Here is a 56,732-nt window from a genome sequence, read left to right as displayed (position 1 = left end):
TGCCAGCGGCAACGGCGCACCAGAGCGACACCGGCGAGTGTCAACCCGCCGATCGGTTCGATGACGAGCGGGCCGACTTGATCATCGCGTCGAGGGGGACGCCGACGTAGACTGGCACTCGCTACAGTCGAGTGCCAGAGTGTTCCTCTGGTGGCCGTGACGCTGCGGGCTGACCTGCGACAGGAGGTGGCAAGGATGGGTCTGGACGACCGGAAGCTCGCCGTGCTCCGGGCGATCGTCGAGGACTACGTCGCCACCCAGGAGCCGGTCGGCAGCAAGTCGCTGGTCGAGCGGCACCAACTTGGTGTCTCGCCGGCCACCGTCCGGAACGACATGGCCGTGCTGGAGGAAGAGGGCTACATCCGTCAGCCGCACACCAGCGCGGGGCGGGTGCCCACCGACCGTGGCTACCGACTCTTCGTGGATCGGTTGAGCCGGGTCAAGCCGCTCAGCCCGGCCGAGCGCCGAGCGATCGAGCGTTTCCTGGCCGGCGCCGTCGATCTCGACGATGTGGTGCACCGCACGGTGCGGCTGCTGGCACAGCTGACCCGGCAGGTCGCCGTCGTGCAGTACCCGAGCCTGGCCCGGTCCCGGGTGCGTCACCTGGAACTGGTGCCGATCTCCACCACCCGGCTGATGCTGGTGATGATCGCCGACACCGGTCGGGTCGAGCAACGGCTGGTCGAGCTGCCCGCACCGGTCCTCGCCGACGACGTACTGGACCTGCGCCGGCTGGTCAACGAGAAGCTCGTAGGTGTCCGCCTGTCGGAGACCCCGCCGCTGGTGCAGGCCCTCATCGACGACTCCGTGCCGCACCTGCGCCCGGCGATGACCACCCTGTCCACGGTGCTGTTGGAGACGCTCGTCGAACGGCACGAGGAGCGGCTCGCCCTGGCCGGCACCGCCAACCTCGCCCGGGGCGGTCTGCTCGACTTCCAGGGCTCGTTGCGTCCGATCCTCGAAGCTCTTGAGGAGGAGGTCGTGCTGCTCAAGCTCATCGGCGAGGTGGAACCGAGCACCCTGCGGGTGCGCATCGGCGACGAGAACGAGATCGACAACCTACGGGCGGCCTCCGTGGTCAGCACCGGGTACGGCCCGGGCGCGACCATCGTCGGGGGGATGGGCGTGCTGGGACCGACCCGGATGGACTACCCCGGAACCATCGCCACGGTGAGGGCCGTGGCACGCTACGTGGGCGAGCTGCTGGCCCAGAACTGACAAGTCAGGGCCGACGGCAGGCTGCCGCCGCCGAACGGCGTAACTCGAGACGAACACGAGGACACGGAACGCAGTGGCCAGGGACTACTACGGCATTCTCGGCGTGAGCAAGGGTGCCTCCGATGACGAGATCAAGCGCGCCTACCGCAAGCTGGCGCGCCAATTCCATCCGGACGTGAATCCGGATCCGGAGGCACAGGAGAAGTTCAAGGACATCAACGCCGCGTACGAGGTCCTCTCGGACGATCGGAAACGGCAGATCGTCGACCTGGGCGGTGACCCGCTGGCACCCGGTGGAGGCGGGCCCGGCGGTCCGGGTGGCCCCGGCGGGGCCGGCCCCTTCGTCGGCTTCCAGGACATCATGGACGCGTTCTTCGGGGGCGCCACGGGCGCCGGGCGGGGCCCGCGTCCGCGTACCCGCCCCGGCGCCGACGCGATCCTGCGACTGGAGCTGGACCTCCAGGAGACCGCCTTCGGCGTCGAGGCGCCGATCACCGTCGACACCGCCGTACTCTGCACCACCTGCTCCGGTGCCGGCACCGCCGCCGGCACCCACCTGGCCACCTGCGAGGCGTGCGGTGGCCGGGGCGAGGTGCAGTCGGTGCAGCGCACCTTCCTCGGGCAGGTGGTCTCCGCTCGCCCGTGCACGGTCTGCCAGGGCTACGGCACCACCATCCCGAGCCCCTGCCCGACCTGCGCCGGCGACGGCCGGGTACGCACCCGCCGATCGCTGACCGTCAAGATCCCCGCCGGGGTGGAGGACGGCATGCGGATCCGCCTCGCCCAGCAGGGCGAGGTCGGCCCGGGCGGCGGCACCGCCGGGGACCTCTACGTGGAGATCCACGAACGGCCACACGACGTCTTCTCCCGCAAGGGCGACGACCTGCACTGCCGGGTCACCGTGCCGATGACCGCCGCCGCACTCGGCACCCGGCTGACCATCAAGACGCTCGACAGCGAGGAACCGGTCGACGTCAAGCCGGGTACCCAGCCGGGCAGCACCCTGCGGCTGCGGGCCCGAGGCGTACCGCACCTGCGCGGCGCCGGCCGGGGTGACCTCTACGTCCACCTCGACGTGCGCACCCCGACCAAGCTCGACGCCGACCAGGAACGGATGCTGCGCGACTTCGCCAAGACCCGCGGCGAAGAGGTCGCCGAGCTGACCAAGCAGGGTGGCTTCTTCTCCCGCATGCGCGACGCCTTCAACGGCCACGCCTGACGTGTCCGCCCCGCTGTTCCTCGTCGAGTCGCTGCCGACCGCCGCCTCGATGGTGCTGGACGGGCCCGAGGGCCACCACGCCGCCACCGTGCAACGGCTGCGCGTCGGCGAGCAGGTGCTGCTCGCCGACGGGCGGGGCGGCACGGCCACCGCCATGGTCACCGCCGTCGGCCGGGGCACCCTCGATCTCGACGTGACCGACCGGGGGTACGTCGACGCGGCGAACCCGCGGCTGGTGGTGGTCCAGGGCATCGCCAAGGGCGACCGGGGCGAGCTGGCCGTGCAGGCGATGACCGAGGCGGGCGTGGACGAGCTGGTCCCCTGGGCGGCGGGGCGCTCGGTGGTGCAGTGGCGCGGCGACCGGGGCGTACGGGCCCGCAGCCGGTGGGTCGCTACCGCCCGGGAAGCGACGAAGCAGGCCCGGCGGGCGTGGCTGCCGGTGGTGGCGGGAGCGCCGGACGAGAGCACCGCATCGGTGACGCGCCGGATCGCCGGGGCGGCGGCCGGGTACGTGCTGCACGAGGAGGCGACCGACCGGCTGACCACAGTCGAGCTGCCCGAACACGGCGAAATCGTGTTGGTGGTGGGGCCGGAGGGCGGCATCACCCCGGACGAGCTGTCGGCCTTCCAGGAAGCCGGCGCCCGACCGGTACGGCTCGGCAGCTCGGTGCTGCGCACCTCCACCGCGGGTGTGGCCGCCCTGGCGGTCCTCGCCACCCGCCTGCTGCGCTGGTGAGCGTCGCGCGGACGTCGCCGAGGAACCCTTCCTTACACTGCCCGGATGGGAAGCGACTGTCTGTTCTGCCGCATCGTCGCCGGAGAGATTCCGGCCACCGTGGTCCGCGAGACGCCCACCACGCTCGCCTTCCGCGACATCGACCCGAAGGCACCGGTACACGTGCTGGTCGTACCGAAGGAGCACTACGCCGACGTTGCCACGCTCGGCCAGGGTGACCCGGCGCTGGCCGGCGAGGTGCTGGCCACCGCCGCCGCGGTGGCCGAGGACGAGGGCCTGCTCGGCGACGGGTTCCGGCTGATGTTCAACACCGGGGCGTACGGCGGCCAGGAGGTCTTCCACGTGCACGCCCACGTGCTCGGCGGCGCCCCGCTCGGCCCGATGCTGGCCCGGAGTCTCGGATGACCTCCGCCGCCGGCCGCACCTCCGCCGCCGGTCGCCTGGACCGGCTGGTGCGCCAGGTCCAGGCGCAGGCCCGGGTGCCGGCGGTCTCGGCGGCGGTGCACCGCGCCGACCGGCCGCTGTGGACGTGCACCGCTGGCGGCACCGGAAACGACACGGCCCTGGACGAGCAGACCCGGTTCCGGATCGGCTCGGTGACCAAGACGTTCACCGCCGTGCTGGTCATGCAGTGCCGCGACGACGGGCTGCTCGACCTCGACGACCCGCTGCGGCGGCACCTCGACCTGCCGGCGCACGGTGAGCTGACCGTGCGCCGGCTGCTGTCGCACACCGCCGGCCTGCAACGCGAACCGTACGGCGACGTCTGGGACACCCTGCGCGCACCGGACACCGACCAGCTGATCACCGAGCTGGACCGGGCCGAGCGGGTGCTGCCGACCGGCCGCCGCTACCACTACTCGAATCTCGGCATGGCGCTGCTCGGCCACCTGGTCGGGCAGGTACGCGGCGGCACCTGGGCGGAGGTGCTGACCGAGCGGGTGCTGACCCCGCTCGGGCTGACCGCCACCACAACCACCCCGGGCCCGCGCGCCGCGACCGGGTTCCTGGTCGACGCGTACTCCGACGAGGCGCATCCGGAGCCGCCCACCGACTTCGGCGCGGTGAGCCCCGCCGCGCAGCTGTGGAGCACGGCGACCGACATGGCCCGGTGGGCCGCCTTCCTGGCCGACCCGGCGGCGTTGGACGCGGCGGGTCGGGTGCTCGCCCCGGCCACCCTGGACGAGATGCGCTGGCCGGTGACGGTCACCGACGAGGCGGTCTGGGCCGGCGGCTTCGGTCTCGGTCTGATCCTGGTACCCCAGGGGGAGCGGGTGGTGCACGTCGGGCACGACGGGGCGATGCCGGGCTTCCTCGCCGGGGCGTACGGCCGCCGGGGCGGCGAGGGCACCCCGGGGGCGTTCGGCGCCGCCGTGCTGGGCTCCTCCGGCACCGCCGTCGAACTGCTGGAGTTGCCGCACCGACTGCTCGCCGCCGCGGTCGAGCACGATCCGGCCGACATCGACCCGTGGCGTCCCGGTGAGCCGGCGCCGCCGGACGTGCGCGGACTGCTCGGCCGCTGGTGGGGCGAGGGCTTCGAGTACGTCTTCTCGTGGCACGAGGGGGCCCTGCGGGCCCGTGGCGCCGGTGACCCGCCGGGGAAGCCACCGGCGGTGTTCGCCCCGGTGCCGGACCAGCCGGACGTGTTCCGTACCGTCTCCGGCCGGGAGAACGGCGAGTTGCTCCGGCTGACCCGGGACTCCGCCGGCGTGGTGGTCCGGATGCACTGGGCGACCTACCGGTTCACCCGCCGCCAGGAGACCTTCGACGGTTTCGACTTCCGCGTCTGACCGGGCGGTTCATCGGGGTGGAATGCCCTGCTATGTCCGGTCGTGCCGGAGCGTCACAGCGGCGGAAATGGGCAGCGTGTCCCCGCCGTTGAACCGATACGATGGGGGTAACGTCCGCACGCCGTGCCACGGGCCCGGCACCGAGATCGAGAGCAGGTGGCGCAGGGCCCTCGGGCCCGACCTATGACCGGCACCCCACCTCCCGGCCCGCCCCGGGTCCAGACCAGGATCACGGTCCCCGACTCGAAGATCATGGTCAACCTGCTCGGCGCGGGCGACGAGATCCTGCGACTGGTCGAGCGCTCGGTGAACAGTGACGTGCACGTGCGTGGCAACGAGATCACCATCACCGGCGCTCCCGCCGACAACGCCCTCGCCGAGCGGCTCTTCAGCGAGCTGCTCGAACTCATCGAGAAAGGCGAGACCCTGACCACAGATGCCGTCCGGCGTACCGTCGGCATGCTCGAACAGGGTGGCACGGAGCGGCCCGCCGAGGTCCTGACCCTCAACATCCTCTCCCGGCGCGGGCGCACCATCCGTCCCAAGACACTGGGACAGAAGCGCTACGTCGACGCGATCGACGGGCACACGATCGTCTTCGGCATCGGCCCGGCGGGTACCGGCAAGACCTACCTCGCCATGGCCAAGGCGGTGCAGTCGTTGCAGGCCAAGCAGATCAACCGGATCATCCTGACCCGGCCGGCGGTCGAGGCGGGGGAGCGGCTCGGTTTCCTGCCCGGCACGCTCAACGAGAAGATCGACCCCTACCTGCGCCCGCTCTACGACGCGCTGCACGACATGCTCGACCCGGAGACCATCCCGAAGCTGATGGCCGCCGGCACGATCGAGGTCGCCCCCCTGGCATACATGAGGGGCCGGGCGCAGCCGTACGACGCCCGCGTGCTGACACCGGAGGGCTTCAAGCGGTTCGGTTCACTCCAGGTCGGCGACCTGGTGATCGGCTCGAACGGCATGCCGACCCCGGTGATCGGGATCTACCCGCAAGGACCCAAGCAGGTTTACCGGGTGACCACGCAGGACGGGGCTTCGACCCTGTGTTGCGGTGAGCATCTCTGGACGGTCGCCACCCCCGAGGACAAGCGGCGTGGTCGCCGACGCACGCTGGAGACCCAGGAGATGATCGGGCAGGAGCGGCGGGGTCACCTCCGCCGTTACGAACTGCCGGTTGTGGCTCCGGTGCAGTTGGAGCCGCAGGACGTTCCACTCGATCCGTACGTCCTCGGCCTGCTGCTCGGTGACGGGTCGATCTCGCGCCGCACGACGCCGGGGTTCACCACGGCGGACCCTGAGCTCGCTCGCGCGATCGAGGACAACCTCATCGACATCGAGCTGCACCGCAAGAGCGAGTACGACTATGTGCTCCGGCACACCAAGGGGCACCGAGGTGGAGTGATCGTCGCCAACCCGGTGACGGTCGCGCTCCGCGAGCTGGGTCTGGCCGGGACGAAGTCGGGCACCAAGTTCGTCCCGTCCGTCTATCTCCAGAACAGCGTCGATGTCCGCCTGGCCGTCCTGCAGGGGCTGCTGGACACCGACGGCGGGCCGGTCGTCCAGGCGGGACGGACCTGCCGGGTGCAGTACTCGACGACCTCTCCCCGGCTCCGCGACGACGTCGTCCACCTGGTCCAGTCACTCGGTGGCGTGGCGACGTGGCGCGTTCGGGTGGCCGAGGGTCGTAAGCCTGGCCTGGCGAACGGTCGTCCGGTCGGCTACCGGTCGGACGCCTATGTCGTGGAGATCCGCTTGCCGGAGGGCGTAGCGCCGTTCCGGTTGGCGCGTAAGCGCCAGCGGTACGAGGAGTGCGGTGGCGGCCGGCCGATGCGCTTCATCGACTCGATCGTCCCCGCCGGTGTCCAGGAGACGATGTGCATCCAGGTGGCGGCGGAGGATTCGCTGTATGTCACCGATGACTTCCTGGTCACGCACAACACGCTCAACGACGCGTTCATCATTCTCGACGAGGCGCAGAACACCACGCCCGAGCAGATGAAGATGTTCCTCACCCGGCTCGGCTTCGGCTCCAAGATCGTGGTCACCGGCGACGTCACGCAGGTCGACCTGCCCGGTGGGACGACGAGCGGGCTGCGGGTCGTCCGGGACATCCTGGCCGGGGTCGAGGACGTGCACTTCGCGCAGCTGTCCAGCGCCGACGTGGTACGTCACCGGCTGGTCGGAGAGATCGTCGACGCGTACGCGCGGTGGGACGCCGAGAACCAGCAGGCGCAGGGCGTGCACGCGGTGTCCGGGCGCAGCGCCCAGGGCAACCGCGGCGGCCGGCGCCGCTAGACCGAGGGAAGACAGTTGTCCATCGAGATCGCCAACGAGTCCGGTGCCGAGGTCGACACCGACGCCGTGCTCGCCGTCGCCCGGCACGCGCTCGACGAGATGGGAGTCAATCCGCTCGCCGAGCTTTCCGTGTTGTTGGTGGACGTCGACTACATGACCGAGCTGAACCATCGGTGGATGGGCGGCGACGGCCCGACCGACGTGCTGGCCTTTCCCATGGACGAGGGCAGCGTCGACCACGGGCCGGGTGAGACCGCCGCCGCCGGTGGTGAGCCCGCACTGCTCGGCGACATCGTGCTCTGCCCGGAGGTGGCGGCGAAGCAGGCGGCCACCGCCGGGCACAGCACCGCCGACGAGTTGCACCTGCTCACCGTGCACGGTGTCCTGCACCTGCTCGGTTACGACCACGCGGAGCCGGAGGAGGAGCGGGAGATGTTCGGGCTCCAGGCCCGGTTGCTGGCGAGCTGGCGGTCGGCCCGCTCCCGGTGATGGACACTCCGCTGGCCGCGGCCGCCACCGGCCTACCCGACCTGCAACTACTCGTTTTCGCTGCCGGGCTGGTGGTACTTGCCGGCCTGATCGCGATGACCGAGGCGGCCCTTGCTGCGGTCTCTCCGGCCCGCGCGGCCGAGCTGGCCCGCGAGGGGATCCGAGGCGCCCGTACCCTCCAGACGGTCGCCGGTGACGTGGTCCGGCACCTGAACCTCCTGTTGTTGCTCCGGCTGCTCGCCGAGCTGACCGCCACCACACTGGTGGCGCTGGTGGCGGTGGACACCTTCGGCGCGGGCTGGCGGGCGGCGCTGGTCACCGCGGGGGCGATGACCGTTGTCAGTTTCGTCGTGGTCGGCGTGGGCCCGCGCACCCTCGGCCGGCAGCACGCGTACGCGGTGGGCCGTTCGGCCGCGCCGCTGGTGCGCTGGCTGGGCCGGGTCCTCAACCCGCTGGCCTCCCTGCTGATCCTGATCGGCAACGCGGTCACCCCGGGCCGTGGGTTCCGGGAGGGGCCGTTCGCCACTCAGGTCGAGCTGCGTGAGCTGGTCGACCTCGCCGAGCAACGGGGCGTGGTGGAGCACGGCGAGCGGCAGATGATCCATTCGGTCTTCGCCCTCGGTGACACCATCGCCCGCGAGGTGATGGTGCCGCGTACCGAGATGGTGTGGATCGAGTCGGGCAAGAACCTCTCCCAGGCGCTCGCGCTGTTCCTGCGCTCCGGTTTCTCCAGGATCCCGGTGATCGGTGAGAGCGTCGACGACGTGCTCGGCATTCTCTATCTCAAGGACCTGATCCGGCGTACCCAGGGCGGGGCCGTCGAGGACCGTCAGCTACCGGTGGCCGAGCTGATGCGGCCGGCGACCTTCGTGCCCGAGTCCAAGCCCGTGGACGATCTGCTGTCGGAGATGCAGGCCGCCCGCAACCACCTGGTCATCGTGGTGGACGAGTACGGTGGCACCGGCGGTCTGGTCACCATCGAGGACATTCTCGAGGAGATCGTCGGAGAGATCACCGACGAGTACGACGTCGAGCGCCCCCCGGTCGAGCAGTTGCCCGACGGTGCGGTGCGGGTCACCGCCCGGCTGCCGGTCGAGGATCTCGGCGAGCTGTTCGACACCGAGCTGCCGCACGACGAGGTGGAGACCGTTGGGGGTCTGCTCGCCCAGGCCCTGGGTCGGGTGCCGATTCCGGGCGCGCGGGTCGAGGTGGCTGGCCTGCGGCTGGTCGCCGAGGGCACCACCGGTCGACGCAACCGGATCGACACGGTGCTGGTGCGCCGGGTGGAGCCGACCGACACGAAGGACGCTCCGGGCGCTCCGCCGACCGCGTCCCGTTCCGACACCGACCAATCCGAGGAGAGGCAGCCCGCCGATGCCTGAGTCACCCGCCGTACCGGCCGTCCGGTCCACCGGCTCCGAATTGAGCGCCGAGGACGGCAAGCTGGTCATCCTCGCCCGTGGTGCCAGAGGCCGGGTGGGTGCCGTGGAGGGTGCCGCGGTCCGGGATCAGGATGGTCGGACGTACGCGGCGGCCAGCGTGTCGCTGCCCTCGCTGACCATCACCGCACTGCAACTGGCGGTCGCCTCGGCGGCTGCGGCGGGTGCCACCCGGTTGGAGGCCGCGGTGGTGGTGACCGAGGCGTCCACGCTGGACGGCGCCGGCTACGCGGCCGTGCGTGACCTGGCCGCCGACGCGCCGGTGCACGTGGCCGGGCCAGATGGCACGGTGCTCGGCACGGTGACCGAATGAGCGAGCGGAGCGAGCGAATCGTCGGGTGCGGTGCGTGGGTGCCTCATGGCGACGCAGAGCGTAGCGGAGCGACGTCATGAGCGAGCGCAGCGAGCGCTCCTATCGGGCGGGTTTCGCGTGTTTCGTCGGGCGGCCGAACGCCGGCAAGTCCACGTTGACCAATGCCATCGTCGGGCAGAAGATCGCGATCACGTCGAACAAGCCCCAGACCACCCGGCACGTCATCCGGGCGGTGCTGCACCGGCCGGAGTCGCAGCTGGTGCTGGTCGACACTCCGGGACTGCATCGTCCCCGCACCCTGTTGGGTGAGCGGCTCAACGATCTGGTGCGGCAGACCTGGAGCGAGGTCGACGTGATCGGTCTCTGCATCCCGGCCGACGAGCCGATCGGCCGTGGCGACCGGTTCATCACCGGGGAGTTGGCCGAGCTGAAGGCGACCGTGCTGGCGGTGGTCACCAAGACCGACCTGGTCGATCGCAAGCGGCTGGCCGAGCAGTTGCTCGCCGTCAGTGAGCTGGGGGATTTCGCGGAGGTGGTGCCGGTCAGCGCGGTTTCCGGGCACCAGGTGGACACCCTGGTCGAGGTGATGACGCGCTATCTCCCCGAGTCGCCGCAGCTGTACCCGGACGACATGCTCACCGACGACCCGGAGCAGGTGCTGGTGGCGGAGCTGATCCGGGAGGCTGCGCTGGAGGGTGTGCGTGACGAGTTGCCGCACTCCATCGCCGTGGTGGTGGAGGAGATGATTCCGGAGGGCCGGCTGACGAAGATCTATGCCGACGTGTATGTGGAGCGGCCCAGCCAGAAGGCGATCGTCATCGGGCATCGGGGCGCTCGGCTCAAGGGCGTCGGCACCGCCGCGCGGCGGCAGATCGAGGAGTTGCTGGGCACGAAGGTCTACCTCGATCTGCACGTACGGGTGGCCAAAGACTGGCAGCGCGACCCCAAGCAGTTGCGCAAGCTCGGGTTCTGAGCCGATCCGGCGGGCCGGTGAAATAGGGCGACCGGCACCGGACCGTCTGATCGGGGCCCGTCAGGCATATGGGAAGTTTCACTAACGCAGTGGGTCGCTGACCGGTTCGTCGGCGGGCAGCGGAGGGTAGGGGACGCAAGAGCCTCCGCACCCCCGACACAGATGCAGGCTGATGCGAAACAGATACCTGGACCTGCTGCGCGCCTTGGCCATCGTGCGGGTGGTCGTGTACCACGTCACCGGCTGGGGATCGCTTACGCTGTTGTTCCCGGCCATGTCGGTGATGTTCGCGCTGGCCGGTTCGCTGATGGCCGCGTCCCTGCTGCGGTCCGGGCCGATGGCGGTGGGTCGGCGACTGCGACGGCTGCTGCCGTCGCTGTGGGTGGTCGCCGTGATCTTCGTGCCGGCGATGCTGCTCACCGGGCTGCCGCTCACCCCGGCGGTGCTGCTCTGGCTCTTCCCGGTGGCCGACCCACCGGCGAACTACTGGGGTGCGCTGGCGCTGAGCCCGATCTGGTACCTGCGTGACTACCTGTGGTTCGTGCTCGCATCCCCGGTCGCGCTGTGGCTGTTCCGCCGGTTCCCGTTACCCACCCTGCTTGCCCCGTACTGCCTGCTGCTCGTCATCGAGTTGGGCATCTACCAGAACCCGCCGGTCGTGCTGCGCCATTTCGGGCTCTACTTCGGGGCGTGGCTGCTGGGTTTCGCCCACCAGAGCGGGATGCTGCGCCGCCTGAGCGCCTGGATTCTGGTGCCGACCGCGCTGGCGCTGGCGGCGGTGGGCGGCGCCTGGATCCTGACCCACCAGGGTCCGCGCGGCTACGACCTCAACGACATTCCGCTCGGCAACGCACTCTGGTCGGCCGCGTTCATCCTGGTGGCCCTGGGCCGGGCACCGGCGACCGTCGCCTGGGTGGACCGGAGCGCGCTGGTAGGCCGGGCGGTCACCGTGCTGAACCGGCGGGCGTTGACGGTCTACCTGTGGCACATGGCGTTCGTGGTCGCACTCACCCCGCTCGTCGACGTGGTCGGCTGGTCGCATCAGGACCTGCTGGGGTTGGCGATCCGGGTGGTCCTGGTCTTCCTGCTGGTGGCCCTGGTGACCGCGATGGTGGGCTGGGTCGAGGATGTGGCGGCGCAGCGTCCGCCCGAGCTGGTCCCCGGTGGCCGCCGTCCGGCGGCGCGCCCCACCCGCCTGCACGCGGAGTCGCGCACCGGCGAGGATCACGAGCCGGGTGCCGGGCCGGTGGCACCGGTCCCGGAACAGCGTGGCCGGGGCGGTGGGGTCATCGCGAGGTGACGGTGATGTCGCCGCTGCCGGTACGCAGGTCGAGCACGGACGCGGCGGAGGGATCATCCGGGACACCCAGGTCGATCTCGCCGGAGTCGGCCCTCGGCCGGATCTGGTACGCCCCGCCGGGCACGGTCAGCGTGACGTTGCCGCTCGACGCGTGCGCCCGCGCGGAGACGGGCTTGTCCAAGTCGAGGGTGACGTCGCCGGACTTGGTTTCCGCGTCCACCTCGCCGCCGAGCCGACTTCCCGTCACGTTCCCGGAGGAGGCCCGCAGCACGACAGGCTTGGCGATGTCGTACACCTCGATGTCGCCCGAGCCGGTCTCCACCCGCACCGTGTCGGTCGCCGCGGCGACCCGCACGTTGCCGGAGCCGACCTCGAGGTCCACCCGGCCGACGCGGCTGAGATCGACGTCCCCGGAGCCGGTCTCGCCGCGTACGCCCACCCCCGCGTCGACCGTCACCTCGTAGGAGACGGTGCACCGGCTGCCGCAGGAGGTGTCCAGCACCAGTTCCGTGCCCTTGATCTCGTACGTCGCGTCCGGCTGGTTGCCCTGGTAGCGCACCACGCGCTTGACGCGTACCCCGTCCGCTCCGCCGTCGGCCCGGACCACCACATCGCCGGAACCGGGCAGCACCTGGATCGCGGTGATCCGGGCGGACTCGGTGGTGTCGAAGTCCAGCTGCCGGTACGACAGGTTGTCACACCCGACCAGGACGATGAGGGCGGCGGTCGCGGCGACCGCCATGCCGGTCCGACGCACGGTGCTCGCTCGCGGCGCGGTGGTTCGGCGCGCGGCGACGGGCTGATCTGCGGCGGTGGGCCGGGAGACGGTGCTGGTCCGGTACGAAGCCATGCCGAGCACGCTACGACCGGCCCCACCGGGCGCGCATCCGGGTTCGCCGGCACGGCGACCCCGAGCGGACCCTGAATTCCGACCCGGGGTCGGACCTGATTCCCGGCCGGAGGGGAGAATGGCGCGATGGCCGGATACCGCCGACAGCTCTACCGCGACGACGCGGTGGTGCTGCGTGTGCAGAAACTCGGCGAGTCCGACCGGATCATCACCCTGCTCACCCGGCGGCACGGCCGGCTCCGCGCGGTCGCCCGGGGGGTACGCCGGACCATGTCGAAGTTCGGTGCCCGGCTGGAGCCCTTCGGTCACGTCGATGTGCAGCTGGCCGGCGACCCCAAGGGGGAGCACGGCAGTTCGCTGCACAGCGTCAGCCAGGTCGAGGGGATCGATCTCTACGGCAAGCGGTTTCTCGGTGACTATCCCCGCTACACCGCCGCCAGCGCGATCGCCGAGACTGCCGAGCGGCTCACCCCGGTCGAGCGGGAACCGTCGTTGCGGCTGTTTCAGCTCACCCTGGGCGCGCTGCGCGCCCTCGCCGACGGCGGGCATGCCACCACGCTGGTGCTCGACGCGTATCTGCTGCGCGGGATGGCGTTGGCGGGCTGGGCGCCGGCGTTGACCGCCTGCGCGGTCTGCGGCACGCCGGGCCGGCACCGGGCGTTCTCGGTGCCGGCCGGGGGCGCGGTCTGTCCGGACTGCCGGCCACCGGGGGCCGCCCACCCGGCCCCGGCCACCATCGACCTGATGTCGGCGCTCACCGTCGGTGACTGGCGGATAGCCGACGCCACCGAGAACGGGGTACGCCGGGAATGCAGCGGCCTGGTCGCGGCGCACCTGCAGTGGCACCTGGAACGCGCGCTACGCTCGCTGCCGCTGGTCGACCGGGGTGGGATGCCGTCGGCACCCGGCGCACGGCGGCCGACCGGCGAGGCCGGCACCATGGCCTCGACCGGCGACGCCGGCACTGTGGCCCCGGCCGGTGCAGCGCTGCCGCCCGACCGGGCGTCACCGGACGTGAGTAGGGAGAGAACCGAGTGATCCGATCGTCCAGGGCCGGGCGGCGCGAACCGGTGCCGCCGACACCGCATCCGTCCGGAGCCCGACCGCCGGCGCTGCCACCGGGGGCGGTGCCCCGCCACGTCGCCGTGGTGATGGACGGCAACGGTCGGTGGGCCAAGGAACGCGGTCTGCCCCGCACCAAGGGCCACGAGGCGGGGGAGTTCTCCCTCTTCGACACCGTCGAGGGCGCTATCGAGCTGGGCATTCCGTACCTGTCGGCGTACGCCTTCTCCACCGAGAACTGGCGACGTTCACCCGATGAGGTGCGGTTCCTGATGGGCTTCAACCGGGACGTCATCCGCCGCCGCCGGGACCAGCTGGTCGACCTCGGGGTGCGGGTGGTGTGGTCCGGTCGGGCCGGGCGGCTGTGGAAGAGCGTCATCAGCGAGTTGCAGACCGCCGAGGAGATGTCCCGCGGCAACTCGACGCTGACCCTGCAGTTCTGTGTGAACTACGGCGGGCAGGCGGAGATCGCCGACGCTGCCGCCGCGATCGCCCGGGACGTGGCCGCCGGTCGGCTCGATCCGGCCAAGGTCACCGAGAAGACGGTCCAGCGGTACCTCTACCACCCTGAGGTGCCCGAGGTGGACCTGTTCCTGCGACCCTCCGGCGAGCAGCGGACCTCCAACTTCCTGCTGTGGCAGAGCGCGTACGCCGAGTTGATCTTCCTGGACACGCTCTGGCCGGACTTCGACCGCCGGCACCTGTGGTACGCCTGCGAGTTGTACGCCCAGCGCGATCGTCGGTTCGGTGGCGCGCTGCCCAATCCGGTGGCCCCGACCACCTCGGCGTCCGTGGTGCCGGCAGGCTGAGCGTCGGCCTTCCGGCGTGAGCGTCGGTGGTTCCGGCCACCTGAGCGCATACGCGGCGGCAACACTGGGTATCACCGCCGACAGCAGCCACTGACGGAGGTGAACCCATATGATCCGCAAGCGCATCGGGCAGTGGGCGGTGATGGCCATCGCGGTACCGGTCGCCGCCGCCGGAGCCCGGAAACTGAGCCACACGCTGGAGTCCCGCCGTGGCCCCAACCGGGCCACTCGGCTGCTCAACAAGGGCGCCGACCTGATCCGCCCCCAGCAGGCCAAGCGCCGCCGCTTCTTCTGACGCGACCGGCGCGGCCGGTAGCTCGGCAATACGGCATCTCGCGGTATCCCTCAGCAGGGATACCGCGAGATGCCGTATGTCGGGGGGGGGTATCGGTGTCGGCCTCGACCTGCGGGTCAGGCCTCGACCTCGGCGCGGTCGGGGGTGGCCCAGAGGGTGTGGAACGATCCGTCCCGGTCGACCCGGCGGTAGGTGTGCGCGCCGAAGTTGTCGCGCAGCCCCTGGATCAGTGCGGCCGGCAGCCGGTCTGCCCGCAGCGCGTCGAAGTACGCCAGCGACGAGGCGAAGGCGGGCGCCGGTACGCCGGCCCGGGCCGCCTCGGCCACCACCCGACGCCAGCTCGGCACGCCGTCCCGCACGGTGTCGGCGAACCACGGCGCGACCAGCAGGGTGGGCAGCTCCGGCTGCTCGTCGTACGCCTGCTTGATGCGGTCCAGGAAGCGGGCCCGGATGATGCAGCCACCGCGCCAGATCGTCGCCGTACCACCCAGGTCGATGCCCCAGTCGTACTCGGCGCTGCCGGCGCGGATCTGGTCGAAGCCCTGGGCGTACGCGACGATCTTCGAGGCGAGCAGCGCCCGCCGTACGTCCTCGATGAATGCCTCGCGGTCACTGACCTGCCACTTCTCGCCGGCCTCGGGGAAGGCCCGCAGCGCGGCCTCGCGCTGACCCACGTGCCCGGACAGCGACCGGGCGAAGGTGGCCTCGGCGATGCCGGTGATCGGGATGCCCAGGTCGAGAGCGATCTGGACGGTCCACCGGCCGGTGCCCTTCTGCTCGGCCCGGTCCTGCACCACGTCCACGAACGCCCGCCCGGTGGCGGCGTCGCTGTGCGCCAGCACGTCGGCGGTGATCTCGATCAGGAAGGACTCCAACTCGCCGGAGTTCCACTCCCGGAAGATCTGCGCGATCTCCGCCGGCTCTGCGCCCAGCCCGGCCCGCAGCAGGTCGTACGCCTCGGCGATGAGCTGCATGTCGGCGTACTCGATGCCGTTGTGGACCATCTTGACGAAGTGCCCGGCACCGTCCGGCCCGACGTGCTGGCAGCAGGGCACGCCCTCGACCTGCGCGGCGATCTTCTCGAAGATCGGTCCGAGCTTGCGGTACGACTCGGCCGAGCCGCCCGGCATGATGCTCGGCCCCCACAGCGCCCCTTCCTCGCCGCCGGAGACACCGGTGCCGACGAAGTGCAGGCCCTTGGCCCGCAGCGCCTCCTCCCGGCGTCGGGTGTCGGCGAAGTGTGCGTTGCCGCAGTCGATGATGATGTCGCCCGCTTCCAGCAACGGCACCAACTCGTCGATCACCGCGTCGGTGGGACCGCCCGCCTTGACCATGATGATCACCGCGCGGGGGCGCTCCAGCGCGGCGACGAAGTCCGCCAGGGACTCCGTCGGGACGAAGGTGCCCTCGTCGCCGTGCTCCGCCACCAGCGACCGGGTCCGCTCCGGCGAGCGGTTGTGCAACGCCACGGTGAACCCGTTGCGGGCCAGGTTCCGGGCCAGGTTACGACCCATCACCGCCAGCCCCGTCACACCGATCTGCGCCGTAGCCCGATCCGCCATCCTCGTCGCCACCTTCCGCCGTCTACCTGTAGTGCTGCGACGGTATCGCGGTACCGGTTCGGCGCGCGCCGTCCCCCCACCGCTGGTCATCAGGTGGTCGCGTAACGCACCACGATGCCCCGCGCGGACCGGTGGCGTTAATTCGGCTGCGCCCACCTCGCCGGGGCGATAACGTGCGGGCATGCGCTACTGACGCCCCTTTCCGAGCCGGGTTCGCCGCTGTCGTGCCGCGACCCCGTGTGCTCCCGGGCGTCCGCGTGTGTGTCCACCCGCCGTCGGCGGTGGCGTCCTCCGTGGCCGGTCCCGGGCAGCAGTCCGTACCGTCCCCGACCGCCTGATGGCGGTCCTCACGACGCGGTCGGCCGACCGTCCACCGGTTGCCGGCCGAGCGAGGAGGCACAGATGCCAGCCAAACGCAGCTCCCGGAAGTCCCGTCCCGACCGTCACTCGGCGGAACTCGCCGCCGTCACACCCGCGAACCTGGACGACGTCGCGATCGCTCCGGTGCCCACCCTGCCGGCCGGGCGGCCGGCCGCCCCCAAGGCGGGGCCACCGGCCACCGGCACCTCCGGTGTCGGACGTGGCCAGCGGACCGGCCAGGTCCGCCGCTACGCCTTCCGGCGTAGCTGACGGTCCACGGGGGGCCGGGTGCGTGTCGGTACGCGCGCACCCGGCCCCCTGACCTCGCCCGTCGCGCCGGTGCCGGGGGCGACGGTCGGAGGATCACCTCAGTGGTCGGCGCAGCAGGGCGTCGGGTCGGGCACCTCGAACGGGGCCAGGCCGCCCGCGTGGTGCGGCATGGTGACCAGGACCAGCTCGCCGTCCTGCCACTGTGGCCGGACGAAGTCCCTGGTGTGTACCGGCGCGTCCGGGGCCACCGGCGTCCCACCCAGCCCCACCACCCGCTCGATCGCCCCGGCGGCGAGCAGTTCGGCGACGGTGAGGGTGCCGACCATCCGGTCCGCCCCCGGGTAGTGCACCGCGCGCCCGGAGCGGCGGGCGGCGTGCTGACCGGCTGCCCGGGCCGCTGCGGTTCGTAGCTCGGGTGGGGTGACCGCCAGCTCCGCGAGCCGCTCGGCCGCCGTGCCGGCCACACTGAGCGCCACATGCGGGTACGGCCCGGCGACCAGGTGGGTGCAGGCGACCAGATCCGGCCCGAGCCCTGTCACCTGCTTGGTGAGCCAGTGGTCGGCCTCAAGCAGGGTGCGGTGCCCCAGGCTGAGGCCGACGATCACTTCGGCAGGACCCAGATCGGGTTGGCGTAGAACCACAGGTCCTCCCACGGGTTGGCGGCACCGGCGACGTCCAACGCGGGACCGAACGGGTCGACCCCCGCGCCCATCAGACCGGGCTGGCTGCGCTTGCCGTCGGTACCCCGGATACGCAGGTAGAACGGCTGATCCACCCGGCCGAAGGAGTAGCTGAACGAGACCCGGCCGGTCTTGGCGGTGACTTCGAAGGATTTCACCACCCGGGTGTTCGGGGCGGTGAAGCTGTCCTGGTCGGCGACCGGGCCGGTCACCCGGCCGGCGATCACGTCGACGCGGGCGAGCACGGGCACGAACTGCGACCAGTTCGGGATGTCGGCGAGGTCGATGTCGATGGTCACCTCGACGGCGGTGCCACGCCGGACCCGCAGCACCCCGCCGAGCGGCGTGCCGGAGTTGGCCCGCCGGTCACCGGCGACGCGGGCGCGGACGTCCAGCCCCTTGATCAAACCGCCGTGGTCGACCCAGACCCGGCCGGCGCGCAGACCGTCCATGACCGCCCGGTAGTTGAAGCTGCTCGCCCCGACATGGGTGCGGCTGTACTGCCCCGGCCAGTAGTCACCGGCGTCCGTGATCACCGGTCCGTGGACCGGGTCGTTGTACCTGCCGTTGAGGTTGAAGTCGCTGCCCGGGCCCCGCTGCGAGGTGTCCAGGTAGTTGACGTGCGAGTCGGAGTTGGCGCTGATCCACCAGGCCCGACCCTCGGCGAGCAGGCTGTCCCAGAGCCCGCCGACCGTCGAGGTCATCCAGTCGAACCCACCCCAGGTGCGGTAGCTCTCCAGCGGGTAGCCGGGGAACGAGTTGGCCGACGGGTTGTTGTCGTAGTAGCCGCGGGCCCGGCCGCCACTGTCCCGGGGCAGGCCGGCGGCCTGGTGGCCCGGGGCACCCTCCATCCCGATGGCGACGCTCGGGTCGGCGTCGCGCCAGGCCCGGATCTCGTGCGGGGAGTCGATGCCCCGACGGGCCGGGTGGTTGGCCAGGAAGAGCGCACCCTCGACGCGGCGCTTACGGACCGCCTCGCCGAGGAACTTGATGCCGGCGACGGCCAGCGCCTCGTTCGCCGGGGTGTTGTCGCCGGCGCTGCGGACGCTGCCGTCGAAGGAGTTCTCGAACTCCTTGAGCACGGCGACCTCGTTGCGTCCGGGGTGCACGAAGACGGTGGCGTGCTCGGCGGCCGGGATGTTCCACTCCAAGCCCTGGTAGATCAGCAGATCCTTGAGCCGGGAGCGGGCGGCGACGATGTCCGGGTTGACCTTCTCCACGCCGATCTTCGCGTGCGTAGCGCTGCCGTGGTCGGTGACGACCATCCAGTCCAGGCCGTACGCCCGCGCGTGCCGGGCCTGGTCGATCACCCGGTACATGGCGTCGGAGCTGTACTGCGTGTGGATGTGGTGGTCGCCCGCGAGCCAGTGGAACCCGCCGGTCCTGCCGTGGTCCCCGCCGGGCCCGTGACCGTGGTCATGGCCACCGGCCACCGCCGGGGTGCCGGTCGCCAGCACGGTGGTGGCCGCGCCGGCACCGAGCAGGCCGGCGTTACGCAGGAAACCGCGCCGGTTCAGGTCGGCCGGCGGCAGGTCGCTGTCAGGAATGGACAGGTCGAGCGCCGGGGGCACGTCGGTACCGCTGGCGGCGTCGTGGTCGTGGTGGTGCGCGTGGCCGTGGCCCATCTGCTGCTCCAGATTGATCGAGGAGTCGTCGCAGGCCAATCTGGTCGTAGCGGGGGAACGCGGCGTGTCACCTTCGCGGCGAACATGCGAACATGCGATCCCGACCATGTGTGGTGTCGGCCGGGTCCGTCGCTGACCCGGTCCGCTTCGACGCGTGGCGGCGGGGTCAGCCGACCAGCGGGCGGAAGACGCCGAGTGCCACGCTGACGGCGAGCGCGGCCCCGGCGGTCGCCGTCGCGCCGACGACGAGCAGCCAGTCGGCCGTGACGAAACGCTGTCGGCGGGCGAAGGTGCGCGGCATGCCGCTGTCGAAGCCTCGGGCGTCCATCGCCACCGCGAGCCGGGTGCCCCGCCGGATCGCCCCGACCAGCAGCGTGAACGCCGTCGAGACGAACAGCCGTAGTCGGGCCACCGGGTTGCGCCCAGCCTCGACTCCGCGCGCCCGACGCGCCATGGTGATCATCTGCCACTCCTGGCCGAGCAGCGGCACCAACCGGAACGCCGCCAACGCGCCGATCGCGAACCGGGCGGGTGCCCTGGCGTTCTGCACCAGCGCGTCGGCCAGGTCCGTCGGGTCGGTGGTGGCGAAGACGATCACGCCGGGCAACGCCACCGCGAACAGCCGCAGTACCAGGCCGAGCGCGGTGACCAGCACCCCCGAGGTCACCACGACCGGCCCCGCGTCGAGCAGCACCCGACCCGACCGGTCGGCGGCGAAGAGCACAAGCGTGACCAGGATGCCGCCGCCGGCGGCCAGCAGCGGCCAGGCCCGTCGGGCCAGCAGCCCGGGGTGCACCCCGAAAAGCGGCAGCACCGCCAGCTCCACGGCGATCGCGATGGCCGGCGTGACCGGGTCCAGCGTGGCCATCAGCGGAAACGCGAACAACATCGCGGCTGCCAGTTTGGCCACCGGATTTCGCCGGGCCAGCGGCGCGCCCGGCCGGGCGATCGGCTCCAGGGTGATCATGGTCGTGCCGGTCCCGTGTCGGGCGGAGCGAGGGCCAGCGTACGGTCGGCCAACGCGGCCACGAAGTCGGCGTCATGGGTGACGGTGACCAGGCCGTGTCCGGCGTCGCGCAGGTCGGCGAGGAGATCCACCAGCTCGCGCCAGGTGCGCCGGTCCTGGCCGAAGGTGGGTTCGTCGCAGATGAGCAGGCGGGGCGCGGTGGCCAGGGCGGTCGCCACGCTCAGCCGCCGCGCCTCGCCGCCGGAGAGGGTGTACGGGTTGGCGGCGGCGAGCCGATCCAGCCGCAGCCGGCTCAACAGTTCCGTCACGCGGTCGTGCACCGCCGATTCGGACGCCCCGGTCCGCCTCGGCCCCAGGGCCAGCTCGTCGAAGACCGTGCCGGTGACGAACTGGTGCTCGGGATTCTGGAACACCGAGCCGATCCGGCGGGTCAGCGCCGGTGCCCGCCATCGGTGCGGTGCGGTGCGCGAGTCCGTTCCGGCCAGTTCCGGGCTGGCCGTCAGCCGCCCGGTGCCGGGCCGGAGGAGTCCGCCGAGCAGCAGCGCCAGGGTGGACTTCCCGGCGCCGTTCGGTCCGAGCACCGCGAGCGCCTCGCCGGCTCGTACGGTCAGGTCGGTGGCGGCCAGCCGGGGTGGCTGGCCGAGCTGTTCGGCGGTGAGCAGCACCTCGCCGGCCGGGCCGGCGGCCCGGCGTGGCGGGATCTCCCGGCCGGGCACCCAGACCCCCTCGGCGGCGAGGGCGTCGCCGTGCGCGGCGAAGACCGCCTCCGGTGGGCCGTCGGCGCGGACCCCGCCGCCGGGTTCGAGCACCACCACCCGGTCTACCAGGGGCAGCGCTTCGGCGACCCGGTGCTCGACCAGGATCAGGGTGGTGTCGGCGTCCACCGCCCGGGTGAGCGCCGCGCGGATCAGGGCGGCACCCGCGGGGTCGAGGTTGGCGGTGGGTTCGTCCAGCAGCAGCAGGCCGGGACGCAGCGCCAGCACGCCGGCCAGGGCGAGGCGCTGTTGTTCGCCGCCGGAGAGCGCCGCGGTGGGTCGGTCCCTCGGGTACGGGAAGCCCACCCGGTGCAGCGCCTCGTCCACCCGCGGCCAGATCTGTCCGGCCGGCACGCCCCGGTTCTCCAGCCCGAACGCCACGTCGTCGCCGCTGCGGGCCATGACGAGCTGGGACTGTGGGTCCTGGAAGACGATGCCGACCCGGTCCCGGGCCTCGTCGACCGGCCGGCCGTCGATCTCGATGCTGCCCTCGTGTTCCCCGGAGTCCTCGGGCAGCAGGCCGGCCAGCGCCGCCAGCAACGTGCTCTTGCCGGCCCCGGACGCCCCCAACAGCAGCACCTTCTCGCCGCGCTCCACCCGCAGCTCGACCCCGCGCACCGCCCAGTCACGCCTCCCGGCATGCCGCCACCCAAACCCCCGTACCCACACCCCCTCACCCATCCCGCCCTCCTTTTCTTCCTGACGGTTGCTGTGGAGATCGACACTGCCGGGGAGGTCAGACCAGGGGGCGTTCGCGGGCGGCGGGGAAGCGGTCGAGGACGCCGGTGCGGGCCAGGGCGCGGGTCAGGGCGTGCGCGCCGGCGCCGGCGATGACGGTGGCGCTGACGACGGTGAGCGCGGCGTAGGGCAGGCGGTAGGTGGCGATGTCGCGTTCGGCGTTCCAGTAGACGAAGTCGAAGATTGCCGCGCTGAGGCCGGTCAGCGCACCGGCCAGCAGGGCGACCGGCAGCCGGTAGGAGCGGTACCGGAAGGCGGCGAAGGCCAACTCGGCGCCGACACCCTGCATCAGGCCCTGCAACAGGACGATGGTGCCCCACTGGCTGCCCAGCAGGGCCGAGATGATCGCGGCCAGCAGTTCGCAGTACAGCGCGGCGCCGGGCTTGCGGATGACCAGGCCGCCGAGCACGGCCGGCACCAGCCAGACACCGTAGATGAGGGTCTGTGCCGGCGGGAAGAAGCTGAAGGCGCCCTCGGTGGCGCTCCACACCACGCCCCAGGCCCAGAAGATGACGCCGAAGGCGACGGCGATGACCGATGCCACCACGATGTCGATGGTGCGCCAGCGGTTGCTGTCGGTGGTTTGCACGATGATTGCTCCCAGTCCAGATGCGAACCAGGCAAGACGCACGCCCCGGCCGGCGGCGCCGAACGGTGGCGGGCTGGAGGTGGACCGAACTCCCTGCGCTGGCATTACCCAGATCAGGTACGGAGGGTCTGCGGGCGGACCCGCACTCTCAGCGCTGTGCGCTCCCCTGTCGGAGGTGTTGTCTGTCTCGCCGACGCTAGCACCACGGAAGATCCACCGGCAATGTGATCTCCCCAGGTCACGACGGTTACTCGCATCCGTTGGTCCGGTGGCCGGGGGCTCCCGGAAGTTTGGGCGAATCTGTGACATCCATCGACGTCATCCGCGCCGGACGGTAATCTCAGTCCGCCGATCCGCCACGGCCGAAGGGTGACGGGTGACCACAGACACTGACCGGGCCGTGCCGGGCGAACCGGAGCCCCGATCCTCGGCCGGGGGCGTCGACATCGAGACGCGCCCACCGGAGCCTGCCGGTGGCGAGCCACCCCGGCGCTGGCTCGGTGACCGGATCGGCTCGGTGGAGGTTCTCGCGGCGCTGCTGATCATCCTGATCATCTTTCGGGAGCCGATCGCCGCCGCCCTGGACGATCCCCGCATCCAGACCTGGACCACCGTCTTCGTCTCGATCATGGTGCAGGCAGTGCCGTTCCTGGCCTTCGGAGTGCTGCTCTCCGCCGTGATCGCGGTCTTCGTGCCCCGATCCTTCTGGGCGAAGGCGTTGCCCCGGCACCCGGCGTTGGCGGTGCCGGCAGCCAGCGCGGCCGGGGTGGTGCTGCCGGGCTGCGAGTGCGGTTCGGTACCGATTGCCGGGTCACTGATCCGGCGGGGCGTGACCCCGGCCGCCGCGCTGGCGTTTCTGCTCGCCGCCCCGGCTGTCAACCCGATCGTGCTCACCGCCACGGCGGTCGCCTTCCCGAACAACCCCGAGATGGTCCTTGCCCGGGGCGTCGCCAGCCTGATCGTCGCCATGATCATGGGGTGGCTCTGGCTGCGGCTCGGGCGCACCGAGTGGATCAGGATGCCGCGCCGCCCGGAGCTGGACGACGCGTCCCGGGGCCGGGCCTTCTGGGCCGCCGTCCGCCACGACGTGACTCACGCCGGTGGTTTCCTGGTACTCGGCGCGATGGCCGCCGCAAGCATCAACGTGCTGGTGCCGGAGCGGTGGTTGCAGACCCTCGCCGACAACGCGTGGCTGTCGATCCTGGCGCTGGCGCTGCTCGCCGTGCTGCTCTCGCTCTGCTCGGAGGCTGATGCCTTCGTCGCTGCCTCGCTGTCCCAGTTCTCGCTCACGTCCCGACTGGTCTTCCTGGTGGTGGGGCCGATGGTCGATCTCAAGCTGATCTCGATGCAGGCCGGGGTGTTCGGCCGCCGCTTCGCCTTCCGGTTCGCGCCGACCACCTTCGCGGTGGCCGTGCTGGTCGCCGTCGGCGCCGGGGCGGTGCTGCTGTGAACCGGCAGGCGCAGGCGGTGATCCTGCTGCTGCTCGGCGGCGCGGTGATCCGGGCCAGCGTCACCGACCTCTACCTGCGCTACGTCAAGGAGGGCCTGCGTCCCTTCCTGATCGCCGCCGGCCTGCTGCTGGTCGCCGCCGCGATCATGACGCTCTGGTACGAGATGCGCCCGCCGGCCCCCCGCGCGCTGGTCCCCGCCGACGGTCCCACCGTCGGCCCCGACCGCCCCGACCGCCCCGACCGCCCCGACGGGCACGACGGGCACGGGCACGCCCACCACGAGCCGCGGGTCGGTTGGCTGCTGATCCTGCCTGTGCTCGGCCTGCTGCTGGTCGCCCCGCCGGCCCTCGGGTCGTACGCGGCGGGTCAGGCCGGCACGGCGTTGAGCAGCCAACAGCAGTCGGACTACCCGCCGCTGCCCGAGGGTGACCCGGTGCAGGTCAGCGTCCTGGACTACGCCTCCCGGGCGCTGTTCGACCGGGGCACGTCGATCGGCGATCGGCGGGTTCAGCTCACCGGCTTCATTGCCACCGGCGCGGACGGCCAGCCGATCCTGGCCCGGATGGTGCTGTCCTGCTGCGCCGCCGACGGCCGACCGGTCAAGCTCGGGTTGACCGGCGACGTACCGGCCGGGCTGCCCGACGACAGTTGGGTCGAGGTGACCGGCCGCTACAGCGATCGACTCGGCCGGGATCCGGTGAACGACGCGGAGATCCCCTACCTTGAGGTCGAGTCCTGGCGGCAGGTGCCTGTCCCCAAGCGTCCGTACGACTGACGTCGCGCCACCCCCTGCGAGATCGGTGCCCGCTGCGGGCTTGACCCTGACGCTGCGTCAGCCCTCCATGCTGATCGGCATGACAATCCCGGCGACGACCAGTGAGCTTCAGGGGCCCGCGATCCGGGTGCGGGGCCTGGCGAAGTCGTACCAGAAGCTGCACGTGCTGCGTGGCGTGGATTTCGAGGTCGCGCGGGGGAGCATCTTCGCCCTGCTCGGCTCGAACGGCGCGGGCAAGACCACGGTGGTGAAGATCCTTTCCACGCTGCTCAAGGCCGACGCGGGCACCGCACACGTCAACGGCTTCGACGTCGCGACGCGGGCGGCCGACGTGCGCGAGTCCATCAGCCTCGCCGGGCAGTTCGCGGCGGTCGACGAGATCCTCACCGGGCGCGAGAACCTCGTCCTCGTCGCCAGGCTGCGGCACCTCAAGGCACCCGGCGCGATCGCGGACGAGCTGTTGAAGCGCTTCGCATTGACCGAGGCGGGTGCCCGCAGGGTGGCGACGTACTCCGGGGGCATGCGCCGCCGGCTGGACATCGCGATGAGTCTGATCGGGAATCCGCCTGTCGTTTTCCTCGACGAGCCGACGACCGGGCTGGACCCGCAGGCGCGCCTTGAGGTGTGGCACGCCGTCAACGAACTCGCTCAGGGCGGCACGACCGTGCTGCTCACTACCCAGTATCTCGACGAGGCGGAAAACCTCGCCGACCGGATCGCGATCCTCCATGAGGGACGAATCATCGTGGACGGCACCCTCGACGAGCTGAGGCGGATCCTGCCACCCGCCGAGGTCGAGTACGTCGAGAAGCAGCGGAACCTCGAAGACATCTTCCTCACCCTCGTCGGTGCCGGCACAGACAAGGAACAGCACTGAAGCGGCATGTGCCGATCGCCTTCATGCTGCTGTTCGTCCACGGCTTCGGTGGTGCGATCGAGACCGGGTCCGACTCGTACGTGGCCTACCGCGTTAGCCCGACTCGGCCGGGCCCGGTGTGGTGGGGGCAGGATCGGGGCATGCTGACGATCGGTCAACTGGCGGCGTACGCCGGTGTCACGGTGCGGACGGTGCGGCACTACCACCAGATCGGGCTGCTGCCCGAGCCGGAGCGGGACGCCTCGGGTTACCGGCGGTACGGCCCGACGGCGGCCGTGTCCCTCATCAGGATCCGCACTCTCGCCAACGCCGGTGTGCCGCTGTCCCGGATCAGTCAGCTACTCGAAGCCGATGCGGCGACCTTCGCGGAAGCGATCCGCGGGATCGACGGTCACCTGCGGGAAGAGATCGAACGGTTGCAGACCAGCCGTCGGCAGATCGCGCAGCTCGCGGCCGGGGACGGTCTGACACTCCCCCCGGAGGTGACCGCCTACCTCGATCGGCTCCGGGAAATCGGTGTGTCCGAGCGGGTGATGGCGGGCGAGCGGGACGGCTGGATCCTGGTCGCCGCCCGCTGGCCCGATCACATCCGCGAGTTCATGCCCGGCAAACTCGCGCAGCTCGACGACCCGCGGGTCGTCCGGCTCTACCGGGTGCTGTCGGAGATCCTCGACGGCGACGCCGACGACGACCCACGCTTGGCGGAGGCCGCCGACATCATTGCCAACCTGGCTGAGCAGGCGTACGCCGCCGGCACGTTCGAACCCTCCGATGGGGACTACCAGGACCTGATGCACGACCTGCTGGACGCGCTCGCCGTCGAGGCCGATCCCCGGATGCAACGACTGCAGGAGTTGTTGCGCGAACGAGGCTGGACCGGTTGGAACCGGATGGAGCGGCTGGCCGAGCCGCCCTGTTGATTGTCACCTTTCGGAGCCGGCGTCGGGTCGTCGGTAGGCTGCCGGCATGCGCATCGATGCCCGAGGTCTGCGGTTCGACGTCACCACCGGTGGTCCGGAGCAGGGCGAACCGGTGCTGCTGCTGCACGGTTTCCCGCAGCACTCGGGTGAGTGGGACGACGTACTGCCGGCCCTGCACGCCGCCGGTCTGCGCAGCTACGCGCTGAACCAGCGGGGCTACTCGCCACACGCCCGGCCCACCCAGGTCGAGGCGTACCGGCTGGGTGAACTGGTCGCCGACGCGGCTGCGGTGCTGGACGCCCTCGGGGTGCCCGCCGCCCACGTGGTCGGGCACGACTGGGGTGCGGTCGTCGGGTGGGCGCTGGCCGCCACCCACCCGAACCGGGTACGGACCCTGACCGCGGTCTCCGTGCCGCATCCGGCGGCCATGGCGTACGCGTTGACGCACGACCCGCAGCAGAAGGCGCGCTCGGCGTACATGGTGCTGTTCCGGAAGCCGGGGGTGGCGGAGAAGACGTTGCTGGCGCTCGGTGCGGCCGGGCTGCGGCGGCTGCTGCGTGGCGTCGGCGACGGCGCCCGGGTGGCCGCGTACGCCGATCCGATGCGTGAGCTGGGTGCGCTGACCGCCGCGTTGAACTGGTACCGGGCGATGTCGAAGTCGGATCTGGCGGCGATCGGCCCGGTGCCGGTGCCGACGACTTTCGTCTGGAGTGACGGTGACGTCGCCATCGGGCGGGTCGCCGCGCAGGCGTGCGCCGCTCACGTGACAGGGGATTTTCGATTCGTCGAACTGGCCGGGGTCACCCACTGGATCCCGGACGAGGCGCCGACGCCGCTGGCCGAGGCGATCCTGGCCCGGGTACGCCCGGCGGTTTGAGTGGGCGGAGAGCGGGCACCGGGGATCCTGAACGGGTTTCGGGTCGCACCCGGTGGGGCATCAGCGTGACCGCCGGCGGCGAGGGCCGGCGGAGCCCCGGAGGTCCGCAGTGTCAAAGGAAACCGAGAAGCAGCGGTGGCAGCGCAACTTCGCCGACCTGCTACAGGAATTGCGGGTCGCGCAGACCGGCGTGCAGATCCTCTTCGCCTTCCTGCTGACCCTGCCGTTCAGCGCCGGCTTCGACGACACCACCCAGTTTCAGCGGGACGTCTACATCGTCGCGCTGCTGGCCGCAGCCGGCGCCACCGCGATGATCATCTCGCCGGTGGCGTTCCACCGGGCGCTGTTCCGGCAGGGCCGCAAACCGGAACTGGTGCGCTTCGCCCATCGGATGGCCAGTGGCGGTCTCGGCTTCATGCTTGTCGCGATGGTGAGTTCGGTGCTGCTGATCACCGACTTCGTGCTCGCCCGACCGATCGCGTTCCTGCTCAGTGCCGTTACCGGTCTGTGGTTCCTGACCCTCTGGATGATGCTGCCGTTCGCCCGCCGCAACTGGGGTGAGGACGACATCGACGACGACGAGGACCCGAGCGGCCTGAACCAGGACTGAGTCGGCCGCTGCTGCGGATATCCGTGGCTACCTTTGGGTAACAAACGCGGGTAGCCTGCTGAACAGGCGGAACAGTCCGACTGTCCGGATCGACCCCCGGGGGTTTGCCGTGGCCATCGCCGAGAACCACCGTCCGTCAGCCACCGACAGCCGTAACGCCGACCTCGCGCCAGACGCGGCGGGCCAGGTGCCCGCGCCGGACGCGGCGGGCCAGGTGTCCGAGAAGGAGGCCCGTCAGGTCGCCGAGGCGGCCCGCCAGACCACCTGGGACCGGCCCAGCTTCGGCAAGGAACTCTTCCTGGGCCGGCTGCGGCTCGACCTGATCGATCCGTGGCCGCGACCGGATCCGGAGGAACAGGCCCGCGCCGAGGAGTTCCTCGGCCGGCTCCGCGACTACGTCGCCACCGAGGTGGACGGCGCGGCGATCGAACGCGACGCGCGGATTCCCGACGAGGTGTTCCAGGGGCTGGCCCGGCTGGGCGCCTTCGGGATGAAGATCGGCCGGGAGTACGGCGGGCTCGGCCTGAGCAACCTGCACTACTGCCGGGCGTTGATGCTCGCCGGCTCGGTCAGCCCGGCGATCGGCGCGCTGCTGTCGGCACACCAGTCGATCGGCGTACCTCAGCCGTTGAAGATGTTCGGCAGCGAGGAGCAGCGACGTCGCTTCCTGCCCCGGCTGGCCGCCGGCGAGGTCTCCGCGTTCCTGCTGACCGAGCCGGACGTGGGCTCCGACCCGGCCCGCCTGGCGACCACCGCCGAGCCGACACCCGACGGCACCGGCTACCGGATCAACGGCGTCAAGCTGTGGGCCACCAACGGCACCGTGGCCACCCAGCTCGTGGTGATGGCCCGGGTGCCGAAGGCGGAGGGACGTCGCGGCGGCATCACCGCCTTCGTGGTCGACGGCGACGCCGAGGGCATCACGGTCGAGCGGCGCAACGCCTTCCTCGGCCTGCGTGGACTGGAGAACAGCCTCACCCGATTCCACGACGTCTTCGTACCGAAGGAGAACGTCATCGGTGGCGAGGGCAAGGGGCTGCGGATCGCCCTGAGCACGCTGACCACCGGCCGGTTGTCGCTGCCGGCGATGTGCGTCGGCGCCGGCAAGTGGGCGTTGAACGTGGCCCGGGAGTGGTCGGCGGAGCGGGTCCAGTGGGGCCGGCCGGTGGGAGAGCACGAGGCGGTCGCCCAGAAGCTCTCCTTCATCGCCGCGACCACGTACGGCATGGAGACCATGCTCGACCTCTGCTGCCTGCTCGCCGACGACGACCGCAACGACATCCGGATCGAGGCGGCGCTGGTCAAGCTGTACGCCAGCGAGATGGCGTGGCGGGTCGCCGACGAACTGGTCCAGATCCGCGGTGGCCGGGGGTACGAGACGGCCGAGTCGCTCACCGCCCGGGGCGAACGCCCGGCCGCGGTCGAGCAGATGCTCCGTGACCTGCGGATCAACCGGATCTTCGAAGGCTCTACGGAGATCATGCACCTGCTCATCGCCCGGGAGGCGGTGGACGCGCACCTGTCGGTGGCGGGCGACATCATCGACCCCGACGCCGGGCTCGCCCGCAAGGCGAAGGCTGGTGCCCGGGCGGGCGCGTTCTACGCGCGGTGGCTGCCGACCCTCGCGGTCGGCAAGGGGCAGCAGCCCACCGGGTACAGCGAGTTTGGTCCGCTCGCCGGGCACCTGCGTCAGGTGGAACGCGCCAGTCGGAAGCTGGCCCGGTCCACCTTCTACGCGATGTCCCGCTGGCAGGGAAAGATGGAGCGCAAGCAGGCGTTCCTGGGCCGAGTGGTGGACATCGGCGCGGAGCTGTTCGCGATGAGCGCGGTCTGCGTACGCGCCCACGCCGAGCGCGACGCCCGGCCGGAGAACGTCGAACTGGCCGACCTGTTCTGCCGGCAGGCCCGGGTCCGGGTAGACGCCCTGTTCACCGCCCTGTGGGAGAACACCGACTCGATCGACGTGACGGCCGCCAAGCGCATCCTCGCCGGCCGCTACACGGCTCTGGAGGACGGCGTCATCCCGCCACCCGCCGACCTGCCCTGGGTGGCCCCCTGGACCCCCGGCCCCTCCACCGCCCCCTCCACCGCCCGCCGCCACCTCCCCCCGCCCACCTGACCCCACCCCCACCCCTAACCCCCCACGCGGTCCCGCGCCAGGCCGTGTTGATCAAGAAGTTCTGGTCTGAATCGGCGCGATTCACGACCCAAACTTCTTGATCAACAGGGGAGTGGTGGGGAGGTCAGGGGTGGTGGGGGTCGCGGAGGCCTAGGCGGCGGAGTTCTAGGGCGGCCAGGGCGTTGACCGTCGCGTCGTCGCCACGGCGCCACGCTTCGGCGACGTCGGGGGCGATCCGGGTGAGCTTGCGCAGCGGCTGGCCGGCCAGGGCGCGCAGGGCCAGCAGGTCCCGGCCGGCGGGTGCGGCGGCCAGTGTCGCCGCCGAGCCGGCCCGGCGCATCCAGCGCACCCGCAGCGGCAGCCAGCCGAACACCACAAGTCCGAGCGGCACGATCAGCAGCCCGACGGCCAGTGCCAGCGCCAACTGGTCGACCAACTCCTGCTGGTCGCGGCCGGCCTCGGCCAGCGAGCGAGCGGCACCGGCCGCCCGCTCGAAGGGTGCGGTCAGCTCATCACCGACCAACGGCACCCGGCCGACCTTGCCGCCGGCTTCGGCGAGGTTGTCGGCAAGTCCGCCGCCCGCCCCTTCCAGCTTCTGTCCGGGTACGGCCAGTTTCTGCACCAGGTCGTGCAGCCACAGCGCGCCCCGGATCGTCGCGTACACCCAAGCGATGACGAGCAGATCGGTGAGTAGCTGTCGCAGCGCGGTCGGGAAACGATCAGCGTAGATCTTCACGCCGGACAGACTGCCACGGACCCCGCCAGCCGGCACCCCGACAGTTGCCCGTCAGATCTCGCCGATCACGTACTTCTGATCGCCAGCACGCCGACCCGGGCGGCACCCGCAGTGACGCGACGAGGAAGACCGGCGGCCGACCGGTCAGCGGGCGCAGGTCGGGCAGGTGCCGAAGATCTCCAGGGTGTGACTGACGTCGGTGAAGCCGTGCTGCGCGGCGACCCGGTCGGCCCAGGTCTCCACCGTCGGCCCGGCGACCTCGACCGTACGGCCGCAGGCCCGGCAGACCAGATGGTGGTGATGCCCCTCGCTGCACCGGCGGTACAGGTGCTCGCCGCCCGGTGGACGCATCACGTCGATTTCGCCCGCGTCAGCCAGCCCCTGCAACGTCCGGTAGACCGTGGTCAACCCGACCCGCTCGCCACGATCGCGCAGCATCGCGTGCAGTTCCTGGGCGCTGTGGAACCCGTCCGTCTCGGCGAGCAGCGCGCTCACCGCCGAACGCTGACGGGTGTTGCGAACGGCCGTATTACTCTCGCTCATGATCCCTCCCCGGCGTGGCTGACCGCGTCGGCCACGATGTGCGCGACGTGCTCGTCGACCAGGGTGTACGCGATCTCCCGCCCCCGCCGGGAGCCCCGGACCACGCCCGCCCCACGGAGCACCCGCAGGTGCTGGGAGACCAGCGGCTGGGCCACGCCGAGCTTGTCCACCAGCTCGTGCACGCAGCGCTCACCACCGGCCAGCTCGCTGACGATGGCCAGCCGGATCGGTGCCGAGAGGGCGCGCAGCAACTCGCTGGCACCCTCGTACGCGTCATAGCCGGATCCGCTGGTCACCCTGCAACGGTAACCAATACCGGTGGGCAGCTCGTGATCAGGATCCGCCGAGCACCACCTCGTGCGGCTCCGGAGCCGGCGCGGGTTGGGGTCGGGCCCGCCGGAGCCGGCGCCAACCGGCGGCCAGCAGGGTGACCACCACGAACGAGGCGATCGCGAGGACCACCACCGAGGCGCCGGGCGCGGTGTCGGCGACCGCTGCCATCCAGATGCCCGCGCCGCCGGCGAACAGACCCAACGCCATCGCCGCCGCCATCGTGCTGCGGAACCCCCGGGTGACCTGCTGCGCCGTGGCCACCGGGACGACCATCAGCGCGCTGATCAGCAGTACGCCGACCGCCCGCATGGCGATCGTCACCGTGATCGCCGTGGTGACCGCGAGCAGCAGGTTGAGCGCGCGCACCGGCAGGCCGGAGACCCGGGCGTACTCCTCGTCGTGACAGACGGCGAACAGCGCCGGCCGCAGCCCGATCATCGCGATCAGCACGGCCGTGCCCAGCACCGCGATGGTGGCGACATCCGTCCGGGACGCCGTGCTCAACGCGCCGAACAGGTACGCGTTGAGATTGGAGCTGGTGCTGTCGGAGAGCCCGACCAGCACCACCCCGCCGGCGATGCCGCCGTAGAAGAGCAGCGCGAGAGCCAGGTCGCCGGAGGTACGGCCGCGTTCCCGGATCAGCTCGATGGCGACCGCGCCGATGGTGGCCGCGATCACGGCCATGATCACGGGGGAGGTCTGGAAGAGCAGGCCGGCACCGACCCCGGTCAGCGCGACGTGCCCGATGCCGTCCCCGATCAGCGCCAGCCGCCGCTGCACCAGGTAGATGCCGAGCGCGGGCGCGGTGAGCCCGATGATCAGAGCGCTGACCAGCGCAAGCTGCATGTACTCGTACTGGAAGAGGTTCAACTCGCGCTCCACAGCCCGGCGGGCTCCTCGGGGCCGTGCGGATGCACGTGGTCGTGGTCCGGCGCCGCGTGATGCCCGGCCGGCTCCGGCACGGCGCCGTCGTGCGCCACGAACCCCTGGTGTACGACGATCGCCCGGCCGATCACCGGGCGCAGCGGACCCAACTCGTGGGCGACGAGCAGGACGGTGCCGCCGCCGACGGTGAAGTCGCGTAACGCACCGGCGAACGCCTCCTGGCTGGCCGCGTCCACGCCGGCCGTCGGCTCGTCGAGGATCAGCAGCTCGGGCTGCCCGGCCAGGGCCCGGGCGATGAGCGTGCGCTGCTGCTGCCCCCCGGAGAGGGTGCTGACCGGGTCCTTCGCCCGGTCGGTCAGGCCGACGGCGCGCAGCGCCTCGGCGACGGCCTCCCGGTCGGCGCGCCCGGGCGGACGCAGGACTCCCCGGCGGGCCAGCCGCCCGGCGGCGACCACCTCGGCAACGGTGGCCGGTACGCCACTGCCCGCGCCGAGACGCTGGGGGACGTACCCGACGCGGTGCCACTGTCGGAACCGGCGGACCGGTCGGCCGAACAGGGTCACGGTGCCGGAGCTCAACGGGACCAACCCGAGAATGGCGCGGATCAGGGTGGACTTGCCGGAGCCGTTGGCACCGAGGACCGCGACCACCTCACCGGCGGTCACGGTAAGCGAAACGTCACGAAGCACGGGGCGGCCGTCGTAGCCGACCACCCCGTGCGTGACGGTGATGACGTCAGGTGTCACGAGCAGCTCAACGCCGTCCTCAGGGTCTGCAGGTTGGTACGCATCACCGAAAGGTAGTCCCCGTCGCCCTCGGCTGACAGGCCCTCGATCGGATCCAGCACCGCGGTCTGGGCGCCGACCTCACGGGCGATGGTCTCGGCCACCTTCGGGCTGACAAGCGTCTCGAAGAAGATCGTGGTGGCCTGGTGCTCCCGGGCCTCCTCGGCCACCGCCGCCAGTCGCTGCGGGGACGGCTCGTCCTCCGGGGTGAGTCCGCTGATGCCGATCTGCTCCAGCTGGTACTTCTGCGCCAGGTAGCCGAACGCGGTGTGGCTGACCACGATCTCCCGACGCTGGCAGGTCTTCAGCCCCTCGGTGAACTCGGTGTCCAGCTGTTCCAACTCGGTACGCAGGGTGGCGGCCCGCTGGGTGTACTCGTCGGCCCGGTCCGGGTCGGCCGTGCCGAGCCGCTCGGCGAGCTTGTCGCCGATGGTGGCCAGCCGGATCGGGTCGAGCCAGACGTGCGGGTCCTTGGCGCCGTCGGACGCCTCCTCGGCGTGCTGCTCCTCCTCGGCGTGCGCCTCGTCCTCGTGGCCGTGTTCGTCCTCCTCGCCTTCGTGGCCGTGGTCGTGACCACCGGCGGTGGCGTCCAGCAGGGGCTCCACGGTCGCCACGTCGAAGGCGCGGTCACCGGCCTGCTGTTCGACCGCCTCGTCCACGGCGGGCTGGAAGCCGTGCAGGAAGAGGACCAGCTCCGCCTCGCTGATCTGGCCGACCTGACCCGGGTTCAGCTCCAGGTCGTGCGGCTCGGCGCCGGGGCGGGCCAGGTTGGTCACGGCCACGGCGTCGCCGCCGATCCGCTCGGCGAGGAACTGCAACGGGTAGAAACCGGCCACCACGTCGACCCGCTGCGGGTCGGCGCCGGCCGGGCTGTCGTCATTCGAACAGGCGGTGACGCCGGTCAGGGCGAGCAGGGCGGCCGTGGCGGTGGCCAGGGCGCGCGGGGCGGAGCGGAAGGTCATGTCATCGACTCTCCGCGACAACGACAATGATTGTCAAAAACGCATGATTGCATGTCAGAGCAGCTTCACCAGACCGGCTGTGACCAGCAGGGTCAGCACGACCAGCCGGATCGCCCGGGTCTGCGGCGTCTGCACCGTCCAGGTGGTCACCAGCAGGGCCGCCAGCGCGCCGGCCAGCAGCAGCGTCAAGAGCCCGCCGATCACGCCCGGAGTGAAGAACGCGACCAACGCGAGGACGAGGGTGACCAGGAACACCGTCGTCGGGTTGGTCCGGGCCAGTCGGCCGGCGATGCCAGGCTGCGTACGCTGCATTCCACAGACTCTACGAGGAGGAGAAGCCGGTGCTGGTGACCAACCGGTTCGTGGTCGACGAAGACGTCGCGGAGGCGTTCACCGCCCGGGCCCACGCGGCCCTCGCCGCGCTCGCCGCCCGGCCCGGCTACCAGCGCGGACAGCTGGTCCGGGCGTTGGACGACCCGCGGCACTGGTGCCTGGTCACCGAGTGGGAGTCGGTGGGCACCTACCGCCGCGCCCTCGGCGGTTTCGACGTGAAGATCACGGCGGTGCCGCTGCTCGCCGAGAGTGTCGACGAGCCGTCCGCGTACGAGCCGTTGGCGACCGCCGCGCCGGGCGGGGACGTGGTCACGGTGGCCAGCGACCGGGCTGCGGGTCCTTACCGCTGAGTCGCCGGGCACTACGCTGGCTCCTATGACCGCTCCCGGACCGGCAGCCCCACCACCAGACCCATCGCCGCCCGGCCAGCAGGGACCCCAGGCGGCGGACGAAAACGGCACGCCGGCCGCCGGTCCGGTGCCGCCCGGCCCGCCGCCGGGTCAGGTGCCGTCCGGTCCGGAGCGGGGCGCTCCGGTGCCGCCGCCCGGGCCCGGGGTGGCGCCGCCGTTCGCGGCACCACCGACCGAGGGCGGTCGGTCCCGGCTCTGGCTCGGTCTCGGTGCGGGGGCGCTGGCCCTGCTGCTCTGTTGCGGTGGTGGCGGCACGGCGGTCGTCGGCCTGCTGGTCAGCGGGGTGCAGGCGATCGAGGAGCAGGGGCGCACGGTCTCCGGCGACTACTACCGGGCCCTCGCGGACGGCGAGTACGGCCAGGCGTACGACCAGCTCTGCGAGGACGCCCGGCGGCGCGAGTCCCGGCAGGAGTTCGAACGCCGCTCCGCCGCCGAGCCGCAGATCTCCTCCTACCGGGTCGGCGAGGTGGACACCACCACCCTCACCGTGCCGGTGGAGGTGACCTACCGCGGCGGCGGCCAGGAACGCCAGCAGGTCGTGCTCGCACAGGATCCGCAGACCGGTGGCATGGAGGTCTGCGGAGTCAACTGACCGGTCGCAGGTAATGTGCTGGGTTCGGGACCGCGCCGGTCGTACCGTGGTCCCGAACCGTCCCCGCCGACCGTGACGTCCCCGCCGACCGCCAGTCGGCGTAGGAGGAAAAATGCCAGCCGACCGTATCGACGCCGTTGTCAGCCTCGCCAAGCGCCGGGGCTTCGTCTTCCCCTCCAGCGAGATCTACGGGGGCACCCGGTCGGCGTGGGACTACGGTCCGCTCGGCGTGGAACTCAAGGAGAACGTCCGCCGACAGTGGTGGAAGACCATGGTCCAGCAGCGTGACGACGTGGTGGGTCTGGACTCCGCGGTGATCCTCGCCCGGGACGTGTGGGCCGCCTCCGGGCACCTGGAGGCGTTCGTCGACCCGCTGACCGAGTGCCAGTCCTGCCACAAGCGGTTCCGCGCCGACCATCTTGAGGAGGCGTACGAGGCCAAGCACGGCCGCCCGCCGACCTCGTTGGCCGAGCTGAACTGCCCCAACTGCGGCAACAAGGGCACCTTCACCGAGCCGCGGATGTTCAACGGCCTGATGAAGACCTATCTCGGCCCGGTGGAGAGCGACGAGGGTCTGCACTACCTGCGGCCGGAGACCGCCCAGGGCATCTTCGTCAACTACCGCAACGTGGAGACGGTCGCCCGCAAGAAGCCGCCGTTCGGCATCGCGCAGACCGGCAAGTCGTTCCGCAACGAGATCACCCCGGGCAACTTCATCTTCCGTACCCGGGAGTTCGAGCAGATGGAGATGGAGTTCTTCGTCGAGCCGGGCACCGACGAGCAGTGGCACGAGTACTGGCTCGCCGAGCGCTGGAACTGGTACCTCGACCTCGGTCTCTCCGAGACCAACCTGCGCTTCTACGAGCACCCCAAGGAGAAGCTCTCCCACTACTCGAAGCGCACCGTCGACATCGAGTACCGGTTCCAGTTCGGCGGCACCGAGTTCGCCGAGTTGGAGGGCATCGCCAACCGCACCGACTTCGACCTGTCCACGCACAGCAAGCACTCCGGCGTCGACCTGTCGTACTTCGACCAGACCAAGCAGGAACGGTGGATCCCGTACGTGATCGAGCCGGCCGCCGGCCTCACCCGCGCGGTGCTGGCCTTCCTGCTGGAGGCGTACGACGAGGACGAGGCGCCGAACACCAAGGGCGGTGTGGACAAGCGCACCGTGATGCGCTTCGACCCGCGACTGGCCCCGGTCAAGGTGGCGGTGCTGCCGTTGTCGCGTAACGAGGCGCTCTCGCCGAAGGCGAAGCAGCTCGCCGCCGACCTGCGCAAGCGCTGGGTGGTCGAGTTCGACGACTCGCAGGCCATCGGTCGCCGCTACCGCCGGCAGGACGAGATCGGCACCCCGTTCTGCGTCACCGTCGACTTCGACACGCTTGACGACAACGCGGTGACCGTGCGCAACCGGGACACCATGACCCAGGAACGGATCGGCCTGGAGCAGGTCGAGCGCTACCTGATCGACCACCTTCCCGGCTGCTGATCCCCGCCCCCGCCCGGGCACGCCGGTCTGAATCCGGCGGCCCGGGACGGGTGCGACGGTCGAGCCGACTGGCATCCATGGCCAATGATGTCTTCAGGCGGGCGTATCCGCACGGAGACGATGAAGGGCCAACGACGTGGAGCCGGAAGCACGCGAGGAGATCTTCGAGCGGGCGCGGGAGTACTCCACCCGGCCGGCGGGCTGGGAGCAGGCGGACGCGCTCTGGGTGCGGGTCATCGAGGCGTACCGGCAGTCCGTCGCGGGCGGCCAGGTCGACCGGCACGATCAACGTCAGCTGGCTCGTGCCCTGTGGCGGCACAGCATGGTGTTGGCCGCCATGGGTCGCCACGACCGGGCGAAGGAGTCGGGCCACCAGGCCGTCACGCTGTTCGCGGAGATCCATCAGGCGGTGGCGGCGGAGCATCCGGATCCGACCCAGCCGCGCCGGGACGAGGCGCTTGGTGAGCTGATCACCGCGATGGTGGACTCCGGCGAGTCGGCGTTCGTGGCCGGCAGCCCGGAGGTCCGGCTGAAGTTGCTGGAGAAGGCAATCGAGATCGGTCTGCACACCGCCGGTCCGCCGCCTGGCGCGGGGCCGCGCACCCGTGCGGCGATGGCCACCGCCTACCACAACTATGCGAACGCTCTGCTGCACCGCCACCAGCAGCAGGGTGCGGAGTCCGATGCTCAGGAAGCGGCGCTGGCCGGCTCCCGGGCGATGGAACTGCGGCTGAAGGCGCTCGACCCGCAGCAACCGATCACCATCTGGGAACTGGCCAACACGTACTCGATCTACGCGCACGCCCTGGTGGCCATCGGCGACGTCGAGCGTGCCAGGTTGGTGGTGAAGCAGGGCATCCTGCTGACCGACATGCTGGGTGTGGGCGGGACGGAGATCCAGCAGAAGCTGCGGGCGGCGGAGGCGCTGGTCCGGCAGGCGTCCGGTGGCGGGGGTCGCCGGTGGCCGTGGCGGCGGCGCTGACCACGGTCCCCGTACCCTTGAGCGGTGGAAACCGCCCTCCCTCCCGCCGCCGACCGGCCGTCGCTGAGCATCGGGCCGCACCAGGTCTGGCCCCCGGTGGTGCTCGCCCCGATGGCCGGCATCACAAACGTCGGCTTTCGGCAGCTCTGTCGGGAGCAGGGCGGCGGCATCTACGTCTGCGAGATGATCACGACGGTCGCCCTGGTCGAGCGGAACCCGAAGACGCTGCGGATGATCGCGTTCGGGGCGGACGAGCGCCCACGCAGCCTCCAGCTCTACGGCACCGACCCGGAGACCACCGCCGCCGCCGTGCGGATCGTGGTCGAACGGGACCTCGCCGATCACATCGACCTCAACTTCGGCTGCCCGGTGCCGAAGGTGACCCGGCGCGGTGGTGGCGCGGCCCTGCCCTGGCGGCGGCGGCTCTTCGCCCGCCTGGTGCGCGCCGCCGTGGACGCCGCGTCACCCGCCGGGGTGCCGGTCACGGTCAAGATGCGCAAGGGCATCGACGACGAGCACCTGACGTACGTCGAGGCGGGGCTCGCCGCCCAGGAGGCTGGCGTCGCCGCGGTCGCCCTGCACGGTCGTACGGCCGCGCAGCGGTACTCGGGCACGGCAGACTGGGACGCCATCGCCACTCTCAAGCAGGCCCTCGACGTACCGGTGCTCGGTAACGGCGACATCTGGGAGGCCGACGACGCGCTGCGGATGGTGGCGCACACCGGGGTCGACGGCGTGGTGATCGGTCGCGGCTGCCTCGGCCGCCCGTGGCTCTTCGCCGACCTGGAGGCGGCGTTCAACGGCTCGTCACAGCGCCGGCTGCCCACCCTCGGCGAGGTCGCGGTGACCATGCGCCGGCACGCCGAGCTGCTGGTCGAGCAGTTCACCGCCGGTTCCCGCACCCCGGCCCGGGGTGAACGGGACGGCTGCACCGACTTCCGCAAGCACGTCGCCTGGTATCTCAAGGGCTTCCCGATCGGGAGCGAGCTGCGCCGCTCGCTGGCGATGATCGACAGCCTGGCCCAGTTGGACGACCTGCTCGGCAAGCTCGACCCGGCGGTACCGTTCCCGGTCGAGACGCTGGGGCAGCCGCGCGGTCGTACCAACTCGCCGGGCAAGGTCTTCCTGCCCGACGGCTGGCTGGCCAGCCGCGACGACGACACCGTTCCGGAGGGCGCCGAGCTGGACGACTCCGGCGGCTGACCCTGCCCACCCGTCCGCACCTGGCCCCCCATGCCTGCCCCGGCGTCCGCCTGCCCCGGCGTCCGCCTGCCCCGGCGTCCGCCTGCTGGCGGGAGCCCAGCCAGCAACATCGGGGATGTTGCCGTGTCACGCCACGGCGAGGGAGCAACATCCCCGATGTTGTCGAAGCCCGGGGTGGGTTGGGGGTGGGACGACGAAGGGCCGGCCCTGGGTGGGGTCGGCCCTTCGTGGTGTTTCGGTTGGTCAGGAGGTGGCGCTGTAGCCGCGGGTGGCGATCCAGTCGGCGAGGGCGTCGATGCTCATTCGGTAGGAGGCTTGGGCGGGGTCGGCGGAGTCGGCGATGGTGACGGTGTCGCCGCCGTCGCGGTAGCCCACGACGCTGATGTAGTGGCCGCCTTCGAAGCTGTGGGTGGTGCCGTCGGTGTCGGTGGCGGTGCCGGCGATGTTGGCGACTACGGCGCGGCCGTCGTTGACGGTGCGGACGATGTCGTCGCGCAGCTTGTCGGTCTGCTTGTCGTCGGCCTTGGGGTCGGCGATCTCGACCGAGCGGTAGACGTCCTTGCCGGTCTCCTTGTTGAGCACGGGGGTGATGTCGTTGATGGAGTTGGTGCCGGCCTCGGTGGTGCGCATCTGCTTGGCCATGGTGTCGACGTCGATGTTCTTGCCCTGCACGCTCAGGGCGTTGCGGGCGGCGGCGGGGCCGCAGTAGTAGAAGTTGGGCTGTGCTTCGTAGCGGACGCCGAGTTCGCGTTCGCCGCCGGGCTTGCGGTCGGCCTGCACGGCGCTGGCCTGGGCGCCCGGGGTGGCGTGGGCGGCGATCGCGGGGCCGGCGATGCCGCCGGCGGTGGCGGCGGCAGCGGCGATGGTCAGGGCGGTCTTACGCAGGATGGTGGTAGCCATGATGATCTGCACCTTTCGGTCGGGGGTGCGCGCGGCTGCGCCCGCGTGTGGGGGATGCGGGTGAGCCATGCGGAAAGGGGGGAGGTTTTGCGGCGTTCGTCCGGTGTCCCGGGAGGCGGGGTGACACCGGGGGCTCGCGGCCCGGCCAGGTGTAACGCCGGGTGGGCCGGGGTCATTCCGGGGGCCTCGCGGGGAGGCGGATGGCGCTGGCGTTTGTCGTCCGGGGGTGTAACGGGTGTAACGCCCGACGGCGGGGAGCCATTCCGGCCCGGGCCGGGGGCGGCGCTCGGAGGCGCTCGTGGTTACGCCATGTACAACCACCGGACCCGGCCCGCGATTCCGCCGCGGGGGTGGCCTCGGCCACCGGCGAACCGGACAACCCGGCCATTCGGTGATCCGGGTGTCAGGGGCGGGCCAGGAGTCGGGCGCCGGTGACGCCGAGCCAGGTGAACCCGGCATATATCGCGATCCGCTCGAACAGCCCAGCCGGCGCGTCGGGGAGGCACCCCGGCATGGTCGAGGGTGACGAGCGTGGCGCAGGTCAGGAAGGCGGAGTTGTTCCTGGACGGACTGGCGGCTCGCCGGAGCGGCTGACCGGCGGGGGCTCGGCCGGCTCGGCGCCGGGCGACGGCCTGCGCGGGGCGGGCACCGGCGGCGTCGCCGGCCAGGGCAGTTCCGGACAGCGGTGGTACGCGATGCCCGCCGCCGCCCACCGTGTGCCGTGCAACGCCAGTCGCTCGCGGAACGCCCCCCAGTCGTGCGTCGACCGGGGTGACCAGCCCAGTTCGGCGATGGCGGGCAGCCGGGGGAACAGCATGAACTCGATCTCGGCGAGGGTGGTCACCGACTCGGTCCACAGCGGCGCCTCGACACCGAGCACCGCCTCGGCCGGTACGCCCGCCAGGTGACTGGCAGGATCCCAGTCGTAGGCCCGGCGTACGTCGATCAGGCCGGCCCAGTCGTGCCCGATCGGGGTGTCCGGGGCGTACTTCATGTCGAGGTACGCGTGGTTGCCGGGAGAGAGGATCAGCCGGGCGCCTCGGCGTACCGCCTCGGTGGTCACCGGATCCTCGCCGGTCGTACCCCACCACTGGAGGATCCGCCGGTCGGCGTGGGCGGCGGGGGCGATCTGGTGCCAGCCGATCACTTCCCGGCCCAGTCCGGCGACGATGTGTTGCACCCGTTCGACGAAAGCGGCGTACACCTCGGCGGGCACCTTGAACGCCTCGTCGCCGCCGATGTGCAGCCACCGCCCGGGGGTGAGCGCGGCGATCTCGCCGAGCACGTCGGCGACGAAGTCGTAGGTGCGCTCGCTGGCCGGGTCGACATAGCTGAAGCCCACCTCGGTGCCGGTGTACGGCGGCGGCGCGACCCGGTCGGGGGCCAGCTCGCCGTACGCGGTCAACGCCGCGTGGGTGTGGCCCGGCAAGTCGATCTCGGGGATCACGGTGATGTGCCGGTCGGCGGCGTACGCCACGATCCGTTGGTAGTCCGCCCGGGTGTAGTAGCCGCCGGGGGCTTCGCCGACCGCGCCGGCCCCGCCGACGGTGGCCAGCCGGGGCCAGGAGTCGATCGCGATCCGCCAGCCCTGGTCGTCGGTGAGGTGCAGGTGCAGCCGGTTGAGCTTGTACCGGGCCAGGTGGTCGATCACCCGCAGCACGTCGGTGACGCCGAAGAAGTGCCGCGCCACGTCGAGCATCGCTCCGCGGTGCGGGTAGCGGGGGCGGTCGAGAATCGACCCGCCGGGCAGCACCCAGCGTTCGGTGGCCGGCGTGGCGCTCTCCACGGCGGCGGGCAGCAACTGCCGCAGCGTCTGAACCCCGTGGAAGAGACCGGCGGCGGTGCCGGCGGCGATGCGTACGCCGTCGGTGGTGATGTCGAGCCGGTAGCCCTCCGCACCCAGTGCGGCCTCGCCGGACAGGTCGAGGGCGATGCCACCGGACGGTACGGGCGTGGCGGCGTCGGTCACCGGCAGCGGGTATCCGGTCGCCGGGCGCAGCAGCGCGGCTAGCTGCCCGGCGACGGCCACTGCGGCCGGATCGGCGCTGACCCGGATCACCGCATCGGCGGCGAGCAGGTAGTCGGCCGTCGCGTCCGGTTCGATCCGTTCCGGCGCGGGCACCACGTCGCCCAGCCGGGTCGGTGCCGGCGGCGCGAGCAGCGCCGCCGCCTTCCGCTCCGCCGCCCGGGCCAGTTCCCCAGCGGTACGTCCGGCAGCCTGGGCCGCATCGTCGGCGCGCGCGGCGGTCTCCGCCTCCGGGGCGGGTGCCGCTTCGGGCGGTGCGGGGAGGTCGGCGAGCTGGGGCGGGTCGAGTGGTTCGGGTGCGGCGGACACGAGGACTCCCGAGGGGGGTGTATTCGCGGCGGTTGTGGCAATGGTGCGGGGTGGTGACGGAGCGTGCCGTCAAGGGTACGAGGAGGTCGGCAATTGCGTGAATGTGCGCGTGGAACCGTTCCCAAAAACCGTGCTGAACGCGAACAGTCGTGATTGCTGTGCCTATTGTCACCGAATGCTCCCGGGCCGCTCGTTGTTCGCTTAGCCTTCGCCCACCGATCGGCACGACTCCCTGGATTACCAGCTGGTGGATTCGGGGTACCACAAAACTTAACCTTCGTTAAGTGTCAATCCGGGCGCGTGGGAGGCTCTGGTGGCAGCGCAAGAGACGGTTGAGCACAAGTACGTCTACGACTTCGCCGAGGGCAACAAGGATCTCAAGGACCTCCTCGGCGGCAAGGGAGCGAACCTGGCCGAGATGACCAATCTCGGCCTGCCGGTGCCGCCCGGCTTCACCATCACCACCGAGGCGTGCAAGGCGTACCTCGACACGGGTGCGGAACCGGCCGGGCTGGCCGACCAGATCAGCGCGCACCTGACGGCGCTGGAGCGCGAGATGGGCCGGCGGCTCGGTGACCCGGACGACCCGCTGCTGGTCTCCGTACGCTCCGGGGCGAAGTTCTCGATGCCCGGAATGATGGAAACCGTACTCAACGTCGGTCTCAACGACCGCAGCGTCGAAGGACTGGCCCGGCAGGCCGGTGGCTCGACCGACCAGGCCGCCTCCGGCGGTGCGGACAGGTTCGCCTGGGACTCCTACCGGCGGCTGATCCAGATGTTCGGCAAGACCGTCTGCGACGTGCCGGGCGAGGAGTTCGAGCACGCGCTCGACGAGGCCAAGCGGGCCAAGGGCACCGACCTCGACCTGGACCTGGACGCGGACGACCTGCGTGGACTCGTCGACGCGTACAAGAAGATCTTCACCAAGCACACCGGGCGGGAGTTCCCGCAGGAGCCGCGCGACCAGCTGGACCTGGCGGTCCGCGCGGTGTTCGACTCGTGGAACGCCGAGCGGGCGGTGGTCTACCGCCGGCAGGAGCGCATCCCGACCGACCTGGGCACCGCCGTGAACGTGGTGGCGATGGTCTTCGGCAACCTCGGTCCCGACTCCGGCACCGGCGTCGCCTTCACCCGTGACCCGGCCAGCGGCGCCCAGGGCATCTACGGCGACTACCTGGCCAACGCGCAGGGCGAGGACGTCGTCGCCGGCATCCGAAACACCGTGCCGTTGCAGGAGCTGGAGCGGATCGACAAGGACTCCTACGACGAACTGCTCGACTACATGGCCCGGCTGGAGCGGCACTACCGGGACCTGTGTGACATCGAGTTCACCATCGAGCGCGGCAAGCTGTGGATGCTCCAGACCCGGGTCGGCAAGCGCACCGCCGCCGCCGCGTTCGTCATCGCCGGCCAACTCGTCGACGAGGGCCTGATCGACCTCGACGAGGCCCTGCACCGGGTCAACGGCGCACAACTGGCCCAGCTGATGTTCCCGCGCTTCCAGCTCGACCACGAGTTCCAGCCGGTCGCCACCGGTATCGGCGCCTCGCCGGGCGCGGCGGTCGGGAAGGTGGTCTTCACCTCGGCCCGCGCGGTCGAGCTGGCCGCCGCGGGCGAGGCCGTCATCCTGGTCCGTCGGGAGACCAACCCGGACGACCTCAACGGCATGATCGCCGCCAAGGGCATCCTCACCTCGCGGGGCGGCAAGACCAGTCACGCCGCCGTGGTCGCCCGGGGCATGGGCAAGACCTGCGTCTCGGGCGCCGACGAACTGGACATCGACGTGCCGAAGCGGCGGTTCGCCGTGGCCGGGCACACGGTCACCGAGGGAGACGTCGTCTCCATCGACGGCACCACCGGCAAGGTGTACCTGGGCGAGGTGCCGGTCAGCCCGTCCGAGGTGGTCCGCTACTTCGAAGGTGAACTCGATCCGGCGTCCACGGACGACGCGCTGGTCAGGGCCGTACACCGGATCATGTCGCACGCGGACGGCAGCCGGCGGCTGGCGGTGCGTACCAATGCCGACACCGCCGCCGACGCGGCCCGGGCCCGGCGCTTCGGTGCCGAGGGCATCGGGTTGTGCCGCACCGAGCACATGTTCCTCGGCGACCGGCGTGAGCTGGTGGAACGGCTCATCCTGGCCCGCGATCCGGCCGAGCGGGAGGACGCGCTCGCCGCGTTGCTGCCGTTGCAGCGGGCGGATTTCGTGGAGATCTTCCGGGAGATGGACGGCCTGCCGGTCACCGTCCGGTTGATCGACCCGCCGCTGCACGAGTTCCTGCCGCCGCTGGAACAGCTCGCCGTCAACGTGGCGGTCGCCCAGGAGCGCGGCGAGGACGTCGCCAAGGAGGAGGCGCTGCTGGCGGCGGTACGCCGGATGCACGAGGAGAACCCGATGCTCGGGCTGCGCGGCGTACGACTGGGCCTGGTCATCCCCGGCCTGTTCGCGATGCAGGTCCGGGCGATCACCGAGGCGGCCGTGGAGTGCACCCGCCAGGGCGTACGTCCCTGCCCGGAGATCATGGTCCCGCTGGTCGGCGCGGTCCAGGAACTGGAGACGGTACGCGCCGAGGCCGAGCGGATCATCGCCGAGGTGGTAGGTGGCAGCGACGTCGACGTGCTGATCGGCACGATGATCGAGGTGCCCCGGGCGGCGTTGACCGCCGGGCAGATCGCCGAGGCCGCGGAGTTCTTCTCCTTCGGCACCAACGACCTGACCCAGATGGGGTGGGGCTTCTCCCGCGACGACGTGGAGGGGGCGTTCTTCTGGCGCTACCTGGAGCTGGGCATCTTCGGCATCTCACCGTTCGAGTCCATCGACGCCGACGGGATCGGTCGGCTGGTACGCATCGCCGCCGAGGAAGGGCGGGCGGCCCGCCCGGGGCTCAAGCTCGGGGTCTGCGGCGAGCACGGCGGTGATCCCGACTCGGTGCACTTCTTCCACTCCGTCGGGCTGGACTACGTCTCGTGCTCACCGTTCCGGGTGCCGGTGGCGCGGCTGGAGGCCGGCCGAGCCGCAATCGTCACCACCGGCTCCGACAGCCGCTGACCAGGCGGCTCGCCCCGCCCCGGGCGAGCCGCATACCCGCCGCGCCGCGTCGTGCCGCGCCGCGTCGTGCCGCGCCGCGTCGTGCCGCGCCGCGTCGTGCCGCGCCGCGTCGTGCCGCGCCGCGTCGTGCCGCGCCGCGTCGTGCCGCGCCGCGTCGTGCCGCGCCGCGTCGTGCCGCGCCGTGCCGTGCCGCGCCGCGCTGCGCGGTGAAGCACAGCAACATCGGGGATGTTGCTGTGTCGAGCGGCCGTGAGACGACAACAGCCCCGATGTTGCTGCATGGCGCGCGGGGTGGCGCGTGGCGTGCGGCATGCGGCGTGGCGCGGGGTGGGCGTATGGGGTGAGCGTGGCAGGCGGCGTGGCACGTGAGGTGCGCGTGGCCTGCGGGGTGCGCGTGGCGATCGGGGTGCGCGTGGCCAGGCGGCGTGGCGTGCGGGGTGCGCGCGGCGTGCGGGGTGCGCGTGGCCTGCGGGGTGCGCGTGGCGTGCGGGGTGCGCGCGGGGTGCGGGGTGGCGCGGGCACGGGTAGTGCGGCGCGTGGGCGCATGACGTGGCGGGCGGCGCGTGTGGATGCCGCCCGTTGCCTGGAGCGGTCAGATCGGGGGGCGCCGCCAGGTGATGGACTGTGCGCGGCGGGGGCGTTGGTTCGGCATCGTGGCCATGGGTGTGCGTACCGCCAACGGGGCGTGCGGATCCGGCTGGTCGGGCAGCAGCGTCGGGCGGCGGCAGGCGGCGAGGGCCGGACCGGTGCGGCGGACCACCCCACGGGCCTCTTCGCGCAGTGCCGCCAGATCCGCTCCCGGTTCGGCGACCAGGGTCAGTAGGGCATCCCGACCGGCCGGGTAGGTGACCACGCAACCGGCCGCGGTGTGCACCACGGACTCGTGGAACTCGCCTTGCCGCACGGTGGCGGCCATCCGATGCCCGAGGCCGAAGCTGGCTGCGGCCAGCGCCGCCAGGTGAGTGGCGTCGGTCGTGGGCAGGTCGCTGGAGATGAGCAGGCCGTCCGTGCCGGCGAGGACCGTGCCGGCGACCTCGGGACGGCGTCGGCGCAGCCCCCGGAGCTCGGTACCCATCATCGTTTCCGCGTTCACGAGCGTGTCTCTCCCACCGGTCGTGTCTCGCCCCAACAGGTGACGTTCCGCGATGGCGACGCTACCCGTGGATGTCGATGAGTGCGATCCCGTTACCGTCGGCAATCGGGCGACAACTCTCGTCTGATCGGAGGATGTGGGCCCGCCGCGGGCACGTCGTCGGCGCGCCGAACCGGGGCCCCGGGCGTAACCTGACTTCGCCCGTGGACAGTCGTTTCGCGAAGGGGTGGACGGATGGGATCGCGTGCCGAGTTGTCGGAGGCTGTCGGTGTCGCGGTGGCGGTGCCGGCATGACCGCCGTGTGGGAGAGCCTGACCGTCGATGCCCGTGACCCGGGGCGGCTGGCCCGCTGGTGGGCCGAGGCGCTCGGGTACCAGGTGGTCGAGGAGCGACCCGACGAGGTGGAGATCCGGCAGAGCGCGGACCGGTTGCCCGGCATCGTGTTCGTGCCGGTGACCGGCGTGAAGGAGAGCAAGAACCGGCTGCACCTCGACCTGCGCCCGACCGACCGGGAGGCCGAGGTGGAACGGCTTGTCGACATGGGTGCCCGGCACGTCGACATCGGGCAGGACGGCGACGACTGGACGGTGCTGGCCGACCCGGAGGGCAACGAGTTCTGCGTACTGCGGCAGCGTGGGGATTGAGTGCTGCCTCCGGTGAGCCGGACGCGGCGCGTCGGGTGGCGGAGCCGGTAAAGGACCCGGAGCACGGCCGGTCCCCGTACGAGCGGGACCGGGCCCGGGTGCTGCACTCGGCGGCGTTCCGCCGGCTGGCCGCGAAGACCCAGGTGCACACGGCCGGCACCGACGACTTCCTGCGTACCCGGCTGACCCACTCGCTGGAGGTGGCCCAGATCGCCCGGGAGATGGGTGCCCGGCTGGGCTGTGATCCGGACGTGGTGGACACCGCCGGGCTGGCCCACGACCTCGGGCACCCGCCGTTCGGCCACAACGGCGAGGCCGCGCTCGACGAGCTGGCCGCCGACTGCGGTGGGTTCGAGGGCAACGCCCAGACGCTGCGGGTACTGACCAGGCTGGAGGCCAAGGTGTACGGCCCGGACGGGACGTCTGCCGGGCTGAACCTGACCCGTGCCTCGCTGGACGCGGTCGGCAAGTACCCGTGGACCCGCCAGCCTGGCCGGCGCAAGTTCGGGGTGTACGCCGACGACCTGCCCGCCTTCGCCTGGCTGCGGCAGGGCTCGCCGGCCGGCGAGCGGCAGTGCCTGGAGGCGCAGGTGATGGACTGGGCCGACGACGTGGCGTACTCGGTGCACGACGTCGAGGACGGCATCCACGGCGGCTATCTCACGCTGGAGCCGTTGCTCGTCGACTCCGACGAGCGGGCGGCGCTCTGCGCCGACGTCGCCGCCGTCTACTCGACCGAGTCGGCCGACTACCTCGACGAGACGCTGACCGGGCTGCTCGCCGACCCGGTGCTCGCCCCGTTGGCCGGCTACGACGGCAGCCATCGGGCCCAGGCCGCCCTGAAGGCGACCACCAGCGTGTTGACCGGTCAGTTCGTGGCGACCGCGGTTGCGGCCACCACCGAACGCTTCGGGCCAGGGCCACACCGACGGTACGCGGCCGACCTGGTCGTACCCCGGCCGTTGCGTGCCCGGTGCGCGCTGCTCAAGGGGATCGCCCTGCGCTACGTGATGCGTCGGCCCGGTGCGCAGGGTCGCTACCAGCGGCAGCGGGAGATCATTGCGGGGCTCGTGGCGACGTTGGCCGCGCGGGCACCCGGGGCGCTCGACCCGGTCTTCGCCCCGCTGTGGCGGGACGCACCCGATGACGAAGCCCGGCTGCGGGTGGTGATCGACCAGGTGGCCTCGCTTACCGACCCCGCCGCCCTGGCCTGGCATGATCGTCTGATCAGAAGCTGACATCCGGACCGGGGACTGAACGGCGCGTGGGAGTTAGGTTAGCCTAACCGAATGACGGATCGTTCGAAGAAGGTCACCTCCGCCCGCGTACTGCGCACGTCGCGGCCCACCCGGCACGTGGTCCGGCTGGTGCTCGGCGGGGAGGAACTGGCCGGCCTGCCGGTCGGCGAGTTCACCGACCACTACATCAAGATCGTCTTTCCGGTCGCCGGTGTCGACCACCCGCGCCCACTTGATCTCGCCGCCATTCGTCGCGACCTGCCGCGCGAGCAGTGGCCCCGGCTGCGCGCGTACACGGTCCGCGCCTGGGACGCGGCGGCCGGGGAACTGACCGTCGACGTGGTGCACCATGGCGACGAAGGGCTGGCCGGCCCGTGGGCGGCGGGGCTGCGTCCCGGTGACGAGGTGCTGTTCGTCGGCCCGGGCGGGGCGTACGCGCCGAGCCCGGCGGCCGACTGGCACCTGCTGGTCGGCGACGAGAGCGCCCTGCCGGCGATCGCCGCCTCCCTGGCCCGGCTGCCCGTCGGTGCGCCCGCGTACGTCTTCGTCGAGGTCGACGGCCCGGCCGACGAGCAGCCGCTGCCCAGCCCCGGCGCGGTCCGGCTGACCTGGCTGCACCGGGGCGTACGCCCGGTGGGTGAGGCGCTGGTGGACGCGGTGCGTGAGCTGAATTTCCCGCCCGGCACCGTGCACGCCTTCGTGCACGGTGAGGCGTCCTTCGTCCGCCAGTTGCGCCGGTTGCTGCGGGTGGAGCGGTCGGTGCCCCGCGAGTGGCTGTCCATCTCCGGCTACTGGCGAAAGGGCCTGGACGACGAGGGTTGGCGGGCCACCAAGCCGGACTGGAACCGCCAGGTCGAGGCCGACGAACAGGGCCGCGTTCCCGTGCCGCTCGGTTGACCATCCAGCCGATAACCGGCAAGGTGGCACCCCAACGCGCCCCTGAACGGCCGAAAGTCGACCCTGAGGGTGCGATTAGCCGGATTCTCGGAGCACGGCGGCAGGGGAACGGGAGGATGGTCAGGGGTGACCATGAGCGAGCAGGTAGACGAGAAGACCGCCGAATCTGGTGGTAGGGGCGGCACGATCGATCCGATCGTGCTGGGCCTGGGCGTCGGCGGGGTGCTCGCCGTGGTGCTCTGGGGGGTTCTGGCCCGTGACTCGCTGGCGAGTGTCGGCGAATCGGGTCTGGCCTGGGTCATCGACACGTTCGGCTGGTTCTTCGTGGTGGCGGCCAACGCCTTCCTGGTGCTGGCGGTGGTGCTGGCGCTGTCCCGGTTCGGCCGGATCCGGCTCGGCAAGGACGACGACGAGCCGGAGTTCAGCACGCTGGCCTGGATCGCCATGATGTTCAGCGCCGGCATGGGCATCGGTTTGGTCTTCTTCGCCGTGGCCGAGCCCATCCAGCACTACGCCACACCACCACCGGCGACCGGCGTCGAGCCGCAGACCGGGCAGGCGGCGTCCGCGGCCATGCAGTTCACTCTCTTCCACTGGACCCTGCACCCGTGGGCGATCTACGCGGTGGTGGCGCTGGCCCTGGCGTACTCGACGTTCCGACGGGGCCGGCAGAACCGGATCTCGGCGGCGTTCCGCCCGCTCATCGGCGAGCGTGCCGACGGCGCCGTCGGTCAGGTCATCGACCTGCTGGCCGTCTTCGCCACCGTCTTCGGCTCTGCCACCAGCCTCGGCCTCGGCGCCCTCCAGGTCGCCGCCGGACTGGACCTGGTCGCCGGGGTGCCGGACTCCACAGCGGTGGAGCTGGTGGTGATCGGGGCGCTGACGCTGGCCTTCGTCATCTCCGCCTTCACCGGCCTGCACCGGGGCATCAAGTGGCTCTCCACCACGAACGTGGTGCTGGCCGTCGCGCTGATGCTCTTCGTCTTCGTGGTCGGGCCGACCATCTACACCCTTGAGGTGCTGCCGGCCTCGATCGGCGACTACCTCAGCAACCTCGTCTTCATGTCCACCCGGACCGGGGCGTTCTCCGACCCGGCCTGGCTGGGTGGCTGGACGATCTTCTACTGGGCGTGGTGGATCTCCTGGGCGCCGTTCGTCGGCACCTTCATCGCCCGCATCTCGCGGGGCCGGAGCGTGCGGCAGTTCCTGATCGGTGTCCTCCTGGTGCCCAGCGGCGCCAGCGCCGTCTGGTTCGCGATCATGGGCGGCAGCGCGCTGCGCGTGCAGGCCACCGGGGTACGTGACCTGGTGGCGGACGCCTCCGCCAGCAGCGAACAGGCGCTGTTCGGTCTGCTCGACGCGCTGCCGCTGGCGGCGTTGACCGGCGTGCTGGCCATGGTGCTCATCGCGCTGTACTTCGTCACCAGCGCCGACTCCGCCTCGCTGGTGCTCGGCTCGCTGACCTCCCGGGGCGCGCTGCGTCCGCACCGGCTGGTCGTGGTCAGCTGGGGAATCCTGATCGGCGCGGTCGCCGCCGTGCTGCTGCTCGTCGGCGGGCTGGACGCGCTGCAACAGGCCACCATCATGGTGGCGTTGCCGTTCGTGGTGGTGATGCTCGGGCTGGCCGTGGCCCTGGTCAAGGACATGGCCCGCGATCCGCTGCTGGCCGGGCCGCCGCGCACCCGCCCGCACGGGCTGGCCGACGCGGTGCGCGCCGCCCGGTCGTACGAGGAGGAGGATCCGCCACCGGTACGCCGCTACCTGCGTCGCCGCCCCCGCTGACCGGTCCTGCCCGCCCGCCGCGCCGTTCCGCCTCCGTGGCGGAACGGCGCGGCGTCGGTGTTCGCGCCCCGCGTCGATGGTGTCGGGAAGGGTGCATCCGCTGTCGGAGACGTCACCAAGGGGCCCTTCCGCGCGCCGTGGTCGGGCAGGGCAGGATGTAGGTCGAGGAGGTGGCGGGTATGGCGGGGCGGATCCGGGACGAGGACATCGCGTTGGTCCGCGAGCGTACGTCCATCGCCGAGATCATCTCCGACACCGTGACGCTCAAATCGGCCGGTGGTGGCAACCTCAAGGGGCTCTGCCCATTCCACGACGAGAAGAGCCCGTCGTTCAACGTCTCGCCCGCCCGCAACGTCTGGTACTGCTTCGGCTGCGGTGCCGGCGGCGACGCGATCAAGTTCCTGATGGACGCCGAGCACCTCAGCTTCGTCGAGGCGGTGGAGCGGCTCGCGGCCCGCGCCGGTCTGCAACTGCGCTACGTGGAGGACGACCGGTCCGCGCCCCGACCGAACCGCCCGCAGCAGGGCCAGAAGCAGCGGCTGGTGGCCGCGCACGCCGCCGCCGTCGAGTTCTACACCGCGCAGTTGGCCACGGCCGGCGCGCGTCCCGCCCGAGAGTTCCTGGCCGAGCGCGGCTTCGACCGGGCCGCCGCGCAGCGGTACGGCTGCGGCTTCGCCCCCGACGGCTGGGACCTGCTCACCAAGCACCTGCGTCAGCGTGGCTTCAGCCACGACGAACTGGTCACCGCCGGGCTGTCCCGCCCGGCCCGCTCCGGGAGTCTGATCGACAGGTTCCGCCGCCGGCTGCTCTGGCCGATCCGGGACCTGACCGGCGACGTCATCGGCTTCGGTGCGCGCAAACTCTTCGCCGACGACGACGGCCCGAAGTACCTGAACACCCCCGAGACACCGATCTACAAGAAGTCCCACGTGCTCTACGGCATCGACCAGGCCAAACGGGAGATCGCCAAGCAGGGTCGGGTGGTGGTGGTCGAGGGTTACACCGACGTGATGGCCTGCCACCTGGCCGGCGTACCGACCGCCGTGGCGACCTGCGGCACCGCCTTCGGCGCCGACCACATCGGCGTACTGCGCCGGCTGCTGCTGGACACCGACGCCGTGGCTGGCGAGATCATCTTCACCTTCGACGGGGACGCGGCCGGGCAGAAGGCCGCGCTGCGCGCCTTCGACGACGACCAGCGCTTCGTCGGGCGTACCTTCATCGCGGTCAGCCCCGACAACATGGACCCGTGCGAGCTGCGGCTGGCAAAGGGCGACCTGGCCGTACGCGACCTGGTCGCCCGCCGCGAGCCGCTTGTCGACTTCGCGCTGCGCCACGTGATCAGCCGGTACGACCTGGACACCGTCGACGGTCGGGTCGAGGCGATGCGGCGTGCCGCGCCCCTGGTGGCGAAGCTCAAGGACCGGGAGAAGCGTCCGGAGTACGTCCGCAAGCTCGCCGGTGACCTCGGGATGGAGATCGAACCGGTGCAGCGGGCGGTGCTGACCGCCGCCTCGGGACGACCGGGGGACGAACCGGCCGCGCGTCCCGCCCGGACCGAACCGACTGTGGACAGCCCGCAGTCGATGGTCGAGCGGGAGGCGCTGAAGCTGGCCCTCCAGGAGCCGGTGCTGGCCGGTCCGATGTTCGACGCGGTCGAGGCGACCGACTACCGGCATCCGGTGCACGTGGCCGTCCGGGCGGCGGTCGCCGCGGCCGGCGGAGTCGCGTCGGCAGCCGGCGGCGCGGTGTGGATCGAAGCGGTACGCGACGCCTGCGAGGATCTCGCCGCCCAGGCCCTGGTCGGTGAGCTGGCCGTGGAACCGTTGCGGATCGACGGCGAACCGGACCCGCGCTACGTCTCGATCACCATGGCCCGGTTGCAGTGGGGGTCGGTCACCGCACGGATCCGGGAGCTGAAGTCCCGGATCCAGCGGATCAATCCGGTAAACAACAAGGACGAGTACTTCGCCGCCTTCGGTGAGCTGCTCTCGCTGGAGCAGCACGCCCGTGCCCTGCGCGAGCAGGCGGCGGGAGGGTTGTAGGGATGCCACTGTTCCGCCGCCGGCCGAAGCTGCCACCGGCCGACCGGCCGCCGCTGGAGCGCGACGAACGGGTGCTGGCCTGGGCCGCCGCCGGCAACGGGGAGGGCGACGGGGTGGTGGTCGCCACCAACCTCGGGCTCTGGCTGCCCGGCCGGGGCCACCGGATCGGCTGGCACGACGTGGTCAAGGCGGTCTGGTCGGGCCGGGAGCTGACCGTGACCCCGGGCGAACGGGTCGCCGAGCGGGACGGCTACCTGGTGGTCGCCGAGCTGCCGGCCGAGCGGTACCTGCTGCTCGATCCGGGTGAGCTGCCGCACCAGGTACGCACCCGGGTCACCCGCTCCGTCGCGTACACCCAGCACCACGCCCTGCCCGGCGGATCCGGCCGCATCGTCGGACGCCGGGTGCCCGGCAGCGACGGTCTGACCTGGATGGTCCACTACGACCCCGGCACCCCCACCGACGCCCCCGACGTCCTCGCCGAAACCGACCGCCTCGTCGCCGCCGCCCGTACCGCCACCACCCCCGCCGACCTCTGAACTCGTTAATCCGTTGGGAAGTGTCGGACCGGGTGTCTAGGGTCCGGGAGTGACCACGGGGCGACCACTCATTCAGGCACGGGGGCTGGTGAAGCGGTTCGGCGACTTCACTGCCGTCGACGGCATCGACGTGGAGGTCAGCGCCGGTGAGGCGTTCGGCTTCCTGGGGCCCAACGGCGCCGGCAAGTCGTCCACCATGCGGATGGTCGGCTGCACCTCGCCGCCCAGCGGCGGAGAGCTGCACATCCTGGGCATGGATCCGGTGCGGGACGGGCCAGCCATCCGGGCTCGGCTCGGCGTCTGTCCACAGCTCGACAACCTCGACCCCGAGCTGACCGTCCGGGAAAACCTCACGACGTACGCCCGCTACTTCGGCATTCCCCGCCGGGTGGCCCGGGCACGGGCCGCCGAGCTGCTGGATTTCGTGCAGCTCGGCGACTGGGCGGACAGCAAGGTCGAGCCGCTCTCAGGTGGCATGAAGCGCCGGCTCACCATCGCCCGCGCGTTGGTCAACGAGCCGGACATCGTGCTCCTCGACGAGCCGACCACAGGTCTCGACCCGCAGGCCCGGCACCTGGTCTGGGAACGGCTGTTCCGGCTCAAGCAGCAGGGCGTCACGCTGGTGCTCACCACGCACTACATGGACGAGGCCGAGCAGCTCTGTGACCGGTTGGTGGTGATGGACGGCGGCCGGATCGTCGCCGAGGGGTCGCCGCGCGCGCTCATCGAGCAGCATGCCACCCGCGAGGTGGTCGAGCTGCGGTTCGCCGCCGAGTCGCAGGAGACGTTCGCCGGCAAGCTCGACGCGCTGGGGGAACGCGTCGAGGTGCTGCCCGACCGGGTCCTGGTCTACGTGTCCGACGGTGACGCGGCGGTGGCCGAGGTGGCCGCGCTCGGGCTGCGACCGGCAAACGTGCTGGTCCGACGCAGCAGCCTGGAGGACGTCTTCCTGCACCTCACCGGCCGCACCCTCGTCGACTGAGCCAGGACTTGCTGGAAGGGGCTGCCGTGACGGCACAACTCACCCGGGACCGACCCGCCCTGCCGCGGGTGCCGGCCCTCGCCGTACTCGAATACCACCTGGTGGGTTACCGGCGCACCTGGCGGGCCGGAGCCTTCTCGTCCTTCCTGCTGCCCACGCTCACCGTGCTCGGGTTCGGGGTGGGCGTCGGGGCGTACATCGACCAGGGCGTGGGTGGCGTCTCCTACCTGGAATGGATCGCCGGCGGGCTGCTCGCCTCGACGGCGTTGCAGGTGGCGATCAGCGAGTCGACCTGGCCGGTGTTCGGCAACCTCCAGTGGCAGAAGATCTACCTCGGGCAGCGCTCGTCGCCGCTGCGGGTGGCCGACATCCTCGCCGGTCACCTCTCGTTCGTACTGTTCCGGGTGCTGACCGCCGTCATCGCGTTTCTCCTGGTGACCGGGGTGCTGGGGGCGCTGCGCTCGCCGTGGGCGGTGCTGGCGGTGCCGGTGGCGGCGCTGCTCGCGCTGGCCGTCGCCGCGCCCACCTTCGCGTACGCCGCATCGGTCGACTCGGACAGTTGGCTCGCCATGCTGTTCCGCTTCGCGGTGATCCCGATGACCCTGTTCGCCGGGGTGTTCTTCCCGGTCGAGTCGCTGCCGCTGGCGCTGCGCTGGCTCGCGTACGTCACGCCGCTCTGGCACGCCGTGGACCTGTGCCGCGCGGCGGTGCTCGGCGTCGCCCCGCAGTGGTCGGTGATCGGCCACCTGTGCTACCTGGCCGCCTGGGCGGCCGGAGGATGGCTGCTCGCCCGCCGCGTCTTCGCCCGCCGGCTCGTCGTCTAGGAGAGGGTCATGGTCACTCTGGTGCTGCCCCGGCTTGTCGACGTCTCGGCCGCGTCGCGGCGATCCGCGTCGGTCACCGAACGGAACGTCGCCGCCCTGAGGTCCGTCTACTGGCTGCTGCTCGTCTCCGGCTTCGTCGAGCCGCTGCTCTACCTGCTTTCCATCGGCGTCGGGGTGGGTGCGCTGATCGGCGACCTGACGCTGCCCAGCGGTGCGGTGGTGACGTACGCGGCCTTCGTCGCCCCGGCCATGCTCGCCTCGTCGGCGATGACCGGCGCGCTGGCGGAGACCACCTTCAACTTCTTCGGGAAGATGAAGTACATGAAGCTGTACGACGGGGTGATCGCCACCCCGGTGCAGCCATTCGAGATCGCCCTCGGCGAGCTGGCGTGGGCGATGCTGCGGGGCAGCGCGTACTCGGCCGCTTTCCTCGTGGTGATGGTGGTGATGGACCTGACCGCGCCCGCCCGCGCGCTCGCCGCGTTCCCGGCGGCGGTGCTGGTTGGCTTCGCGTTCGGCGCGCTCGGCATGGCCATCGCCACGTTCATGCGCAGCTGGCAGGATTTCGACCTGATGAGCTCGATGCAGTTCGTCCTGTTCCTGTTCTCCGGCACCTTCGTGCCCGCCGAGGCGTACCCGGCGGTGCTGCGGTGGCTGGTCGAGGTGACTCCGCTCTACCGGGCGGTGCACCTGATCCGTGCGCTGACCGTCGACACCGGCGGCTGGAGCTGGACGCTCGACGTGCTCTACCTGCTCGCGGTGCTCGCAGCCGGCCTGCTCATCGCCTCCCGCCGGATGGGTCGCCTGCTCTACAAGTAGCTGACGCTCCTGCCGGCCCGCTGGGCGGTATGGCCCTGTGGGCGGTGCGCGTTGTGGGCGGTGCGTGCTGTGGGGCGGGGCGGCCTGTGGGCGGTGTGCGCTGTGGGGTGGGGCGGCATGTGGGGCGGTGCGCGCTGTGGGGTGGGGCGGCCCGTGGGCGTGTGGCCTCGGGGGCGGTGCGGCTTGTGGGGGCCGGGCCTGTGAGGCGGCGCGGGTAGTGGGAAGCGTGGCACTCCAGGCACCTGCCGGCCGGCGTGTCGAGCGCAAAGACTGCCACGCTTTCGGCACCGCACCGCACCGCCTCGCCCTGCACCGCTGTGCAGTGCAGCGCACTGCACGTCGGCGCGGCGGACC

General features: G+C 71.5%; 53 protein-coding genes, 3 pseudogenes and 1 riboswitch. Of the genes and pseudogenes, 39 read left to right on the top strand and 17 right to left on the bottom strand.

What is annotated here, in order from left to right:
• Positions 1–195 precede the first annotated feature (195 nt).
• The 13 genes and pseudogenes from hrcA (at position 196) to ACN26Z_RS24830 (ending at position 11,784) form a co-directional block, all read left to right on the top strand.
• Complete coding sequence (gene hrcA, locus ACN26Z_RS24890; protein ID WP_093407521.1) at positions 196–1,218, top strand: heat-inducible transcriptional repressor HrcA; 1,023 nt, start codon at positions 196–198, stop codon at positions 1,216–1,218.
• Between the two features lie 73 nt (positions 1,219–1,291).
• Positions 1,292–2,437: a molecular chaperone DnaJ gene (gene dnaJ / locus ACN26Z_RS24885; protein WP_282237157.1), complete on the top strand. Its 1,146-nt coding sequence runs from the start codon at positions 1,292–1,294 to the stop codon at positions 2,435–2,437.
• A 1-nt stretch (position 2,438) separates the two neighbouring features.
• Positions 2,439–3,173, top strand: coding sequence for a 16S rRNA (uracil(1498)-N(3))-methyltransferase (locus ACN26Z_RS24880; RefSeq protein ID WP_282237158.1), 735 nt, complete (start codon positions 2,439–2,441; stop codon positions 3,171–3,173).
• A gap of 45 nt (positions 3,174–3,218) precedes the next feature.
• Positions 3,219–3,578: a histidine triad nucleotide-binding protein gene (locus tag ACN26Z_RS24875; RefSeq protein WP_164449415.1), complete on the top strand. Its 360-nt coding sequence runs from the start codon at positions 3,219–3,221 to the stop codon at positions 3,576–3,578.
• Positions 3,575–4,963 carry a serine hydrolase domain-containing protein gene (locus tag ACN26Z_RS24870; protein WP_421463579.1) on the top strand — a complete coding sequence of 463 codons (1,389 nt, stop codon included), beginning with the start codon at positions 3,575–3,577 and terminating at the stop codon, positions 4,961–4,963. The genes ACN26Z_RS24875 and ACN26Z_RS24870 overlap by 4 nt, the downstream gene beginning before the upstream one ends.
• 183 nt (positions 4,964–5,146) lie before the next feature.
• Positions 5,147–5,893: pseudogene (locus tag ACN26Z_RS24865) on the top strand (PhoH family protein); the annotation flags it as partial.
• Positions 5,894–5,935: 42 nt separating this feature from the next.
• Positions 5,936–6,652 (top strand): annotated as a pseudogene (locus tag ACN26Z_RS24860) (LAGLIDADG family homing endonuclease); the annotation flags it as partial.
• A 261-nt stretch (positions 6,653–6,913) separates the two neighbouring features.
• Positions 6,914–7,270 (top strand): annotated as a pseudogene (locus ACN26Z_RS24855) (PhoH family protein); the annotation flags it as partial.
• A gap of 15 nt (positions 7,271–7,285) precedes the next feature.
• Positions 7,286–7,759, top strand: coding sequence for an rRNA maturation RNase YbeY (gene ybeY, locus ACN26Z_RS24850; RefSeq protein WP_093407506.1), 474 nt, complete (start codon positions 7,286–7,288; stop codon positions 7,757–7,759).
• The gene (locus ACN26Z_RS24845) at positions 7,759–9,141 is read left to right on the top strand and encodes a hemolysin family protein (protein ID WP_421463578.1); all 1,383 of its coding nucleotides are present in this window, start codon (positions 7,759–7,761) and stop codon (positions 9,139–9,141) included. Before ybeY ends, ACN26Z_RS24845 begins: the two co-directional genes overlap by 1 nt.
• On the top strand, positions 9,134–9,511 hold the full coding sequence (locus ACN26Z_RS24840) for a cytidine deaminase (protein WP_282237161.1): 378 nt from the start codon (positions 9,134–9,136) through the stop codon (positions 9,509–9,511). Before ACN26Z_RS24845 ends, ACN26Z_RS24840 begins: the two co-directional genes overlap by 8 nt.
• Before the next feature lie 76 nt (positions 9,512–9,587).
• Positions 9,588–10,484, top strand: coding sequence for a GTPase Era (era, locus tag ACN26Z_RS24835; protein WP_210936415.1), 897 nt, complete (start codon positions 9,588–9,590; stop codon positions 10,482–10,484).
• Between the two features lie 172 nt (positions 10,485–10,656).
• Positions 10,657–11,784: an acyltransferase family protein gene (locus ACN26Z_RS24830; RefSeq protein ID WP_282237163.1), complete on the top strand. Its 1,128-nt coding sequence runs from the start codon at positions 10,657–10,659 to the stop codon at positions 11,782–11,784.
• On the opposite strand, the gene ACN26Z_RS24825 is transcribed toward ACN26Z_RS24830, so the two are convergent.
• Positions 11,771–12,634, bottom strand: coding sequence for a DUF4097 family beta strand repeat-containing protein (locus ACN26Z_RS24825; RefSeq protein ID WP_421463577.1), 864 nt, complete (start codon positions 12,632–12,634; stop codon positions 11,771–11,773). The genes ACN26Z_RS24830 and ACN26Z_RS24825 overlap by 14 nt on opposite strands.
• Before the next feature lie 126 nt (positions 12,635–12,760).
• On the opposite strand from ACN26Z_RS24825, the gene recO reads away from it, so the two are divergent.
• The 3 genes from recO (at position 12,761) to ACN26Z_RS24810 (ending at position 14,800) form a co-directional block, all read left to right on the top strand.
• A complete protein-coding gene (gene recO / locus ACN26Z_RS24820) occupies positions 12,761–13,672 on the top strand; it encodes a DNA repair protein RecO (RefSeq protein WP_421463576.1) in 912 nt (303 codons plus the stop codon).
• A 32-nt stretch (positions 13,673–13,704) separates the two neighbouring features.
• Positions 13,705–14,505, top strand: coding sequence for an isoprenyl transferase (locus tag ACN26Z_RS24815; protein WP_170863518.1), 801 nt, complete (start codon positions 13,705–13,707; stop codon positions 14,503–14,505).
• 109 nt (positions 14,506–14,614) lie between these two features.
• Complete coding sequence (locus tag ACN26Z_RS24810; RefSeq protein ID WP_093407489.1) at positions 14,615–14,800, top strand: hypothetical protein; 186 nt, start codon at positions 14,615–14,617, stop codon at positions 14,798–14,800.
• Between the two features lie 116 nt (positions 14,801–14,916).
• Here the strand turns inward: ACN26Z_RS24810 and gndA are convergent, their stop codons facing one another.
• Positions 14,917–16,362: an NADP-dependent phosphogluconate dehydrogenase gene (gene gndA / locus ACN26Z_RS24805; RefSeq protein WP_421463575.1), complete on the bottom strand. Its 1,446-nt coding sequence runs from the start codon at positions 16,360–16,362 to the stop codon at positions 14,917–14,919.
• 402 nt (positions 16,363–16,764) lie between these two features.
• Here gndA and ACN26Z_RS24800 point away from each other — a divergent pair, with 402 nt between their 5' ends.
• Positions 16,765–16,992, top strand: coding sequence for a hypothetical protein (locus ACN26Z_RS24800; protein WP_093407484.1), 228 nt, complete (start codon positions 16,765–16,767; stop codon positions 16,990–16,992).
• A gap of 98 nt (positions 16,993–17,090) precedes the next feature.
• On the opposite strand, the gene ACN26Z_RS24795 is transcribed toward ACN26Z_RS24800, so the two are convergent.
• The 5 genes from ACN26Z_RS24795 to ACN26Z_RS24775 all read right to left on the bottom strand — a co-directional run bounded on the left by ACN26Z_RS24795 (position 17,091) and on the right by ACN26Z_RS24775 (position 22,346).
• The gene (locus ACN26Z_RS24795; RefSeq protein ID WP_421463574.1) at positions 17,091–17,597 is read right to left on the bottom strand and encodes a hypothetical protein; all 507 of its coding nucleotides are present in this window, start codon (positions 17,595–17,597) and stop codon (positions 17,091–17,093) included.
• Entirely contained in the window at positions 17,594–19,297 is a 1,704-nt protein-coding gene (locus tag ACN26Z_RS24790; RefSeq protein WP_282237167.1) for a PHP domain-containing protein, read from the bottom strand. Before ACN26Z_RS24790 ends, ACN26Z_RS24795 begins: the two co-directional genes overlap by 4 nt.
• A 166-nt stretch (positions 19,298–19,463) precedes the next feature.
• Positions 19,464–20,264 (bottom strand): energy-coupling factor transporter transmembrane component T family protein, encoded by an 801-nt coding sequence (locus ACN26Z_RS24785; protein WP_093407479.1) that lies wholly within the window; start codon positions 20,262–20,264, stop codon positions 19,464–19,466.
• Positions 20,261–21,700 (bottom strand): ABC transporter ATP-binding protein, encoded by a 1,440-nt coding sequence (locus tag ACN26Z_RS24780; protein WP_421463573.1) that lies wholly within the window; start codon positions 21,698–21,700, stop codon positions 20,261–20,263. Before ACN26Z_RS24780 ends, ACN26Z_RS24785 begins: the two co-directional genes overlap by 4 nt.
• A gap of 55 nt (positions 21,701–21,755) precedes the next feature.
• The gene (locus ACN26Z_RS24775) at positions 21,756–22,346 is read right to left on the bottom strand and encodes an ECF transporter S component (protein WP_282237169.1); all 591 of its coding nucleotides are present in this window, start codon (positions 22,344–22,346) and stop codon (positions 21,756–21,758) included.
• Positions 22,347–22,418: 72 nt separating this feature from the next.
• A riboswitch (TPP riboswitch) is annotated at positions 22,419–22,524 on the bottom strand.
• Between the two features lie 267 nt (positions 22,525–22,791).
• On the opposite strand from ACN26Z_RS24775, the gene ACN26Z_RS24770 reads away from it, so the two are divergent.
• The 7 genes from ACN26Z_RS24770 to ACN26Z_RS24740 all read left to right on the top strand — a co-directional run bounded on the left by ACN26Z_RS24770 (position 22,792) and on the right by ACN26Z_RS24740 (position 29,975).
• The gene (locus tag ACN26Z_RS24770; RefSeq protein WP_396887722.1) at positions 22,792–23,796 is read left to right on the top strand and encodes a permease; all 1,005 of its coding nucleotides are present in this window, start codon (positions 22,792–22,794) and stop codon (positions 23,794–23,796) included.
• A complete protein-coding gene (locus ACN26Z_RS24765; RefSeq protein WP_421463572.1) occupies positions 23,793–24,572 on the top strand; it encodes a TIGR03943 family putative permease subunit in 780 nt (259 codons plus the stop codon). The genes ACN26Z_RS24770 and ACN26Z_RS24765 overlap by 4 nt, the downstream gene beginning before the upstream one ends.
• A 79-nt stretch (positions 24,573–24,651) precedes the next feature.
• Positions 24,652–25,449 carry an ABC transporter ATP-binding protein gene (locus tag ACN26Z_RS24760; protein ID WP_421463571.1) on the top strand — a complete coding sequence of 266 codons (798 nt, stop codon included), beginning with the start codon at positions 24,652–24,654 and terminating at the stop codon, positions 25,447–25,449.
• 140 nt (positions 25,450–25,589) lie between these two features.
• Positions 25,590–26,369, top strand: a complete 780-nt coding sequence (locus tag ACN26Z_RS24755; RefSeq protein WP_421463570.1) for a MerR family transcriptional regulator — start codon at positions 25,590–25,592, stop codon at positions 26,367–26,369.
• A gap of 46 nt (positions 26,370–26,415) precedes the next feature.
• Positions 26,416–27,246 carry an alpha/beta fold hydrolase gene (locus tag ACN26Z_RS24750; protein WP_421463569.1) on the top strand — a complete coding sequence of 277 codons (831 nt, stop codon included), beginning with the start codon at positions 26,416–26,418 and terminating at the stop codon, positions 27,244–27,246.
• Positions 27,247–27,355: 109 nt separating this feature from the next.
• A complete protein-coding gene (locus tag ACN26Z_RS24745) occupies positions 27,356–27,856 on the top strand; it encodes a DUF6328 family protein (RefSeq protein WP_282237172.1) in 501 nt (166 codons plus the stop codon).
• A gap of 109 nt (positions 27,857–27,965) precedes the next feature.
• A complete protein-coding gene (locus tag ACN26Z_RS24740) occupies positions 27,966–29,975 on the top strand; it encodes an acyl-CoA dehydrogenase family protein (RefSeq protein WP_421463568.1) in 2,010 nt (669 codons plus the stop codon).
• A gap of 124 nt (positions 29,976–30,099) precedes the next feature.
• Here ACN26Z_RS24740 and ACN26Z_RS24735 read toward each other — a convergent pair whose 3' ends face one another.
• The 7 genes from ACN26Z_RS24735 to ACN26Z_RS24705 all read right to left on the bottom strand — a co-directional run bounded on the left by ACN26Z_RS24735 (position 30,100) and on the right by ACN26Z_RS24705 (position 34,531).
• Entirely contained in the window at positions 30,100–30,711 is a 612-nt protein-coding gene (locus ACN26Z_RS24735) for a hypothetical protein (RefSeq protein WP_282237174.1), read from the bottom strand.
• A gap of 144 nt (positions 30,712–30,855) precedes the next feature.
• Positions 30,856–31,254, bottom strand: a complete 399-nt coding sequence (locus ACN26Z_RS24730; protein WP_282237175.1) for a Fur family transcriptional regulator — start codon at positions 31,252–31,254, stop codon at positions 30,856–30,858.
• Complete coding sequence (locus tag ACN26Z_RS24725) at positions 31,251–31,550, bottom strand: ArsR/SmtB family transcription factor (RefSeq protein ID WP_093407467.1); 300 nt, start codon at positions 31,548–31,550, stop codon at positions 31,251–31,253. The genes ACN26Z_RS24730 and ACN26Z_RS24725 overlap by 4 nt, the downstream gene beginning before the upstream one ends.
• A gap of 37 nt (positions 31,551–31,587) precedes the next feature.
• Positions 31,588–32,457: a metal ABC transporter permease gene (locus ACN26Z_RS24720; RefSeq protein WP_421464715.1), complete on the bottom strand. Its 870-nt coding sequence runs from the start codon at positions 32,455–32,457 to the stop codon at positions 31,588–31,590.
• Positions 32,454–33,218, bottom strand: coding sequence for a metal ABC transporter ATP-binding protein (locus ACN26Z_RS24715; protein ID WP_396887686.1), 765 nt, complete (start codon positions 33,216–33,218; stop codon positions 32,454–32,456). The genes ACN26Z_RS24720 and ACN26Z_RS24715 overlap by 4 nt, the downstream gene beginning before the upstream one ends.
• A complete protein-coding gene (locus ACN26Z_RS24710) occupies positions 33,215–34,219 on the bottom strand; it encodes a metal ABC transporter substrate-binding protein (protein WP_421463567.1) in 1,005 nt (334 codons plus the stop codon). The genes ACN26Z_RS24715 and ACN26Z_RS24710 overlap by 4 nt, the downstream gene beginning before the upstream one ends.
• A 54-nt stretch (positions 34,220–34,273) precedes the next feature.
• Positions 34,274–34,531: a hypothetical protein gene (locus ACN26Z_RS24705; RefSeq protein ID WP_093407458.1), complete on the bottom strand. Its 258-nt coding sequence runs from the start codon at positions 34,529–34,531 to the stop codon at positions 34,274–34,276.
• 29 nt (positions 34,532–34,560) lie between these two features.
• Between ACN26Z_RS24705 and ACN26Z_RS24700 the strand changes: the two genes are divergently transcribed.
• The 5 genes from ACN26Z_RS24700 to dusB all read left to right on the top strand — a co-directional run bounded on the left by ACN26Z_RS24700 (position 34,561) and on the right by dusB (position 39,231).
• Complete coding sequence (locus tag ACN26Z_RS24700; RefSeq protein WP_093407456.1) at positions 34,561–34,902, top strand: antibiotic biosynthesis monooxygenase family protein; 342 nt, start codon at positions 34,561–34,563, stop codon at positions 34,900–34,902.
• Positions 34,903–35,056: 154 nt separating this feature from the next.
• Positions 35,057–35,554 carry a hypothetical protein gene (locus tag ACN26Z_RS24695; protein WP_093407654.1) on the top strand — a complete coding sequence of 166 codons (498 nt, stop codon included), beginning with the start codon at positions 35,057–35,059 and terminating at the stop codon, positions 35,552–35,554.
• A gap of 112 nt (positions 35,555–35,666) precedes the next feature.
• Positions 35,667–37,046, top strand: coding sequence for a glycine--tRNA ligase (locus ACN26Z_RS24690; RefSeq protein WP_421463566.1), 1,380 nt, complete (start codon positions 35,667–35,669; stop codon positions 37,044–37,046).
• A gap of 136 nt (positions 37,047–37,182) precedes the next feature.
• A complete protein-coding gene (locus ACN26Z_RS24685; protein WP_421463565.1) occupies positions 37,183–38,028 on the top strand; it encodes a hypothetical protein in 846 nt (281 codons plus the stop codon).
• 24 nt (positions 38,029–38,052) lie between these two features.
• Positions 38,053–39,231 carry a tRNA dihydrouridine synthase DusB gene (gene dusB, locus ACN26Z_RS24680; RefSeq protein ID WP_421463564.1) on the top strand — a complete coding sequence of 393 codons (1,179 nt, stop codon included), beginning with the start codon at positions 38,053–38,055 and terminating at the stop codon, positions 39,229–39,231.
• A 243-nt stretch (positions 39,232–39,474) separates the two neighbouring features.
• On the opposite strand, the gene ACN26Z_RS24675 is transcribed toward dusB, so the two are convergent.
• Positions 39,475–40,131, bottom strand: coding sequence for a C39 family peptidase (locus ACN26Z_RS24675; RefSeq protein ID WP_421463563.1), 657 nt, complete (start codon positions 40,129–40,131; stop codon positions 39,475–39,477).
• Positions 40,132–40,672: 541 nt separating this feature from the next.
• Complete coding sequence (locus ACN26Z_RS24670; protein ID WP_421463562.1) at positions 40,673–42,466, bottom strand: beta-N-acetylhexosaminidase; 1,794 nt, start codon at positions 42,464–42,466, stop codon at positions 40,673–40,675.
• 313 nt (positions 42,467–42,779) lie between these two features.
• Here ACN26Z_RS24670 and ppdK point away from each other — a divergent pair, with 313 nt between their 5' ends.
• A complete protein-coding gene (gene ppdK, locus ACN26Z_RS24665; RefSeq protein WP_421463561.1) occupies positions 42,780–45,515 on the top strand; it encodes a pyruvate, phosphate dikinase in 2,736 nt (911 codons plus the stop codon).
• 592 nt (positions 45,516–46,107) lie between these two features.
• Here the strand turns inward: ppdK and ACN26Z_RS24660 are convergent.
• Complete coding sequence (locus tag ACN26Z_RS24660) at positions 46,108–46,590, bottom strand: roadblock/LC7 domain-containing protein (RefSeq protein ID WP_282237184.1); 483 nt, start codon at positions 46,588–46,590, stop codon at positions 46,108–46,110.
• A 308-nt stretch (positions 46,591–46,898) separates the two neighbouring features.
• Here ACN26Z_RS24660 and ACN26Z_RS24655 point away from each other — a divergent pair, with 308 nt between their 5' ends.
• From ACN26Z_RS24655 to ACN26Z_RS24615, 9 genes are all read left to right on the top strand, one after another.
• A complete protein-coding gene (locus tag ACN26Z_RS24655; protein WP_093401411.1) occupies positions 46,899–47,252 on the top strand; it encodes a VOC family protein in 354 nt (117 codons plus the stop codon).
• A complete protein-coding gene (locus ACN26Z_RS24650) occupies positions 47,249–48,490 on the top strand; it encodes a deoxyguanosinetriphosphate triphosphohydrolase (protein ID WP_093401410.1) in 1,242 nt (413 codons plus the stop codon). The genes ACN26Z_RS24655 and ACN26Z_RS24650 overlap by 4 nt, the downstream gene beginning before the upstream one ends.
• A gap of 51 nt (positions 48,491–48,541) precedes the next feature.
• Positions 48,542–49,387, top strand: coding sequence for a siderophore-interacting protein (locus ACN26Z_RS24645; RefSeq protein ID WP_421463560.1), 846 nt, complete (start codon positions 48,542–48,544; stop codon positions 49,385–49,387).
• A gap of 132 nt (positions 49,388–49,519) precedes the next feature.
• On the top strand, positions 49,520–51,169 hold the full coding sequence (locus tag ACN26Z_RS24640; RefSeq protein ID WP_421463559.1) for a BCCT family transporter: 1,650 nt from the start codon (positions 49,520–49,522) through the stop codon (positions 51,167–51,169).
• 179 nt (positions 51,170–51,348) lie between these two features.
• Positions 51,349–53,214 carry a DNA primase gene (dnaG, locus tag ACN26Z_RS24635; RefSeq protein WP_282237188.1) on the top strand — a complete coding sequence of 622 codons (1,866 nt, stop codon included), beginning with the start codon at positions 51,349–51,351 and terminating at the stop codon, positions 53,212–53,214.
• Positions 53,215–53,216: 2 nt separating this feature from the next.
• The gene (locus ACN26Z_RS24630) at positions 53,217–53,753 is read left to right on the top strand and encodes a hypothetical protein (RefSeq protein WP_093401406.1); all 537 of its coding nucleotides are present in this window, start codon (positions 53,217–53,219) and stop codon (positions 53,751–53,753) included.
• Positions 53,754–53,802: 49 nt separating this feature from the next.
• Entirely contained in the window at positions 53,803–54,735 is a 933-nt protein-coding gene (locus ACN26Z_RS24625) for an ABC transporter ATP-binding protein (RefSeq protein ID WP_421463558.1), read from the top strand.
• 26 nt (positions 54,736–54,761) lie between these two features.
• Positions 54,762–55,559: an ABC transporter permease gene (locus ACN26Z_RS24620; protein ID WP_093401404.1), complete on the top strand. Its 798-nt coding sequence runs from the start codon at positions 54,762–54,764 to the stop codon at positions 55,557–55,559.
• A 9-nt stretch (positions 55,560–55,568) separates the two neighbouring features.
• Entirely contained in the window at positions 55,569–56,378 is an 810-nt protein-coding gene (locus ACN26Z_RS24615; protein WP_093401403.1) for an ABC transporter permease, read from the top strand.
• Positions 56,379–56,732: the final 354 nt, after the last annotated feature.

This window comes from Verrucosispora sp. WMMD703 (genome assembly GCF_049178935.1).
GTDB classification, from domain to species: Bacteria; Actinomycetota; Actinomycetes; order Mycobacteriales; family Micromonosporaceae; genus Micromonospora; species Micromonospora sediminimaris.
Note: the sequence above shows the minus strand (reverse complement) of the source record. Positions and strands in the feature narration are given on the sequence as shown.

Excerpts from the sequence above, each read along its gene's own strand:
- hrcA (WP_093407521.1), top strand. The coding sequence starts at position 196 with ATGGGTCTGGACGACCGGAAGCTCGCCGTGCTCCGGGCGATCGTCGAG.
- ACN26Z_RS24875 (WP_164449415.1), top strand. The coding sequence starts at position 3,219 with ATGGGAAGCGACTGTCTGTTCTGCCGCATCGTCGCCGGAGAGATTCCG.
- ACN26Z_RS24870 (WP_421463579.1), top strand. The coding sequence starts at position 3,575 with ATGACCTCCGCCGCCGGCCGCACCTCCGCCGCCGGTCGCCTGGACCGG.
- ACN26Z_RS24845 (WP_421463578.1), top strand. The coding sequence starts at position 7,759 with ATGGACACTCCGCTGGCCGCGGCCGCCACCGGCCTACCCGACCTGCAA.
- ACN26Z_RS24840 (WP_282237161.1), top strand. The coding sequence starts at position 9,134 with ATGCCTGAGTCACCCGCCGTACCGGCCGTCCGGTCCACCGGCTCCGAA.
- era (WP_210936415.1), top strand. The coding sequence starts at position 9,588 with ATGAGCGAGCGCAGCGAGCGCTCCTATCGGGCGGGTTTCGCGTGTTTC.
- ACN26Z_RS24830 (WP_282237163.1), top strand. The coding sequence starts at position 10,657 with ATGCGAAACAGATACCTGGACCTGCTGCGCGCCTTGGCCATCGTGCGG.
- ACN26Z_RS24825 (WP_421463577.1), bottom strand. The coding sequence starts at position 12,634 with ATGGCTTCGTACCGGACCAGCACCGTCTCCCGGCCCACCGCCGCAGAT.
- recO (WP_421463576.1), top strand. The coding sequence starts at position 12,761 with ATGGCCGGATACCGCCGACAGCTCTACCGCGACGACGCGGTGGTGCTG.
- ACN26Z_RS24810 (WP_093407489.1), top strand. The coding sequence starts at position 14,615 with ATGATCCGCAAGCGCATCGGGCAGTGGGCGGTGATGGCCATCGCGGTA.
- gndA (WP_421463575.1), bottom strand. The coding sequence starts at position 16,362 with ATGGCGGATCGGGCTACGGCGCAGATCGGTGTGACGGGGCTGGCGGTG.
- ACN26Z_RS24800 (WP_093407484.1), top strand. The coding sequence starts at position 16,765 with ATGCCAGCCAAACGCAGCTCCCGGAAGTCCCGTCCCGACCGTCACTCG.
- ACN26Z_RS24790 (WP_282237167.1), bottom strand. The coding sequence starts at position 19,297 with ATGGGCCACGGCCACGCGCACCACCACGACCACGACGCCGCCAGCGGT.
- ACN26Z_RS24785 (WP_093407479.1), bottom strand. The coding sequence starts at position 20,264 with ATGATCACCCTGGAGCCGATCGCCCGGCCGGGCGCGCCGCTGGCCCGG.
- ACN26Z_RS24780 (WP_421463573.1), bottom strand. The coding sequence starts at position 21,700 with ATGGGTGAGGGGGTGTGGGTACGGGGGTTTGGGTGGCGGCATGCCGGG.
- ACN26Z_RS24760 (WP_421463571.1), top strand. The coding sequence starts at position 24,652 with ATGACAATCCCGGCGACGACCAGTGAGCTTCAGGGGCCCGCGATCCGG.
- ACN26Z_RS24755 (WP_421463570.1), top strand. The coding sequence starts at position 25,590 with ATGCTGACGATCGGTCAACTGGCGGCGTACGCCGGTGTCACGGTGCGG.
- ACN26Z_RS24750 (WP_421463569.1), top strand. The coding sequence starts at position 26,416 with ATGCGCATCGATGCCCGAGGTCTGCGGTTCGACGTCACCACCGGTGGT.
- ACN26Z_RS24730 (WP_282237175.1), bottom strand. The coding sequence starts at position 31,254 with ATGAGCGAGAGTAATACGGCCGTTCGCAACACCCGTCAGCGTTCGGCG.
- ACN26Z_RS24710 (WP_421463567.1), bottom strand. The coding sequence starts at position 34,219 with ATGACCTTCCGCTCCGCCCCGCGCGCCCTGGCCACCGCCACGGCCGCC.
- ACN26Z_RS24705 (WP_093407458.1), bottom strand. The coding sequence starts at position 34,531 with ATGCAGCGTACGCAGCCTGGCATCGCCGGCCGACTGGCCCGGACCAAC.
- ACN26Z_RS24690 (WP_421463566.1), top strand. The coding sequence starts at position 35,667 with ATGCCAGCCGACCGTATCGACGCCGTTGTCAGCCTCGCCAAGCGCCGG.
- ACN26Z_RS24675 (WP_421463563.1), bottom strand. The coding sequence starts at position 40,131 with ATGGCTACCACCATCCTGCGTAAGACCGCCCTGACCATCGCCGCTGCC.
- ACN26Z_RS24660 (WP_282237184.1), bottom strand. The coding sequence starts at position 46,590 with ATGGGTACCGAGCTCCGGGGGCTGCGCCGACGCCGTCCCGAGGTCGCC.
- ACN26Z_RS24655 (WP_093401411.1), top strand. The coding sequence starts at position 46,899 with ATGACCGCCGTGTGGGAGAGCCTGACCGTCGATGCCCGTGACCCGGGG.
- ACN26Z_RS24645 (WP_421463560.1), top strand. The coding sequence starts at position 48,542 with ATGACGGATCGTTCGAAGAAGGTCACCTCCGCCCGCGTACTGCGCACG.
- ACN26Z_RS24640 (WP_421463559.1), top strand. The coding sequence starts at position 49,520 with ATGAGCGAGCAGGTAGACGAGAAGACCGCCGAATCTGGTGGTAGGGGC.
- dnaG (WP_282237188.1), top strand. The coding sequence starts at position 51,349 with ATGGCGGGGCGGATCCGGGACGAGGACATCGCGTTGGTCCGCGAGCGT.
- ACN26Z_RS24630 (WP_093401406.1), top strand. The coding sequence starts at position 53,217 with ATGCCACTGTTCCGCCGCCGGCCGAAGCTGCCACCGGCCGACCGGCCG.
- ACN26Z_RS24615 (WP_093401403.1), top strand. The coding sequence starts at position 55,569 with ATGGTCACTCTGGTGCTGCCCCGGCTTGTCGACGTCTCGGCCGCGTCG.